Raw genomic sequence first — 57,671 nt, forward strand, 5'->3', positions numbered from 1 at the left:
TTTACAACTAATTTTGAGGCCTGAATGACCTCGGTTAAACTTATGAATTACAGCAGTTCAACTGCTGATTGGAATTATTAATGTGTTCGTATCAAATCCGACATCGACCTCGCTGATGTATGGAAGAGGTTGGGCTGTAGAACGATGGAATGGAAAGGAATGGGTTATGGCTAAGACAAAAGGTAACATCGCTTGGTTTGATGATGGTTTTAACAAACGGAAAGCACCTTTATTGTATTGCTTTAGTTTTCCTATTGACAGGTATTATCATCTTTTCAAAGGAAAATATCGCATAAGCAAATCGTTTTATGCGAAAAGGAAAGAGATAAAATTGAATGCAGAATTTGAAATCAAGTGATTTATGAAACAAGGTTATCAAGTATTTACGTAATTAGAACAGTTGCTAACTTGATGTATTATCTTTGCAATCCTTGTTGCATATTCTCAATTTCCAATCATACTTGTCCTCTGCCACATCGCCAACCTCTTTGAGTGTAAGGCGATGTTTTATTTCATCAAACGGCTACCGGCTCTCCGCATAGTCACAGATTCATGTGCCGACCATATCCTGCTGTTCGGTCGTTTCCCCGTACTCCTGCATCACGCTCTTGATGTCGGCGGCTTCGGACGGGGCGAAGAAAGACTTGTGCCGCTCCGTAGCAAAATGGACAATCGCGTCAATGGCTCGCCTGAACACTTCGTTTGCCTTGTAGAGAATATCGACGGGCGGTATTGGCTCATTATGATCCGGCCTGAATCACGTATCAGAATTCAAATTTTGAACATGGGAAATTTAAACAAAATTTACAAGTTTATATGGTATAATGAAAGGGGACAATTTGATGAGGAACGGAAACTCCAAAAAAGTCATCATTTTAAACGCACGTTAAAACGGCTTAAATTGCGGCCTAATACTTTTAAATCAAGTGGTTAAAATTGCGTTGAAAGTCTTTGAAACGTAATTTTTTTCTTGAAATTCTTGCACTAAAATTGCGATAAATTGCGGTTGCTGTTTTCTCTGACATCCATTTAAACCACTGAATACCTTTTGCTTATCCAAATTCTTGCCTTTTGGAGTTTTCGCCCTGCCCCTTGTACCGGTTTGTTTTCCGATAAATTTTTGCTATCTTTGTAAAGTAAAGGTTTGTTAGGTTCCTCGTGGAGGATGGATCCTTTCGATAGTGGGGAAAGGCTCTCTCCTGGGAATTTTGTTGATATTTCTTTGGTTAATCTGCTCGTTCTAACCCTGTTTGAATGATGAAGTTTTATGCTCGGATAATTTCGCCCCTTTTTTTGCTTGTGGTCTTGTCGTTATGCGGTTCGCAGCAGGCGTTCGGACTTTGTGGAAAACGCAGCCGCAAGGCGTCCGCCGAACAGTGTGACACCACGAAAAGTTCGGCATACGACAAATTCTTCAAGGAGGAACACCGCATAGCCCGGGGCCTTTTCACGCTGCATGAGATGAAAGGGCGGGTCTATTTCGAGATTCCGCTCCGGCTGATGGATCGGAGCATGTTGCTCGGAACGACCATCTCGGCTACCAGCGACAACGGTCACGGAATCGTGGGCTCCAAGCCGAAAGATCCGCTTCATTTCGCATTCACGCGCGCAGGAGACCGGATCGCCATGCGGCTGATTTCGGCGCGGGCCGTTACCCCCCCCCTCCCGAATCATGCTGAAATAGAGCGAGCGCTTGCAACGAGCAATATCGGCGCTATTTACCGGTTGTTCGAGATCGAGACCTTTACGCCCGACAGTTCTGCGGTAGTCGTGGACGCCACGGATCTGTTTGTCAGCGATGACGAGCGGCTGTCGCCTTTTGACAAATACAGCCAGCACACGCTTTCGGGACGCCTCAAACGCAAGGAGTCGTTCGAAAAGGAGAAGTCCTACGTGACCGGAATCAAGTCCTTTTCGGATAACGTTTCGGTCAGCAGCAGCCTGAATTACCGGGTGACGATCTCGGAGCGCGGGCTGCGGGATATGCCGGTTACGATCACTGCCACACGTTCCATCCTGCTGCTCGACAGCCTTCCCGTCAGCCCCCGGATCACCGACAGTCGCATCGCCGTTTTTCCGACGGGCAAGATGCTCTATTCTCCCACGACCCAGGGGGCCCGTCCGATATGGTATGCCAACCGCTGGCGGCTGGAGCCCTCGGACATCGAAGCCTACCGGCGCGGGGAGTTGGTGGACCCGGTCAAGCCGATCGTCTTTTACATCGACCGCAATTTCCCCCGCACGTGGCTTCCATACGTCATCGAAGGGGTGAATCAGTGGAGCGAACTTTTCGAGCAGATCGGTTTTCGCAATGCCGTCCAGGCGCGGCTTTTTCCCGAGGACGACCCCGAATTCGACCCCGACAACCTCAAATATTCGTGTGTGCGGTATGCCCCGGTGACGATTCAGAACGCCATGGGCCCCTCGTGGACCGATCCGCGCAGCGGCGAGATCGTCAGCGCCTCGGTCTATCTTTATCACGATGTGATCGAGCTGATCAACAACTGGCTTTTCATCCAGACCTCGCCGGCCGATCCGCGCGTGCGGCAGAAGCAGATTCCTCAGGAGATCATCGGCGACGCCCTGCGGTATGTGCTTTCGCATGAGATTGGGCATTGCCTGGGCTTCATGCACAACATGGGCGCGTCGTCCGTGATCCCCGTGGATTCGCTGCGGAGCCCCTCTTTCACCCGCGAGACGGGAACGACCACGTCGATCATGGATTACGCCCGTTTCAACTATGTCGCCCAGCCGGGCGATTTCGAGCGCGGCGTGCGGATGACGCCTCCGCGGTTCGGGGCTTACGACCGGTTTCTGGTGAAATGGAACTATACGCCGCTTTTCGCCGGGAGCCCCGAGGCGGAGTATGCGATCACCTCGCAATGGCTGCGCGAGGCGTCGGCCGATCCGGTCCTGCGCTACGGCAAGCAACAGTTCTCCGAGCCGCTCGACCCCCGATCCCTCTCCGAGGATCTGGGCGACGATCACGTCAGGGCTTCCGAATACGGCATCTCCAATCTGAAATACGTGCTTTCGCACCTCAATGCCTGGACCGAATCCGACGACCGGGATTACAGCTACCGCAAGGCCATCTACAACGGAATTGTCAACCAGTATTTCACCTATTTGAACCATGTCTATGCGGACGTGGGCGGAGTGTATCTGTACGAGAAACACGTCGGGGACTCGGTCGAACATTACCGGAGCGTTCCCCGCGAGCGCCAGGTCCGGGCGTTGGAATTCCTGTTGGAACAGCTCGACGACATGGAGTGGCTGGACGACCGGAGTGTTACGGGCAATCTGGGGCTGGTGGCTTCGGCCGCGGACGCCGTGTGCGAGGCTGTGATGAAAGCCGTCGTGGCGTCGCCTTCGAAAGTGGGGCTTTCGGCGGCGCTGGCCGAAAACGACGCCTTCACGCCCGAAGCGTGCATGTCGTTGATTTACGACCGAATCTGGGCTCCGACCCTTCGCCGGCAGGCGTTGAATCTCTCGCAGATCAAGCGGCAGCGTCTTTTCCTGGAGACGCTCGGCGAGGTGGCCGCATTGCGTGAAGAGGGAGATTCCAAGAGCCTTGCGTCCATGCGGCGGATGGAGGTTCCGGAGGCGTTCCGCACGGACCGGTCCCTGCTGTCGGACGCTTCGGCAGGCTGTCCGGGACCTGTGGCGGGGTATGACGATCCCATGCCGCTGTTTTACGAAGAGCGGCCGATGGAGGGGCTCGCCTATGACTGTGTGCTGAAGATCCGGCGCTTGCTGGAGGGGCAGCGGAACCATCCCGATCTGCAGACCCGGCTGCACTACCGTTCGCTGTTGCATACGATCGAATCCTATCTGAAATGACGGCAGTTATGAGAGAAAGATACGATATGCGATGGATCGTGACGCTGTTGATGCTGTTGCCGGTGCTGTGCGACGCGACGCCCGCGGCGGCCCGCAAGCGGCGCGCGACGGCTCCCGAACCGCGTAAGACGGCTTACGAACAGCTTTTCGCCGGTAAGAATCCCCGAACGGTGCAGGGATTGTTCACCCTGCATCTGCTCGACGGGGATGTCTATTTCGAGGTCCCCGATTCGATGCTCGGGCGTGATCTGCTGCTGGGGGTTACGGTGCTGTCGGTCAGCGACGGCGAGGAGTCGTCGGTCGGGATGCAGCCTTCGCGTCCGCGTCTTGTCGTTTTCCAGCGGACTGATTCGCTTTTGCAGATTGCCGCACTCGACAGCCGTTCGCGCAGCGACGATCCGGCGATCGGGCAGGCGCTGGCCGCGAGCCGGCAGCCCTCCGTGATCGCGTCGTTTCCCATCGAGGCGGTTACGCCCGACAGCAGCGGCGTCGTGGTGCGTGCGACATCGTTCTTCCGGAACGGCGAGAGTTACCTTTCGCCCAAGGACCCGGAGAGTTACAGCAGCCGCGACGGATTCGTCCTGCGGAGTTACGAATACCGTTCCGAAGCCTCCTGGATACGCGATATAGCGGCTTTTAACGACAATGTCTCGGTGGTGAGCGAGCTCTCCTACGAAGTCTCGGCCTACGCTTTCGGCGTGATTTCGCGGGGCGATCCTGAACTCTTCACGGCTGCCGTGCGGACATCGTTCCTGCTGCTGCCCGAACCGATGACGACGGTCCGTGAAGCGGATCTGCGCGTGGGTACCTCCACGTCGCGTTATGTCGAATACAGCGCTGACCGGCAGGGCGCCGAAGTCCGTTATTACGCCTCCCGGTGGCGGGTGGATGCCGGGCGTCCCATCGTCTTCTATCTCGACGAGCGTTTCCCGGCGGCGTGGAAACCCTATATCGAACGGGGCATACTGCTCTGGAACGATGCTTTCGAGCGGATCGGTCTTCCGCGGGCCATCGAGGTGCGGCGTGTCTCGGCGGAGGGGCTGCCCGACGTGAACGACATTCGCTATTCGGCCGTACGCTACGTTCCTTCGCCGGCCCGCGATCTGCGGTTCAACGCCTGGACCGATCCGCGGACGGGAGAGATTCTGAGCGCCAACATCTACATCAGCCACAATATCGGACCGCAGATTCAAACCGAACGGCTTCTTCAGACGGGAGCCGCCGATCCCGGGGCGCGGCGACTGGAACTCGACGAGGCGCTTTTCGGCGAGAGCCTGTCGGCGAAGGTGGCCCGTTATACGGGTTTTTGCCTGGGGCTGCTGCCCAACATGGGGGCTTCGCAGACGGTGCCGCTCGATTCGCTGCGCAGCGCGCATTATACGGCCGCGAACGGACTTTCGGCCTCGATTCTCGACGAGCTGCCGTTAAACTATGTGGCGCGTCCCGAAGATTTCCGGAACGGCGTGAAACTCTGTCAGACCTCGCTGGGGCCGTACGATTACCGCGCCGTCGAGTGGCTTTACGGCGACGGGGCGGTGAGCGACGATCCGTCGTGCCGTTTTCTGCGAGAACAGCCGGAAAAATTCGCGCTCGATCCCCGGGCACGGGCCTCGGATCTGGGCGACGATCCGCTGCGGGCGGCCGATGCCGGGCTGGCGAATCTTGCCGTTGTTCTGCACCATGTCTCGGAGTGGATCGACGACGAGGATGTCGATTATGCCTACCGTTCGGCCTTCCCCGAATCGATTTCGTTCTATTGCAATGCGTTGTTCGGCTCCGTGATCGCCCGCTTGGGCGGAGTGCGGATCAACGAACGCTATGCCGGAGATGCAGGCCGGAGTTTCGAGCCGCTTCCCGCCGGGACGCAGCGTGAGGCGATGCGGTGGCTGTTGTCGCGGCTCGACGATCTGGAATGGCTCGACAGCCGTTCGCTGATCGTGGGGGAAGGGCTCAATCCCGGAATCGCGGATTTCATCCGTACGGAGACCTTCGACCGGATTCTGGGAAGCCTGGACCGCATTGCGCTCTGCGCTTCGTTGACCGACGGGGAGGCTTACACGCGCGCGGAGGCGCTGGACGACCTCTCGGCCTATCTTTGGGACAATGCGGACCCGGCGGACGAACTGGTCAAACAGCCGCTGCAACTGCGATTCCTGGATCGGTTGCTGGCTCTTGCCGAACAGGCCGCGGGCCGGAAATCGAAGCTGCGTTCGGACTATTTCGCCGAGGCTGTGACGGTGGAGGATTCCGCAGGCTTCGCTCCGCTTGCCGGGGTTTCCTACCTTACGCGGCCCGAGGACGGCCATCTGCTCTACGGCGTGCTGCTCGACTGCCGGGATCGGATTGCGGCCGCCCGGAATCGGAGCGCCTCGCCGCAGATGCGGGGACACTACGCATTGTTGCTGCGCCGGGTGACGCACTTTCTTGAAAACAAGTGATGATAAGTTTGTACACCTATAACGATTGAGGCCTATGAAGATGATTTTACGTCAAGCCTTGATTCTGCTGTCGGTTCTGTTGCAGTGCGGTGCTGCGTTCGCACAGCCGCGGTCCGTCACGGGGCGGGTTGCGGATGTGAACGGGATGCCCGTGGTCGGGGCGACGGTGGTCGTGAAGGAGGCGCGCAACAGCGGGGCGATCACGGATTCCGACGGACGCTACCAAATCCGGATTCCCGAAGGCGGCAAGACCCTTCTGTTTTCATTTGTCGGTTATCAGACGCAGGAGCAGGTCGTGGCTCCCGGGCGTACACGTTTGGACGTGGTTCTGCAACCCACCTCCACGGAGATCGAACAGATCGTCGTGACGGGCTATTCGCAGACCACGGTCAAGAAGGTGACCGGTTCGGTGGGTATCCTGACGGCCGATGAACTGCAACTCAAGCCGCAGACCTCGGTCGACGCCATGATGCAGGGCGAGTTGGCCGGTGTCACGGTTACGCCGACTACGGGGCGCCCCGGAGCCAGTCAGCGGATCCGGATCCGCGGTATTGCCAATCTTTCGGGAAATACAACTCCGCTGTGGGTGGTCGACGGCGTTCCGTTGCAGAATGAGGGCCCGAGTACGAATCTGAGTTCGAATGAGCTCAAGGCCGGCGGTTTCGACGACATTTTCATCTACGGGATCGGCGGGGTGAACCCGAGCGATATCGAGTCGATCGTCGTGCTGAAGGACGCCGCGGCAGCGGCAATCTACGGATCGCGGGCTGCGAACGGCGTCATCGTGGTGACCACCAAACGGGGCAAGGCCGGGAAGATGAAGGTCAATTTCTCGTCGAATGTCACCGTTTCGTTCCGCCCCCAGCGGCAGCCGTCGTTGATGAATACGGCCGAGAAACTGGCCTGGGAGCAGGAACTCTGGGACGAATTCGCGGCTGAGAAATATGCGCAGTCGCTTCTGGACCCGTCGGTGATCTATCCCACGGTGGGTATCGTGGGACAGGTTCGCTCCGGACAGTTGGCCTTTGCCCATCTGAAGGGCGATACGGCGGCACAGGATGCCTATCTGAGTTCGCTGGCTGCGACCGATACCGACTGGTATGACGTGATTCTGCGCAATGCCGTCTCGGTGAATGGCCATGTCTCGGTGAGCGGCGGTTCGGAGACCTACAACTACTACCTTTCGTTGGGTTATACCAACGACCAGGGCATGCTCATCGAAGACAGTGCCGACCGCTATACCTTCAAGGCCAATCTGGGCTTCAAACCCACCCGCCGTTTCTCCTTCGATGTGGGCGCCGATATCTCCTGCCGGAAGGCCAATACGCCGAATCCGAGCGTCGATCCCTTCACCTATGCCTATTTCGCCAACCCCTACGAGAAGCCCTACAACGAGGATGGCAGCTATGCCAACGACCAGACGTGGCTCTCGCTGCCCAACTACAACCGCGATACCTATGAGGACCTGCCGGAAAAGGGCTTCAACATCCTGCGGGAGATCGAGGGCAACAAGACGAAGACCGATTACGTTTCGACGGAGGTCCGTCTGGGGATGGAGTACAAACTGCTGGAGAATCTGAAGTTTGAAGGACTGGCCTCCTATAACTTCAACAACAATGATACGCAGACTACCCGGGAGGAGGATACGTACGGGGCCTATCAGGATCGCTTGAGCATCCATCGTACGCACAACGGCAATCTCTACGGCTCCATTCTGGAAAACAAGAGCCGTCGCACGGGGTATCTGCTGCGCGGGCATCTCACCTATGTCGGGGAGTACGGCGACGGCCATACGTTGAATGTGGTCGGAGGCGCCGAATTGCGGGGCAATGATTCGCACACGCTCTTCAACAAACGGTTCAATTACGACCCGCGGACCGGCAATACGGCTCTGCCACCGATCGAAAAACCCTCGGAAAGCACGCTGCGGGAGATCGAGCGTCTGACGGGCGAGTATTTCACCAAGTCCCGCTATGCGTCGTTCTACCTTTCGGCCGACTATTCGTTCCGGGACCGTTATATTCTGAGCGTCACAGGGCGTGCCGACGGCAGCTCCTATTTCGGCACGCATGCGCAGTTCAATCCCAACTGGAGTGTGGGCGGAGCCTGGATTCTGACCGAGGAGCCCTTCATGGCATCGGCCCGCAAGGTGCTCCAATACGCCAAACTGAAAGCCTCTTACGGCTTTACGGGAAATATCGTGACGAGCGCCTCGCCGCAACTGATGATGAACTATTCGCTGCAGACCTATCGGGAGTATCAGTCGCAGAACCACCTGGTTGGAACGATCTCTTCGGCGCCCAATCCGAATCTGGGGTGGGAGAAGGTCAACGACGTGAAGGTGGGTCTGGACCTGGCATTCCTGGACGGCCGGCTTTCGCTCGAAACGGAGTATTACAGACGTCTGACCAAAGGCGCCGTGGACGACAAGCCGCTTTACGTGACCACGGGATTCACCCATCAGGCGGCCAATTTCGCCCGTCTGCGTAACCGGGGTATCGAGTTCACGCTCCGGGGCGGGATCGTTCAGACCCGGGACTGGACGCTGGATGCTTCGGTCAATTTCGCTTTCAACTCGAACAAGGTGCTCGAATATGCGAGTTCGGTATCGTTCCAGCACATGAAGCTCAACTACTACGAGGGCTATCCGGCCCGGGCGCTCATTGGCGGCAAGGTGGTCGGGATCGACCCCCTGACGGGTCTTTACGAATTCAAACTTCGCCCCGATGCGGTCATTTCGAGCGATGCAGACTACACCGACGAAGCCAACTACCTCTACTATCTGGGGAATCGGGAGGCGCCGTTCAACGGCGGTTTCAGCATTTCGGCCGGATACCGGAATTTGCGTCTGTCGGTCAACGGCGTCTTTTCGTTCGGGTCTTATGCCTATGACCGCAACGAGTCGCCGGCGACTTACAGCCAGATCGCTGCGGGAAGCGTCTCCACGATGGACCGGGCGCAGACTGAGTACAGCGACCTGTATTCGAACCACCTGAATGTCTGGAAAGACCGCACCGACCGTTGGACGGAAACGAACACTACGGGGACGAAATACCCGCGGATCTACGACTCGTTCGACGCGAAGTACCATTTCGACCAGTCGAATCCGACCGCCAATGCCGTGGTCGATGGAATCTATATCTACAAGATTTCGTACGTGCGGATCAAGAACATCACGCTCTCCTACTCGTTGCCGCGCAAGGTGGTCAACCGGGGCGGATTCGATGCCGTGAGCTTCAACGTAAGTCTGGCCAACTTCTTTACATTCACCGATTACAAGGGCATGGACCCGGAGGTTCCGGGCGCGATCTATCCCACGACGCGCTCCGTGACGTTCGGCGTGACGCTCGGATTCTAAAAACAGCGGATTATGAAACGGAAAATATGGATGATAGTTCTGGCAACGCTGCTTTTCGGCGGATGCAAACGTTATCTCGACCTAACGCCGCAGGGAAAGATCATTCCTGAAACGGAGGAGGATTTCGAAGCCTTGCTGAACAACATGCTGTATGCCATCGAGGAGGGTACGGACGAAGATATTCTGGGCTGCTACGACCGGGTGATTCTCTACGAGTCGATTTCCGACAATCTCGATGCGAACATCTCGGCCGGGCGTCTGACGCTCTATGCGGGCGATGTGGCGAACAACTTTCAGAAGGGGTATTACGAGGGTCTTTATTCGGCAATCAAGGATTGTAACCTGATTCTGGAGTACATGCTCGAAAAGGACTCTGCGAAGGCCCGGGCGTTGTGTGCCGCAGCCTATGCCATCAAGGGCGTATGCTATTACAATTTGATCCGGATCTACTGCGAGCCGTACGATGCGGCGACGGCCTCCTCTCTGCCGGGCATTCCCATTGTCGAGCACTTCGACGTGGAGAGCGATGCGGTGCCCGATCGCAATACCCTTGCACGGAGCTATGAGTATGCGGTATCGCTCCTCCGCAAGGCGGTCGACTACCACATGACCGACGAATCGTATCTCTTCACCGAGGCGGTGGCCAAGACCTACCTGGCCAAGCTCTATTTCTGGGCGGAAGAGTGGTCCGAGGTGATTCCGCTGTGCGAGGAGCTGCTGGCCGTACCGTCCTACGCCCTTGCAGACAGAAGCGTCTATACGGAGTCGATCCAGTCTTACGGCGAGCAGTTGCAGGAGGTGATCATCCGCGACCGTACGACGGGTGATGACGATGTGAAGACGCTCTACGACGAGACATTCCGCAGCTATCTGAGTACGAGACCGGTCAATGCCACGCTGTTGAAACTTTTCGGTGCGGAGCCGCAGAAGGATATTCGCTGGGGCATCATGTGTGATGCCAAACGGGTCAATCAGAAGACCGTGACGGCACGGATCCGGGGATCGGAGCTGCATCTGATGCTTGCCGAGAGTTATGCCCACCCGGGGGCGCAGCAGGACGAGGCGAAGGCCTTGTCGCTGCTCAACGAACTGCGCCGCAAGCGTATCGAAGATGTTGAGGATTACACGCTTCAGTCGCTTCCTGAGCCGGACCCCGAGGCGCTGATCACGGTGGATGCCGCGGGCAAGCCCCTCACGCGGTTGATTTCCGCCATTCTGGACGAGCGGCGCAAGGAGCTCTACATGGAGGGTGACCGCTGGTTCGAACTCAAGCGCAACGGCTGTCCCGAATGGTGGGTGATCCAGCAGTCGGGGAGCACGCTGCCGGTCAAATATGTCACGCGGAAGTATCTCTATACGATGCCCGTGAGTGTCCGGGACATCCGGAACAGTCAGGGACAGATTGCGCAGAACCCGGGTTATGAATTTTGATTTTGAAACTGAAGGCCATGAAACGGAAAAACTGGTTGTTGCTCGGAGCGCTGGGCGTAGCGGCGTTACTGGGATTTTTTGCCGCAGGATGCGACAAGTATGACGATGTGCCGCCGCGGAGCTCGGGCGGATCGTACGATCTGCTGCCGATCGTCGGCGAATCGGCATCGGCCGAGGAGCTTGAAAGGTGGCGGGAGATTCGTTCGGAGTACGAAACGGCGGTTGGAAATTGATACTCTGATTGTTTCACTAAATAAAGATGGATTATGAAAAAGTATTTGTATTTGTCCGTGGCGCTTCTGACGACATTGTCGCTGGGCGCGTGCGGCGATGACGACGGACCCGGATCGGGCTCGGATGCCAATGTGCAATTTTCAACATCGTCCTATACGCTGGACGACGAACCGATCGACGTCAAGGTGGTAGCGTCGCAGGCTGCGGCGTCGGATCTGAATATCGGATTCACGGTCGGCGGTACTGCCACGGCGGCCGATTACGAGCTTTCCGCGCAGAGCTTCCTGCTCGAAGCCGGCAAGACCGAGGCGACCGTCACCGTAACGCCCAAGCAGGCATTCGAGGCGGCCAAGACCCTGACCCTGACGTTGACCCCCGGAACGGGTTATACGATCGGTCGGGTTGCTTCCACGACGGTCAATCTGGCCAAGTCGAGCGTTTATGTCTACAGTTTCACAACGGCGGCGGCAGAATTGCAGGAGTCGCTGGATATTACGCTGACCGTGGGCAACGATAACTTCAAGGCGCCTAAGGATCTCGAATTGCCGTTCGAGGTCCTTTCGGGCTCGACGGCCGAGTTGGGTAAGCACTTCCTGGTGAAGGACGACGCCACCTCTTTCATCGTTCCGAAAGACGGCAACACGGCGACGCTGACGCTGCTCCCGGGGCCCGATGTGGATCCGTCCAATCCCGTGACGCTGAATCTCGGCGTGGATGAGCAGGGCGGACGCTTCGTCGCCGGAGAGATCGAGAGCGTAATCATCACGGTCAAGGGGTTGCTTACCTATGCGGCGCTGGCCGGCACGTGGCAGCACAAGGAGTTGATCGGTCTGGAGATGCTCGAACTCTTCGCTATGGATGAGGATTTGGATACCTCGAAGATTCCGAGTAATAACGATGACTTCACGATTACGATCACGGATGAAGGGGACCATGCGAAGTTCACGCCGTCGAGCACGGGCGATCTGGCCGATCTCTTCCGGACGTGCGACATGACCTATACCGCACCTTTCAACGTGCAGGAGGCGGGCAAAGTGAGCGGGTCCTGTACGACGGTCGGCGAGCAATATTTCTGGGTCGATGAAGGTTCGTTCGATCTGACTTATTTCCAGTTGAGCAGCGGAAACCGCTCTTTCGAGAATTCGAACGAAAAACTTGGTAAGTTGACTATCGCGCTCATGCTGGACAAGGACGGGTCGATGATCCTCTTCCTGCGCGATTACGACGAGCCGCCATTCCTGCCCAAATGGTGGTATACGGATCATTTTGAAACCGACTTCTTCGGTTTTGGGTATCGTTTCGAGAAGGTCGTGCAATAGTCGTCTCTGCAATTCGGGAAAGCACCTCTCCTCTTACGTGAGGTGCTTTCCCTTTTGTTTTCGATCCGGAGTCGCCCGAATCGTTTCGTTCGCATAAAAAGAGTTTGCCATGAAGAGTTGTTTACGGTTGTTGTGGGGCATCGTGCTGCTCGGGTGCTGCGCCTGCACGGATTCGCAGGATCGGACGACGCTGTTGGAGGTTTCGCCCCCGAGTGTCGTGCTGCCGCGCGAGGGCGGGGACGAATGGATCGAATTGCAGGCCGACGGGGCCTGGACCTCGGAGGTGTCGCCTCCGATAGCGCGGGAGTGGCTGACGGCCGAACCCGCCTCGGGCGGAGCCGGGAAATATCGGGTCCGGCTGCACGTCGCACCGAACGCGGATTTCGCACAGCGCGATGCCTCGGTCTATTTCGATGCGGCGGAGCTTTCGCAGGTGGTTGCGGTTACGCAGGCTCCGACCCTCGTGACGCCCGGACGACTCGAATTGCCAGCTCTCAATACTACCGAGTATCTGACGGTCGGATCGGCACCCGAACCGCTCGAAGTCACGCTCTCCCCGCAGGCGGAGTGGTGTACGGCCGTGGTCGAGGGGACGCGGGTGCGCATCCGCGTCTTGACGAATCTCGGCGCGGAAAGGTCCGTGACGTTGCATGTGACGGCTGGCCGGTTCACGCAGGATGTCGTTCTCGTGCAACAGGCCTTCGATCCGGTGAAAAACTACGGTGACGGCGAGGTCATTGCGTTGCAACGGGCCACATCCGGAAACGGCGTGTGTCTGGTCGTCGTGGGGGACGGCTACACGCTTGCCGAAATGGCCCGGGGAACGGGGAAATATGAAACCGACATGCGGCGAGCGGTCGAAGCCTTCTTCTCGGTCTATCCTTACAGCGCCTACCGCTCCTATTTCGATGTCTACATGCTGACTGCGATTTCCGAGGAGGCGGGCATGAGTTGTGTCTCTCCGGCGGAGACCGTGGATACGAAATTCTCGACGCTGTGGCAGGGGGTATCGACCTCGATTTCGTGCGATGACGGAGCCGTCCGCGACTGGCTGACGCGGGTGACGGCACTGACGGGGCGCCGCATGCAGGATCTGACGGTCGTCATGCCGATCAACCGGGCGGTGTATGCCGGGACCAGTCTGATGTGGACCGACGGTTTTTCGATCTCTATGATTCCTGTCGGAAGCAGTTTCGACAAACTTGTGGTGCACGAGGCCGGCGGACACGGTTTCGCCAAGCTGCTCGACGAATACGTCTATTACGAGACCGAGATTCCGGCGAAAACTCGGAACGAAATCGAGAGTTTAAAAAACTTTGGATTCTATATCAATGCGGACTTTTCGTCCGACATCTCCCAGACGACGTGGCGGGATTTCGCCGCGCTGCCCGATTATCCGATGGTCGGAACCTATCCCGGGGCGGGCACCTACCGTTCGGGGATCTGGCGTCCGGAAGAGAACAGCTGCATGAACGACAATGTCGCCTATTTCAATGCCCCGAGCCGATGGGCTCAGATCCGGCGTATCCGGAGGCTTGCCGGCGAGCCGGATTATACGTTCGACGCGTTTCTGCTCGAGGATCAGCGCCCGGCTTATCCGGTCGAAACGCGCTCGGGAATCGGGGATTTGTCCCGCTTCGTGCCGTCGGGGCCTCCCGTGGTCATCACGGAGCCGTCGGACCGTTGAGCGGCGAAGTCCTTTGTTCGGAGCGAACGGATGTCGGGAAAATCGTACCTTTAACCTTTATGACTGATTTTGCAACATCTAAATATGAACAAGTTACGAGCATTTATTTTTCTAATTGGGAAGATGAAATGCCGGATGTAATGTTTTTTTCATCTACTTATGAAGCTCCTGAAGTAGCAAAACAAGTTCTTGACAAAGTTAGATTTAACTGGATTCCCCTTGTCAACGATACCCAATTTAAGAAATTTATAGGCAACAACGGCTATTCGCTTACTATTGTGGTGGACAAATCTGGCAAAATTGCCGCTTTTGAGTATGGCACTTCTCCTGAGCAAAGAGAATCTCTGAAAAATAAAATCTCGGGACTTCGATAAACGTCTTCATAGTATAATTGCTCCATAACCTTGGCGTAATGCCACAAATTATGGAGCAATTATTTTACATCTGATTGATATTTTACTTGATCAGATCATTGTACTGCGTCTCGCTCAGCGGAATGACCCAAACCCAGTCATTAGTTCCATTATCGTTGGGCCCTACCGTCACGGCAAAGTTCCGACCAAACGTTCCAGGACACTCGGCACCCGAAGTGTTGTCGGCATAGGTCTTGCGCGAGATGGAGGCTCCCAACCGCTTCAGATCAAACCAGGAAAAACCTTCGCCCCACAACTCCATACGCCGTGTAAGCAGAATCTCGTCGATCAGCTCCTGCCCCGAGGCTGCAGTTTGCGTATAGGCATCATCGCGGGCGGAGTTGACCGTGTAGAGCAGATTTCGAGCCGTTGACTCATCCGGAGTCTGCTGCTTGCAGAGCGCCTCGGTCTCGATGAGATACATCTCGGCGGCACGCATGAAACACATCTGCGAAACACCCGGGAGATCGAAGCAGGCGAATTTCAGCTGATTGTAGATAGAGGGCCGAATGGGATAAGATCCCGTCGTATTGATCGCCGCGGCGACTCCCGGCACAGACTGCATATACTTGATCATTTTCGCACTCAAGTCAGAAGATGCCCAAGCGTATGAGTTTACAGTCTGCCCATAGACAAAGCGGTCTTCCGGGAAGAGATGCAACCTTTAATCGGGATGCCGGACGTTCCGGTGTTTCCGTAAGAGGGGAGCCTGTAAGCGGCATCCGGGAGAGCGGATTTCCGTTTTCCGGAACAGCCCGGAAGAAAAATGCCGGCCGATGGTGAATCGGCCGGCATTTTTCTTGCGATTGGCATCCTCCCGCTTGAAACGGATCGGGTTATATTTCGGAGAAGAGGTTGAACTGGTGCAGCAGCGTGAAGGCGAAGAATCCGCCGATGATTGCGCAGAGAAGTCCCAGCAATCCGTTGAGGACGCGCGGGGAGGGTTTTGCGGGCTGGTTTTCGAGGCTTTGGATGTATTCGCGGAAGAAGAGATAGAGCGCCGGGACGACGCTGCAGGCCATCAGATAGTCCTCCGGGATGCCGAAGAAGTAGACCTTCGAGAGGCCGATCAGTGCCCAGTGGCAGAGGAACATGGCCAGGACAATGTTGATGCGCTCGGAGAAGGCCAGCATCACGCCGATGGTGAAGACCGCCACCGAGCAGGGCATCACCGGCGAGGTGATCTCCGGGAAGGTGCGTCCCAGGGCCAGCGAGCAGAGCGGATAGAGGAACGGCATGACGAAGAGCACCCGGGCAAAGCGGGCATGGTGGCCGGTTCGAGCCAGCGAGGCGTGTTTGACGATGAGGTCGTAGAGCCAGATGCACCCCATGATGGCCCAGAACAGCGCCTGGGGGCTGTGATACTGGCGCGGCTCGCAGTAGACGAGGAAGTAGACCCCGGCGATCCAGAAGTTGAGCAGCGCCATGTAGAGCTTCATGGCGATCCGCACGCCGCGCGACGGACGACGGACGAGCAGCGTCGTGAGCAGCACTCCGATGCCGGTCAGCACCAGTTGTGCGGGCCATGTCGCAGCGTTATAGGCGGCTATCGTACTCCAGAAGGTCTCCATCGGTTCGTGCTATTGCGGATTGTTTATCGGGGCGTCGGATTCCCCGGTTGTCTCGTTGCTGACGCTCCCCGTCGTTTTTGCCCGCTCTTCCTTGTTGGCTGCGGAATCCTTCCGGGGCGCAGGAGCGTCGCCGTCCGGTTCCGCGGCGCTCCGTCCGGCCCGGCGCCGGCGCGTGAGCGAGAAGGCCTCCCGCTTGAAGACGAAGATCGGCAGCGTGGCCCCGGCGGCCAGCAGCGCGATGACGCTCAGCGAGACCGTGGCGTTCAGAAAGAAGAGCTGCATGTATTGCATGCCCTGCCCCGGGTCGTTGAGCGACTGCAGGAACATGATCAGCGAAAAGACGGTTTTGTAGGCGTAGATACCCGGGACCATGGGCAGCAACGCCGGGATGTACAACACCGTCATCGGGCAGCGGACACCGCATCCGAGCCAGAGGCTTCCGAATCCGATGACCATCGCGGCACAGAGCGAGGCCGAGGCGATGTCGATATCGGCATAGTTCATCAGACAGTAGCGCAGGGCGTGGCCCACGGCGGCCAGCAGGGCAATGCGCGGGAAGGCGCGCATCGGCGGATCGGAGATGGCGCCGAATCCGATGGCGGCCACGGCTGCGAAGAGCCCGTCGAGCAGGATGTCCACGGCGATCATAGCAGCGAGTCTTTAACCATGAGCAGGGTGGCAGCCAGGCCGATGGCGATGCAGATGATGAGCAGCAGGGCGTTGATCAGGCGGCTGCATCCGATCAGGATGTGCCCTTCGACGATGTCGATCACGCCGTTGATCAGGGGGACGCCGGGAACGAGGAACAGCACGCTTGTGGCGAGGGCCGTTTCGGCCGTGCAGTCGAATCGCAGGGCTGACGAAGCGCAGAGCGAGGCCATGAATGCCGCGACGATGAAGATCAGGAAGTGGTTGACGCCGTGGGCCTGCATGCGCTGTTTGGCGGCATAGCCGACCAGCGTCGAGGTGAAGACGATGGCCATGGCCGTCCAGTCGCCGCCGAACAGGCGGCAGAACGAGGCGTTGGCCAGCCCCACGGTCAGCAGCACGAAGATCGGGTCGATCAACGGTTTGGCGGTCAGTTCGTCGTAGCGGCGGCGGATTTCGGCCAGCGGCAGCCGTTCGTCGAGGGCGTCCCAGCTCAGGGCGCTCAGGTCGGAGTTGCGTTCGAAGCTGATCGGCAGCGAGGGAATGCGCACCACGCGGGTGATGGCCTCGCCCGACTCGTCGTCGCGCACCGTGAGGATCGTGCTGCGCTGGAAGCTCGACAACTGGACGTCGACCCCCAACGAACGGCCGATGCGCTGAGAGTTGCGGATGGCGCGGGAGGTGTGGACTCCCGACCCGAGCAGATAGGTCGCATATTCGGCGATAAAGTCGAGGATTTCGGTCAGTTCGTGCCTGGTTTTCATGATAATCGCAAAAATAATCTTTTTCGGATAATTCTGTTCGTTTGATACGAAAAAAATGCCGCCTCATCCCGTTGCGGGGGAGAGGCGGCAGTCGGGGCGTTCTTCGGGAGCCGGAAGGGGTCGTATGGCAGACGACACGCGGGGTTACTCATCTAATCTCTAATCTCGTAAGGTTTCTCCGGCTCCCGGGAACGTCAGGCGGTATGTCGTCGGAATCGTGCGGTGATGTCGGTCATCCCTCCGCAGCGATCGACGCGGTAGAGTCGCTGGTTGGTGGTCGGGGCGTTGAGCGGGCCGCAGCGTTCGATCCAGGGGCCGAGCTTCACGTAGTCGAATACCTCGGGGGCCACCCCTTCGGGCAGCCGTTCGCGCCCCGAGTACCAGCCCACGCGCAGCGCGGGCCACGTGCGGCGCACCCATGCGGCCAGCCGGGCCACCTCGAGCGGTGCGGCATCGCCGCCCATGAAGCAGAGGCAGGTGACCGAGTGTCCGTAGCGGTCGAGCAGCGCCGCGAGCTCCCGCTCGTCGAGCCGTTGCCCCGCATCGCGTTGCAGGTGGGGGCTGTGGCATCCCGGGCAGCGGTTCGGGCAGCCGGTGAGGTTGACGGCCAGCGTCGTCTCGTCGGGGATCTCCGCGAAGACGATGTCGAAGTTATGATAGCGGAGCATCGGTCTGCGGTTTATGGGCGTAGAAGCGGCGCGAGGCCTCCTGCTGGCGGGCCGCCGAGAAGTTCGAGACGCGTTTCATGTAGCCGATCACGCGCGTGAGGTAGTCCAGATCGGTCGAGTGGCACTCGGGGCACGTGTGCAGGTAGCGCTTGTCGATGTGCCCGCAGTGGTTGCAGACCGTGTTCGGGATGTTGAACGTGAAGTAGTTGCACCCCTCGCGGGCCGCCACGCGCAGCAGCTGCCGGTACTGCTCCTGCGAGAGATGATCCTCCAGATTGAGGTGCAGGGCCGAACCGCCGGTCAGGTGGTCGATGTAGCGGTGACCGTGGAGGCGGAACTTGTCGACGATGTTCAGCGACGGATCCTCCACGACGTAGAAGTACGAGTTGTAGCAGTCGCGCGGCACGGCGTATCCGTCCTCGCGGTCCCACTTGGCGTGCTTCACGCCGACGTTTTCGGCCGGGATCATCTCGCAGTTGAACATCAGCTCCTTCGTGCGGTACTTGCGGTTGCAGCGCTCGATGAGCCCCAGCACCTCCTCGACGAACGAGGCGTAGCGGTCGTTGTCCGAGATCTCCAGCCCGAGGAACTCGGCCGCCTCGACCAGTCCGTTGACGCCGACGGTCAGATACTGCCGCGAGAGGTTGATGTAGCCGGCATCGAACAGCGGCAGCATCCCCTTTGCCTGCAGCGTCTTGAGGTTTTCGTTGTAGGCCGTCTGGACCTTGTGCACCAGGTCGACCACCTCTTCGAGGAACTTCAGGTAGTGCATGCCGTTGCGCGCGGCGTACTGGATGCAGCGGTTGAGGTTGACGGTCAGCACGCTCTTCGAGCCGGTCGAGACGCCCCCGGCGCCGAGCGTGTAGCTGAAGCCGTTGTCCTGGATTTCGTTGCGCAGGCGGCAGCACGACGAGAGCGAATCGGCGTTGTCGCTCAGGTAGGTGAAGAACGAGTGGCCCTCGGCATACATCTGCGCCGTGAAGTCGCCCCACTCGGGATCCATCACGTCGCCCTCCTTCGAGAGCAGGGCCATCGTCTCGACCGGGAAGGTCAGTACGGTCTTCGTGCGCTCGCGGTTGAACCACCGCATGAAGCGCTTCTGCAGCCACGAGAGCGACTCCCAGTGGGGTGCCGATCCGTCCGGGAAGCGGAATTCGCCGAACAGCGACTCGAAGTAGCAGCGGTCGTAGTAGGCGATGTTCCAGAAGACGGCCTGGAAGTTGCGCGCCCCGGTGGGCTGGTTGATCGAGTAGACGATCTGCTCGAAGCAGTCGGTGATGACCTTGTCCAGTGTGCGGTGCTTGCGCGAGAGGTCGACCACCTCGTCGGCCCGCGTGTAGTAGTCCTCGCCGTACTCCTGCTCGATGAAGTAGTTCATGTACATGAGGAACTCGGGGGTGGCGCAGGCCCCCGACAGCATCGACGAGACGATGAAGACCATGTTGACGAATCCGCCGCAGAACGACTTGAGGTTGGTCGGGCGCGTCGAGTTGCCGCCGATGGAGATCGTGCCGCCGAGCAACCACGGATACATCGTGATCGAGGCGCAGTAGTTGGCCATCGACGTCTCGTCGTTCTTGTAGATGAAGTGGTTGTTCAGCAGGTGGAGGTACTTGTCGGCCAGCTCCCGGCCGTACATTTCACGGATGCGGTCGGTGAGCAGGCGGCGGTTCAGGCGGATGAAGTTCTGCTTGGGCAGCTCGCCGATCAGCGTGGCGATGTTCTTGTTCTCGACGTTGGCGTTGGCGTCGAATTTCGACCCCGTGGCGGGGTTCGAGGCGGCGCAGTAGTCGGTCAGGAAGCGGAGCTTTTCGCGCTCCTCGCGGTCTTCGGTGTGGCGCTGGCGGTAGAGCATGTAGCTCTTGGCCACGGCGAAGTAGCGCTCGGCCATCAGGGCCACCTCGACCTGGTTCTGAATCTCCTCGACGGACATACCGTCGGCGACGTGCACGCGGCTCAATACCGACGTGAGGTCGTCGTCCGTAGCATACCCGCCCACCGAGAGGAAGGCCTTGCTGACGGCCCGTTTGATCTTCTCGACGGAGAACGCCTCGCGTTTCCCGTCGCGCTTGACAATGCAGAGTTCCGAAATGCCCATACTGGTTCCGTAGTTAAAAGGTTGTGCCATCGCTTCCGGCCGACGGTCGACGCCCCGGGCACGTTGCGGACCAAACGGCCCGAAGACGATGCGCGGCAGCCGCCTTGTCGGCGTCCGGAGTCGTATGTATTATAAAAAGTGTAAAAAAATGTTGCGGCGTCGTCCCACGTCCCGAGGACTACGGCCTGTCCGGCAAGGCAGGTCTTCTGACTCGCTCCCGCCGCACGCCTTCCCGTTCCTGCCGGAACAGTGGCAAAGAGTGTGCAGCCTTTTGCGGAGCTTACAGCTACGGGCATAGTCCCTGATTTGCACAGGAGTTCCCTTTTGATCCCGGGCCGGCAGCCGCCGGCTGGGAACCTTGCTCGGGAACAAAGATAGGAATTGTTGCGGGGTTTGCAAACGCCGGAGGCTTTTTTTAATGAACAATGTATCAACATCGACGCAATCCCGAGAAAAATTCCTACCTTTGCCGCGGTATGAAAGCATCGCTCAAAACGGGATATGCCGCGTGGGGACCCGACACGCTGGTCCTCTTCTGGCTCGGCGTCTGGTGGGTGTGCAACCTCCTGCAGGCGGGGTTCTCCCAGCTGGCCAACGACGAGGCCTACTACCACATGTTCGCCGAACACCTGGCATGGGGCTATTTCGACCATCCGCCCATGACGGCACTGCTGGTCTGGCTGGGCGAACACCTCGCCGGCGGTGAACTGGGCGTGCGCCTCTTCTTCACGCTGCTGCAGCCGCTCTATCTTTGGGTGCTGTGGCGGCTGATCCGCCCGGCGGATGCCTCGCGCCGTGACGCCGCATTGTACTGCATGGTTGCCGCCTCGACGCTCATGCTGCAGCTCTACGGCTTTATCGCCGTGCCCGACGGTCCGCTGCTCTTCACGACGGCGCTCTTCCTCGGGGCCTTCCGCCGCTTCACCGAGGAGCGGCGCGGCGCCTGGCTGTGGCTGGGGGTGACGATGGCGCTGATGGCCTACAGCAAGTACCACGGGGCGCTGGTCGTTCTCTTCGCCCTGGCGGTGACGCCCCGCCGGCTCTTCCTCCGTCCGGGACTCTATCTGGCCGGTGCCGTGGCCCTGCTGCTGCTCGTGCCGCATCTGCTGTGGCAATATCACCACGACTGGGCTTCGTTCGCCTACCACCTCTCGGGCCGCAATGCCGTCTTCCGCGTGAGCTACGTGACGGATTTCCTCGTCAACATGCTCGTGGTCTTCAACCCCTTCTTCGTGCCGCTCTGGGTCCAGGCCTGGCGCAAGACCCGCTGTCGGACGCCCTTCGAACGTCTGCTGCGGCTGCTGCCCGTGGGTTTCATCGGCTTCTTCCTGCTCTCGTCGCTGCGCGGATACGTCCAGCCGCAGTGGGTCATCGTCTCGACGTTCGGGCTCCTGTGGCTGCTGTTCGACTATGCGCGTCGCCACCCGCGCACGCGTCGCTACGTCATGCGGGCCGGCGGCGTCACGCTGGTGCTGGTCGTCGTCGTGCGGCTGGTGATGATCTTCAACCCGACCGATCTGCGCTTCGAGGTCTTCCACAACCCCGAAAGCTACGGCACCATTGCCCGCGAGGCGCACGGCCGTCCCGTGATCTTCTGCGACGGCTACGCCATTGCGGCCAAGTATGGCTTCTACACCGGCGGCGAGGCCTATTGTCAGCCCAATATCCGCTACCGGACCCATCAGTGGCAGTTTCGTGACGACGATACGCGCTTTGCGGGACGCGAAGTGTTGGTCGAGTGTCCACGGCAGGCCGACACGCTCCCCGGTGTGCAGACCATTCAGTTGGCCAACGGCCGCACCTTCTCGTGGTTCGTCGACCGCTCGTTCCATCCCGTGCGGCGGGTCGACATCGCTTTCAGCGGACTCCCCGAACGGGTTGCTCCGGGCGAGGTGCTCGACCTCGAACTGCGCATCATGAACCCCTATCGTTATGAGATTCGCGTCGGCGAGGGTCCGATCGGACTCCATATTCTCTGGAAGCACGGCCGCTTCCGGGTCGAGGAGTTCCCGACCGGGGCGCGCTTCACGCTCGGCGCCGGAGCGACGCTGACGCTCCCCGTGCGCTTCACGGTCCCGGAACAGCTGGCCGGTGAACAGTTCGACGTGGGCTTCGCCCTCTGCCGGACGGGCTATACGAATTGGTTTAACGGCAAACCCGTTTCGACGCGCGTCGACGGGTTGAACAAACGACTATGATCGAACAGTTTCTGAAATTCTGTGTAGTCGGCGGCTCCGGCGTATTCGTCGATTTCGGAATCACCTACGTCTGCAAGGAGTGGCTGCGGCTGAACAAGTATGTGGCCAATTCGGCGGGTTTCCTCTGCGCCGCCACCACGAACTACATTCTCAACCGGGTCTGGACCTTCCACAACGAGAATCCCGACATTGCGGGGCAGTATCTGCGTTTTCTGGGTATTTCGCTCGTCGGTCTGGCGATCAACAACGCCACGATCTATCTGTTGCACGGGCGTTTCAAGCTGAACTTCTATCTGGCCAAGCTCTTCGCCATCGGTGTGGTGACCTTCTGGAACTTCTTCATGAACTACTTCTTCACCTTCTGACGGCTGGGCCATCTGGCCGTCGGTCTGGCACCCGGTCCGATTCCGACCGCCCCCCCCCTGTACCAAAAAAAGCCCCGGAACATCTCCGAGGCTTTTTCAGGTTTATCGTACGTCGGGGAATTCGGAACCTCTATCGGAGGCCGACCAGACGGCACTCCTCCGAGAGCGACTCGGGGGTGCGGATGAAGGCCGTCCAGCAGATCCGGAGCCAAAGGTAGAGCAGCAGCCAGAGATTCAGCTGCCAGCCGTAGAAGAACTCCATGACCGGTAGCGGGCAGATCACGTCGACGGGCATGACCACCACGACGACGAACGTGGCCCAGTAGACGATACGGTCGAGCAGGTTCAGGGCGCCGCCGCGCTTCATGCTCCAGTACCAGAACTGATAGGCGATCAGCGTGATGACGTAGGTGTGGCCCTCGCTCGAGTTGCTGAAGAGGATGACGTAACCCATCAGTACGGCCAGCGCCGCCAGCCGGAAGAAGGGCTGCCTCCACTTGCGGCAGTTGGCCACCAGCCCGACGGCCAGGGCGGCCAGCACGCCGATCTGCACGGCCATCTGGTAGCGCAGCAGTCCGAAGGGGCGCAGGTAGAAGAGATTCATCCACGTGCGGGTGCTCTTGTGTTCGGTCAGGGCGGCGACCCACTTGCCGTAGTAGGCGGGGAGCTCTTCGAAGGGCATGTTGACGGCCGGGGCGGCCAGCAGCACGACTCCGATGCCGACGGCGTAGCCGACGTTGCGCCAGAAGTGGGGGTAGCAGAGCAGCAGTCCGAGCTGGAAGATGCCGTAGACCTTCGTGAAGCCGGAGATCATCATCAGCAGGACGGCCCAGAACCCCTTGTCGCGTTCGAGCAGCGAGTAGGCGAAGAGGAACATGTATCCCACGGCGACGTTGTACTGGAACGAGAGCTGCGTGCAGGCCAGAATCAGGAAGGTATAGAGGAACGACTTGCACTTTTCGTCGCGCGTGAAGCGGCCCGGGAGGGTGAAGATCGCCACGAACCACATCGTGAAGTTGAAGAGGTTCCAGACGAAGGGGCCCAACCAGGCGGGCAGGTAGGCGAACGGTGCGAAGAGGATGTTGAACAGCGGGCCGTAGAGGTAGTAGTCCAGCTGGGGCATGGCCTGCGACCAGCTTTCGCCGTAGGGGGCGATGTGCTGCCAGAAGAGCTTCGTCGATTCGGCGAAGATCATGAAGTTCCTGTGGCGTCCGCGGGCCACCTCCGAGAAGGTGAGCGCCAGGACGATCAGCATACCGAGGATGTAGAGGTTTCTCGGGTTGAGGAAGAACCTTTGGATGCGCTGCCAGAGGGAGCGTTCGACTCCCGGTTCGACGTTGAGCGTAGTTTGGGCCATGCGCTGCGGGGATTACTGTCGTTTGCGGATGCGGCGGAACGGGAGTCCCAGCACCCCGAAGAAGGCTTCGCGGAAGATGCCGCCCGACATCTTCGAGACCCCTTCGCAACGCTCGACGAAGATGATCGACACCTCGTGGAGCTTCAGACCGAGCCGCCAGGCCGTGTATTTCATCTCGATCTGGAAGCCGTATCCCTTCATGCGGATGGCGTCCAGGTCGATGGTCTCCAGCGCGCGGCGCGAGTAGCAGACGAATCCGGCCGTGGCGTCACGCAGCGGCAGACGGGTGACCGTACGCACGTAGACCGAGGCAAAGTAGGACATCAGCAGCCGCGACATGGGCCAGTTGACGACGTTGACCCCCTTGACGTAACGCGAGCCGACGACCACGTCGTAGTCGCCCTCGACGGCGGCGCGGTAGAGGCGGACCAGGTCGTCGGGGTTGTGCGAGAAGTCGCAGTCCATTTCGCAGATGTAGTCGAAGCCGTTCTCGAGACCCCAGCGGAATCCGGTGAGGTAGGCGGTTCCGAGGCCCTGTTTGCCCGAGCGCTGGAGCAGATGGAGCGTTCCGGGAAACTCCTGCTGGCGCTGGCGGACGATGTCGGCCGTACCGTCGGGCGAACCGTCGTCGATGACGAGCATTTCGAAGGGTTCGGGCAGCGAGAAGACCTTGGAGATCATCTTCGAGATATTCTCCTTTTCGTTGTAGGTCGGGATGATGACGAGTTTTCGCATGAGTGTCTGCGTGAATGGTTTGGAAGAACAAATATACGATTATTTTCCGAATTCCGTTTTTTGTCGCCGTTATTTTGCGCTTCGTCGCAGCGAGCGCACGAAGCGTCGGTCGTCGTCCGAGACGCGCAGCGACTCGACGATCTTCTGCAGCGACTTGTTGAAGGTCCACGCATCGAGCGGACAGGCTTCCGCCAGCCAGCGGCGCATGCGTTCGGGGAAGCGGACATAGCAGACCGAAACGGCCCACGCCACCCCCATGCGGGCGTAGTAGCCCTCGTGGTGGAACGTCTCGAAGCGGCGCAACAGCGCCTCGAGGTGCTCCGCGTCGATGAAGTTGGCCGTGGCCATCACCACGGCGAAGCGCTCATCGTACTCGCGCGGAGAGTCGAAGTAGGGCTGGATGAAGCGCCACATGGGCTCCCGCTCCGCGGGGCGCAGCTTCCAGCAGAAGCAGTCGCACAGCGCCCAGTTGTCGATCTTCGGGACGAAGCGGGCGACCAGTTCGAGCTTTTCGTCGACCGGGCAGCGGACCTCGCCGATGACCAACCCCTGCAGCATGCGCTCCTCGTGGTAGGGGCAGTTGTCGTCGCGGAGCACGTCGCGCCACGCATCGCTGCGGGCGATTTCGCGGGCCAGGGCCCGCAGGCGGGGGATGCGGATGCCGATCGAGGGCCCGATGCCGGGGATCAGCGAGGCGTTGAAGTCGCGGTAGGCCGGGTCGGCCATCGCAAGGAGCTGTTCGCGGATTTTCATGGATTGCGGAATTTTGGGGTCAGACCGATGAAGAACGAGGCGTTCAGACGCGGCATCGGGCGCCCCAACACCGACTGGTACTCTTCGTTGAAGAGGTTGTAGATGCACCCCTTGAGCGAGAGCGTCAGACGGCGGAACTCAAGGCTCTTCTCCAGCGCCAGGTCGTTCATTACGTAGGCCGGCACGCGTCCCAGCGCGCCGAGGTCGTTGTTCGACATGGTGAAGCGCTCGCTGTACCACTGCCACTTGTAGCTCAGCACCCAGCGGCGCCACGCCACCCGGGCCGTGAGGGCCCCCGACCAGACCGGAATGTAGACCAGCTGGCGGCCCACCGACTCGTCGGCCTCGGAGAACTTGTCGCCGCGGTTGATCGAGCGGGTCCAGGCCAGGTTGCCGTCCGCCGAGAAGCGCCACCCCGAGGCGGTCGAGGTCGAGGCCGTGATCTTGCCCTCGGCGCCGTAGCTGTGGACGCGGCGGATGTTGATCGGCGTATAGACCCCCTGCTTGGCCGTGGCGATCCAGAGGATCCAGTCGTCGATGCGCGAGTCGAAGAGCGTGGCCGAGAGGCGGAGCGAGCTGCGCCGGCTGCGGAGCGTCGACTCCACGCCGGCATCCCACGTCCAGCCGCGTTCGGGGTCGAGATCCGGATTGCCGCCCGGCTGGAAGTAGAGGTCGTTGAGCGTTGGGTAGCGGTAGTTGCGGGCCGCCGAGGCCTTCAGCACGACATGGCCGCGTTGGGAGGCCTGCCAGTCGACGAACAGCGCCGGGATGAGCGGCGTCGAGCGGTCGCCGTAGAGCTCCCACCGCAGGTCGACGGCCACCCCCAGTCGCGGTACCGGACGCCACTTGGCCGAGGCGAAGGCCGACAACTCGAACCGCTCCTGACGGTAGAGCGTATCGGCCTGTCGGCCCGTCGTGGCGTCGATCACCGAGAGGTCGCCGCTGTGGACGCGGTGCTGGTGGCCCGAGAGGTTGGCCGCGAAGAGCCACTGCTCGTTCGGCGCGTATTCGGCCTCGGCCCGGACGAAGAGGGTGTGGATCCGGCTCCGGGCGTCGGTCACCGGGATGAAGTTGCCCGCCCCGTCGGGGTCCGACTCCATGCGGTAGCGCAGATCGTCGTAGGTGTAGCCGGCGCGGGCCCCGACCTTCACCCCGCCGAAGAGGCGGTCCCACGAGACGACGGCCCGCAGCGTGCGTTCGGCCTGCGAGTTGCGCTTTTCGCGCGAGGTGTTGCGGTCCGACGACAAGAGGGCCAGCCCGCGGTCGGTGTCGAGATACCATGCCGCCAGCGAGAAGCGGTCGCCGCGATCCGACGTGTAGTAGAGCTCCTGGAGCAGGTGCAGGTCGCGGAAGGCGCCGTTGCGGTTGCGCACGAGCGGGTAGTAACTTCCGACGATCTGCCCGTCGGCATCGGTCGTGAACTGTTTCGAGTCGTAGTTGCGGTAGCGGAAGTCGTTCTCCGAGGTGCTGGCCAGCAGTCGCGTCGAGGAGCTCCAGCGCCGGCCGCGGTAGCTCAGCTGCAGAAATTCGTCGAACGTGGTGAACGACCCGATGCCTTGGATGTAGCGCAGCGAGAGCCCCTCCCGGTCGGGTTGGCGGGTGGCCAGCGTGATGGCGCCGCCCAGACCGCCGCCGGTGATCCCCACCGAGCTGGCCCCGTGGTAGATCGCCGCGCGGTCGACAAAGTAGGAGGGGATGAGCGAGAAGTCCACCTGTCCGAGCATCGGCGAGTTGACCTTCATGCCGTTCCAGGTGACCTGCGTGTGGGAGGGGGCCGTGCCGCGGAACGAGGCCGTGGAGAGCGTCGCGCGGCCGTAGGATTTGATGAAGAGGGTCGAGCCGGCGCTCAGGGCGTCGGCCAGCGACGAGGAGATGTTCTCGCGCAGGATGGCGCTGTCGAGGACGGTGCGCTGCACGCCGATCTCCTTCATCGGGCGGCGCCCGGCGATCTCGACCTGCTCGATGGCCACGGTGCGGGCCGTGGAGTCGCGCTGCGCCAGGACGTTCCCCGTGCAGAGCAGTGCGGCGAGTATGACGGCAACGCTCCTCACCGCCTCGCTATTCGGTTCGGGTGACGGTGCGGTAGCAGCCCACGCCGCACACCTCGGTCGAGATTTCGCCCACGCCGTTGCCGGCCGTGCAGTTCACGCCGGTCTGGATGCGGATGAAGTCGATCTGCCGCAGGTCGACCGGATTTCCCTCCCCGTCGACGGCATTGGCGATGCGGAAGCGGTTCTTCGACCCGGCACCGTCGATCGTCGACGAATTGTCGGCGTATCCCCAGGCGAAGGACTGAATGTCGTAGATGCCGGTCTGCTCGTCGGGGACGACGTTGTCCGGAAGGCGGGTTCCCGTGTAGGTCAGCTCGCCGACCCAGGCCGGAATGTAGCTCTGCGTATGGATCGTGCGTTCGATCGTTCCGCTGCCGCCGCGGTTGTCCGTCCAGGCGACCGAACCGTCCTCCTGTGCGGTGTAGGTGACCTCGTAGCCGCGCGTGACCCGGGCCTCCTCGCTTCCCTTGAGTTCGTACCAGGTCTCGCCCGCGGGCGAACCGTCGCCGTTCGTGTCCTGCGCCACCGAGACGATGCCCGGCTCCGACGAACCGTTGAAGGAGTTGCCCGTGACGTAGAGGTCGTACTCCGCACCGCCCGAATTGGGCACCGGCTCGTCGAATCCCAGGATGATGTATCCGCCCCAGCCTCCGAGCGAGACAAATCCGTAGGTGACGGTTTCGGTGCCGGAGTCGGGCTCACCGCCCCGAGTCAGACGGGCCGAGGCGTAGGCGGCGGCCGCTTCGGGGGTGGTGATCGGCTCCTGCGGGAAGCCGGCCAGCGTGCTGTTGATGAACTGTCCCGGAGCCGGGGTGTATTCGAGAACCTTCGAGGTGGGGAACTCCTCGCGGACCGTGGTGATCGTCTCGCTCGAGTTGCAGGCCGTGGTCGCGATCAGGAGCCACGCGCCGTGTTTCAGGGATATCTTTTTCATGATCGGATGTTTGTCTGGTGGTTCAGAGTCGTTTGAAACAGAAGTTGCCGGGGATGACCCCCACGCGGAGCGTATCGACGGGCTGCCCTTCCGCCGTGAAGCGGTAGACGACGCCGTTCTGCACGTAGTCGATGGCGTCGGCGACGTAGACCTCGCCCGTGTCGGGATCGATCCCCAGCCCGTAGTAAAGCGTCCCGGCGTAGGGGAGGAAGGGCTCCGCCGGAAGACTTTCATCCTGCGTGGACATGCGCCATACGTCGCGGGCGATGAAGTAGAGGCGGTCGTTGGCCGCGTCGAGCGTCAGCCGCGACGGCGGACGGTCGGCCGGCAGTTCGAAGCGGCGCTCGACCTCGAGCGTCGCGGCGTCGATCCGCCACAGGGCCGGGGCCTCGCCTGACCGTCCGTCGGTGGCGGTCCAGAGCTTGCCGTGACGGTCCAGCACGAGCGAATTGGGCTGCCAGCCCACGGTCAGCGAGTCGACGAGCCGTTCGGTGCGGGTGTCGATGGCCAGGATCTTGTTGTCGTACGACCAGCAGTTGACCAGTACGCGGTCGCCCGAGAGGACCATCTGTTCGGTCGAGCGGTGGCCGTTCATGTCGATGCGCGAGCGGATGCGGTTGGTGCGCGGGTCGACGACCGTGATCCGCGGATCATAGAGGTCCGAGATGTAGGCCGTCTGCTCGTCGACGAAGAGGATCTGTCGCGGCGAGACCACCTCCTCGATGAGTCCTGTGATGCGGAACGTGTCGGGGTCGATGACGTAGATCACCCCCGAATTGTTGACCACGACATAGCCCTTTCCGTCGTGAAGGGTCATCGACTGAGCCACGTCGCCGAGTTTCATGCCGTTGGCGCGCAGGAAGACGGTGTTTTCGAGTCGTCGCGACTCGGGGTCGTAGTACGACAGCGAGGCGTTGTCCCACATGAAGTTGCCCTCGCAGGTGATGAAGAGGCCGCGGCCGCGGAGGTCGAACGCCTCTTCGGCCTGGGGCCCGTACTCCATGCAGGCGCCCGTGGAGAGGGCTCCCGTCAGGAGCAGAAGGCTCCGCAACAGCATATGTCGCAGTGCGTGTTTCATCCGTCCGGTTTGGTTTTTGAAGGCCCGAGCCCGAGCCCGGGCGGAGGGCGGCGTTCGGCGGAAGGGGTGAAGATTCGCGTCGAACCCCATTCACCGCGGGGTTTTCGGACCGGAATGCCGCGGCAGGTCTTCTGACTCGTTACCGGTCGGGCGCCTTCCCGCCCCGTGGGGCAGTGGCCGAGAGTGCCGGACCGTACACGTAACTTACAGCAGCGGGAACTGTTGCCGATTTGCACGGCATTCCCATTTAATCCCGGACGGTCGACTCCCGTCCCGGAACCGCAGCGCGACAAAAGTACGCTTTTTTCCGCGGAACACCATGCTGTTTTCGACAAAAAGGTTATCTTTGTGAAAAATAACCGGATGAAGTTGCTTGTTGTCGATCGTGTGAAGGGGTTTTCCGCCGAGTTGGAGGAGGCGTTTTGCCGGTTGCTCCCGCAACTCTCCCCGCGGCTTGCGGCGCCCCTCGAAGAGCGGGTACGGCAGATGCTGGCCCATCCCACAACGGCACTCTTTGTGGCTCGGGAGGCCGAGGCGCCAGAGGCCGCGATGGCGGCCGGGTCGACGACGCCGACCTGTGCGGATGATTCCGTTGCGCGCGGCCGGATCGTGGGCGTGCTGACGCTGGTGTGGTATGACGCACCGTCGGGGCGCAAGGCCTGGATCGAGGATGTGGTGGTCGACGCCGCGGCCCGCGGCTGCGGAGCCGGACACGCGCTGGTCGAGGCGGCGCAAGGCCTGGCCCGCGAGATCGGGGCGGAGCGGTTGATGCTTACCTCCAATCCCCGCCGTACGGCGGCACGGGCCCTCTACCGGAAATGTGGATTCAACGAGGCGGAGACTACGGTTTTCGTCTCCAACATGGATAAGGGATGAAAAAGTTTGCAAAGATTCTGACCACGATTGTGGTGGTCATTCTGGCGATCGCACTCATCGTGCCGTTCGCTCTGCGGGGCAAGATTGCCGACATTGTGAAGAAGGAAGCCAACGGGATGCTCACGGCCACGCTCGATTTCGAGGAACTCGACATCAGCCTGCTGCGCCACTTCCCCAACGCTTCGGTCGAGCTGAAGGGGCTGACGCTCGTCGGCGCCGAGGAGCCGTTCGTCGGCGACACGATCGTGGCCGCCCGGCGCATCTCGGTGGTGGTGAATCTCCTGTCGCTCTTCGGCGATGGCGGGTATGAGGTGACGAAGGTCATCCTGGCCGATCCGGCGCTGCACGCCCACAAGATGGCCGACGGCGCCGTCAACTGGGATGTGATGAAACCCTCCGAAGAGGAGCCGGCTGCCGAAGAGAAACCCTCCGAAGAGGGCGGCTCGTCGTTCCGCCTTTCGGTGCGCGACTTCCGCATCTCGGGAGCCGTGATCCGCTACGAGGATGATTCGACGCGGATGAGCTTCTCGACCGATCCGCTGTCGTTGCGCCTGCGCGGCGACATGTCGGCCGAACGCACGCAGCTCGATCTGCGTCTGAAGACCGAACGGACGAATTTCGTTTCGGGCGGTATTCCGCTGCTGAGCAATGCCGAGGCGGAGCTGGTGGCCGACATCGACGCCGATCTGAAGAACATGCACTTCACCTTCTCGAAGAATACCTTTCGGCTGAACGCCATCCAGGTGGGGCTTGACGGCTGGGTCGAGATGAAGGACGACGCCGTGGCCATGGCCCTCAAGGCCGGTTGTGACGGCGTGCAGTTCAAGGATGTGCTGTCGCTCATCCCGGCCTTCTATACGCGGGAGTTCAAGAATCTGACGGCCGGCGGCGAGTTGGATCTTTCGCTTTGGGCCCGTGGTGAGATGCGCGGCTCGCAGTTGCCGGCCTTCGAGTTGAAGACCTCGGTGCGCAACGGCAGCTTCCAGTATGCGTCGCTGCCGAAGGCCGTTACGGACATCAACCTCGAGGCGCGCATCGCCAATCCGGGCGGCGTGATGGACCGCACGGAGATCGACCTCTCGAAATTCGGCCTGCAGATGGCCGGCAACTCACTCGCGGCCACCTTCTATGCCACCAATCTGGCCAGCGACCCGACGTTCCGGGCCACGGCCGACGGCAAGATTGATCTGGGAGCCGTCAAGGAGGTCTATCCGCTGGAGAAGGGGATTGAACTCGAGGGTGTCATTACGGCCGACGTACAGCTCTCGGGCCGCATGTCCGACATCGAGAAGAACCGTTACGAGTCGCTGGGCGCCAAGGGAACGTTCGTGCTCGAGCAATTGGGACTGACGCTCGAAAACCTGCCGCCGATTCAGATCCGTCGGGCCGCGGCAACGATCACCCCGGCGGCGATGACCCTCGGCGAATTCGGCCTGACGGTCGGACGCAGCGATCTGTCGGCCAACGGCCAGCTGAGCGGTTATCTGGGTTATCTGCTGCGCGGCGAGGAGCTTTCGGGACGTCTCTACGTGAAGTCCGAATTGTTGGATCTGAACGAGATCATGGCGGCGCTTCCGGGCAGCGAGTCGGACGATGCCGCCGCCGAGGAGGAGGTTGCGGAGGAGGTGGCCGAGGCTGCCGATACGACGGCTTCCGCCCTGGAGATTCCGCGCAACCTGCGTCTGTCGCTCAATACCGATCTGAAGAAGGTCCTCTTCCAGAAGATGACCATCGAAAACATCACGGGCGAGATGAGCATGGCCGACGGTACGTTGTCGCTCGACGGCCTGCGGCTGGGCATCTTCGGAGGCAAGGCCTCGGCCTCGGGAAGCTACTCGACGGCCTCCGATCCGAAGCGTCCGGCCCTGAAGCTCAAGGCCGACTTTGCGAATGCCTCGTTTCAGCGTACGTTCGAGGAGCTGGAGATGGTCAAGCAGTTAGTGCCGATCTTCGAGAAGACGGGCGGCAACTATTCGCTGTCGCTCGATCTGGCCACGGCTCTTGATGCGGCTATGTCGCCCGACCTCGCTACGCTCAACGCCTCGGGCGAGATCCGCTCGGAGAATATCAATATCCAGAACATCAAGGCTTTCGAGGCGATGGCCGATGCGCTGGGCAACGATAAACTGCGCAAGATCGAGGCCAAGGATGTGAAGATCCGCTTCGAGATCCGCGACGGCCGGGTGAACACTTCGCCCTTCGATCTGAAGATCGGCGACGTAAACGTCAACCTTTCGGGTTCGACGGGGCTCGACCAGACGATCGACTACCAGGCCAAGGTGGCCATTCCGGGCGGCGGTGTGCTGCAGAACGTGGCCGTGAATATCGGGGGAACGTTCACCTCGCCGAAGATCACGCTCGGGGTGAAGGAGGCGGTTCAGGAGGCCGTAACCAACGTGGTCAACGAGCAGATCCAGAAGCTGACGGGCAGCGAATCGCTCTCGGAGGAGATTGCCAAGCAGGCTGAGAATCTGCGTCAGGAGGCCCGCAACGCGGGACAAAAGCTGATCGAGGTGGCCCAGCAGCAGAGCGACAAACTGGTCGAGGAGGCCTCGAAGAAGGGGGCGCTGGCCAAACTGGCGGCCAAGAAGGCCGGCGACAAGCTGGTCGAGGAGGCTGAGAAGCAGGCCGAGAAACTCACGGCCGAGGCCGAGAAGCAGATCGAGAAACTCACGGCCGGCAAACAATAGAGCGCCCGGTCGAAAGTCCGATACGACAAGGGGTGCTGACACAATGGTCAGCACCCCTTTTTTGTCGGATGGTCGGGCCGGCCTTATCGCCGGATGTAGGTCTGCAGCACCTCGACATACTCCGCGAAGGCGTCGCGTCCGGCGTCGGTGATGCGGCATACGGTACAGGGCATCTTGCCCCGGAAGGTCTTCTCCACGTCGATGTACCCTGCCCGGGCCAGTTTGTCGAGCTGCACGGAGAGATTGCCGGCCGTGGCGCCGGTCTGTTGTCGGAGAAAGGTGAAGTCGGCGCTTTCGACCCCGATGAGGACCGACATGACGGCCAGCCTCAGTTCCGAATGCAGTAGCGGATTCAACTCTCGGAACATGGTGTTATTTTTCGTGACGGGTCCGGTAGTTGATGATGTGGCCCGGGACGACCATCATCCCGACGAAAAGCAGGGCGAAGAGCAGGATCTCGTTGCTCATCATCGTCGTATCGATCTCTGTGGTGCGGGCCAGTTGTCCGAGCCGGAAGTCGTACAGTGCGAAGAGCACCGAGCCGGCCATGCCGAAGAATCCGGCTGCGGTGTAGACCTTCGAGCGGACGATCAGCCCGGTCGAGGCGGTGCCGACCGACATCGTGAGGGTGATCAGGGCGAAGAGGCTTGGGCGGTAGCTCCAGCCGTGGAGGAAACTGAAGAGGAAGATCGGAATGAGGGTCAGCGAGCAGACCCTCCACAGCGAGTGGATGATGCGGTCGATCTCGGTGCGGGGCTCTGAACTCTTTTTTTCGGGGAAGAGACGCATCAGCAGGCAGCCGATGACCGGAATGAGGAACCACGTCAGGCTCCATGCCGGGTCGGCACCGGCGATGTTGAGGGCGTAGTTGAGCAGCGATACGGCTACGGTCGTGTAGCCCCAGATGAGGAACGGGCGTCCCGAGTGGCGTTCGAGTCGTTGGCGGGTGCTGCGGATCATGCGCGTGATGAGTTCGAGACTCTGCTGCGCGTCGAGTTGTTTTTCGTCCATGTCGGTTGTTTTTTGAGGGTTTTCGGGGGTGAATGAACCGCGGAAGTCGACCGTGTATCGGTGCGGCAATCCGTGGCGGGAGTTTTCGTGCGGCGGCGTTTTGTGAGCGGCTACTCCTTTTCGTCGCCGAAGAGGTAGAAGAGCAGCGCGAGCAGCAGTTGCAGTCCCCATCCGGCGATGACCCACAATACCCACCAGTAGTGGGGTGAGGTCAGCCGGTTGACGACGGCCAGAAAGGCGCAGGTTACGGCTCAGACAATGACCTGTCGGGCAAATCCCCGGGCAAAATGGCGGCGTGCGGTCGCTCTCCCGGCGGTGGCCTCTTCCCTGGTGTGGATCTCCCTTTGCTGAGTCTCCGTGTGGTTGCAGGTTTTCATGGTCTTGTGTTTTTGGGGTGTTTCTGACGCCCCGACTTCTCGGGACGGAATCTTTTTCCTCTCTCCTTTGTTTGCAAATATAAAGTAGTTTATTTTATAAACCAAATTTTCGTACTGAAATTTTCGAACAGTTCGATCGAGAGTCCGTGTAAACAACAAGAAGACGATGCAGGAGTGGCGGAGAGCCGATTGAGCCGGGTGCGGCCGAACGGATGGCTGGACCGATTGGGGAGTCCGGCCCGGTTGTGACGGACGAGGCCTGCCGCTACACCTCGAACCGATACCCATCGGCCAGCAGCGGCTGCCACTCGGGGTGGCGACGGATATAGTGGACGATGTACGAACACTCGGGGATGATCCGATCGCCCCGCCGGCGGAACTCCTCCAGCGTCGCCTCGACCAGCTGACGGGCGATGCCTTGTCCTTCGAAGGCCGCCGGCACCTCGGTGTGGGTCAGGCGGTAGCCTCGCGGCGTCGCCTCGTAGTCGATCAGGGCCCGGGCGCCGTTGCCCAGGTCGAATTCATAGCGGCTCGCGGCCCTGTTGTGGATCAGTGGATAGCGTTTTTCCATCTTTTTTCGGTTTTGGATGCTCCGGAACAGATCAAATTCGGTTCCGAAATCGTATTTTTGTCTTCCGTATGGAACGGATTTCCGATTTGCTGCTCGACTGGTACGCCCGCGAAGGGCGCGATCTGCCGTGGCGCCGCACGCACGATCCCTACCGCATCTGGCTCTCGGAGGTGATCCTCCAGCAGACCCGCGTGGCGCAGGGCATGGCCTACTACGAACGCTTCACGGCGCGTTTTCCGGATGTCGCCTCGCTGGCCGCCGCCTCCGAGGACGAGGTGCTGCGTCTCTGGCAGGGGCTCGGCTATTACAGCCGTGCACGTAACCTGCTGGCGGCGGCCCGTGAGGTGGTCGAGCGCTTCGGCGGCGCGTTTCCCCGCCGCCTCGACGAGGTGCGTTCGCTGCGCGGCGTGGGCGACTACACGGCGGCGGCCATCTGCTCGGCAGCCTACGACGAACCCTGCGCCGTCGTGGACGGCAACGTTTACCGGGTTCTCTCGCGGCTGTTCGACATTGACCTGGCAATCGACTCCACGGCCGGACGCCGCGCCTTTGCCCGTCTGGCGCAGGAGCAGCTCGATCCGTCGGCCCCCGGGCGTTACAACCAGGCCATCATGGACTTCGGAGCGCTGCAGTGCACCCCTTCGGCGCCGCGTTGCGATTGCTGTCCGCTCTCCGGCTGCTGTCTGGCTCTTGCCGCCGGCACGGTTGCCGAACGCCCCGTCAAGCAGGGGCGGACCCGCATCCGCGACCGGTGGTTCCACTACCTGCACATCACTTCGGGCGACCGCGTATTGCTCCGCCGCCGCGAGGGGCGCGACATCTGGCAGGGGCTCTACGAGTTTCCGATGATCGAGACGCCGGCGCCGGCCGATCTGACCGATCTGTCGGACGATCCCCTTTTTGTCGCACTGCTGGGGCCGGTGCCGTGGCGGCTGCTTCGCACCGTGGCCCTGCCCGTGCACCAGCTTTCGCATCAACGCATCCACGCCCGCCTCTACCGCATTGAGACCTCCGAACTGACGCCTGAGGCCGCGACCCTGGCCGTACCGACATCGGAACTCGGCGATCACGCCCTGCCGCGGCTGCTGGACCGCTACCTCTCCTCGCCGGAGGCTATCTGACCAGATAGGCGATGTAGGCGGCGTAGATCACCAGAAACAGAACCCCCTCCCAACGGTCGACGGCCCTGCGCCGGAAGGTGAAGGCTGCCAGAAAGAGCAGCACGGCGCTCAACAGCACGACCAGCAGGTCGACGAGCGTGATGCCGCCCATCGTCAGCGGATTGATCGTGGCGCTCAGACCCAGAATCAGCAGGATGTTGGCGATGTTCGAACCGATGACGTTTCCGAGGGCCATGTCGCTCTTGCCCTTGATGAGCGAGACCACCGACGAGGCCAGTTCGGGGAGCGACGTGCCGCCGGCCACCAGCGTGATGGCGATCACCGACTCGCTGATGCCCATACGTCGGGCCAGCGCCGTGGCGCTGTCGAGGAACAGCTCGCCGCCGAAGATCAGTCCGGCCAGTCCGCCGATGATCATTACGGCCATGAGCCATCCGGCCATCGGCCGCTTCTGCGGCTGGCTTCCGTCGGCCGGGGAGTCGGCCGGAGCGGTGCGGCCCGTGGCGCGGATGGTGTAGGTCATCAGCAGCAGGTAGATGACGAGCATCAGGATGCCGTCCAGCCGTCCGATGCGGTCGACGGCCCCGGCCTTGAACCAGCTGTCCATGGCCAGAACCAGAAGCAGCAGCGAGGTGGCGACGCCGAACGGAATGTCGCGGCGGATGTTGCCGGCCGTCAGGGGCAGCGGGCGGATCAGGGCGCAGAGACCCAGAATCAGAAAGACGTTGAAGATGTTCGACCCGACGACGTTGCCGATGGCCACGTCGCTCTTGCCGGCGATGGCCGAGAGGACCGAGACCACAAGTTCGGGCGTCGAGGTCCCGACGGCGACGATCGTCAGTCCGATGATGAATTCCGGAACGCGGAAGCGTTGGGCCAGGGCCGCGGAACCGTCCGTGAGGAAGTTGGCGCCGGCCAGAATCAGCGCCAGTCCGATGATCAATAGCAGTATATCCATTTTCGAGCGTGTGATTTTGCGGATTTCTTCGGTTCGCGTCCCCTTAGGCGAGCAGCAGCAGGCTGACGGCCATTACGGCCATGCCCGTCACCACGCCGTAGATCGACGTGTGGGCCTCGCCATATTCGCGGGCCGCCGGGAGGAGTTCGTCGATCGAGATGAAGACCATGATGCCGGCCACCCCGGCCAGGATGCACCCCATGAGCGTCGGCGAAAGGAAGGGTATCAGCACCAGATAGGCCAGCAGCGCCCCGACCGGTTCGGCCAGTCCCGAGAGCAACGACAGCCGGAAGGCCTTCGCGCGGTCGCCCGTGGCGTAGTAGATCGGAATCGAGACGGCGATTCCCTCGGGGATGTTGTGGATGGCGATGGCCGCGGCGATGGCCACGCCGAGCGTGAGGTTGTCCACGGCCGAGGTGAAGGTGGCAATTCCCTCGGGGAAGTTGTGGATGCCGATGGCCAGGGCTGTCATGACGCCCATGCGCATCAGACGCGGGTTGCGCGGGCGGTGGTCCATCTCCTCGATGAGGTGCGCCTCGTGGGGGTTCTCGAACGAGGGGACCAGGCGGTCGATCAGACCGATCAGCAGGATGCCGGCGAAGAAACTCGCCACGGTGATCACACCGCCGAGGCGCGTGCCCCATTCGGCCGAGAGGGCGATCTCCGCCTCGTGGAAGAGCTCGACCAGCGAGACGTAGATCATCACTCCGCCCGAGAGTCCGAGCGAGAAGGAGAGCAGGCGTTTGTTCGTACGCCGGGCCAGAAAGGCGATGGCGCTTCCGATTCCGGTGGCCAGACCGGCGCCGAGCGTCAGCAGCAGCGGGAGGAGTATCTGGTGACTTTGCATCGTTGCAGCGGTGTTGGGTTTGACAGGTGCCCAGCCGGACGGCCGCTCGATGGAGACGGGCGCCGGGTTGCGGGCGTTTGTTCATGTCCGCAAAGATAGTGCTTCCCCTGAAAAAAAACGATCCCGAGTGATCGGTATTTTTTATAGAGGTATCATTCTGGCTGATTGCCGGATTTCGGCGGGCGGGCGGAATCCCGGGTGAGCTTCGGGCGGGCTGCGGGTGAATTTCGGGGGAACTCCGGCCCGACACCGCTCGAAAACGGGTGGCCGCGGGTACCGACGCAGATTGCCTGTCCGTGGAAGGGTGATTCGTCGGGTCGCGGTCTGTTGCACGGGCGGTCCGCGAGCGAATGTTGAAAAAAAATCGGGAAAAGGTTTGCACGCCCGCCGAAAAACCCCTACCTTTGTAGACAATTATAGCGAAATCCGAATCCTATGAATGGCAATCCCCATATCCCGATGGCGCAAATGTGCTGGCAGCAGGATTATTGGTCGGGGTTCCACTCTCCGAAGGATGCGGATTTTCTGGTTTTTTAGGGTAACTGTTTCGGTTGCCCTATTTTTTTATGCGATCGGGTCGATGAAAACATTTTACGAGAATGCCATGATCTACCGCGGGGGACGCTTCGAGAAGGGGCGTCTGGTCGTGGAACAGGGTCGTGTGGCGGCGGATTGCGAACCGCAGCCGGGCGATAGCCGGGTGGATCTCGGCGGCCGGTACCTCGTGCCGGGGCTGGTCGACGTGCATGTCCACCTGCGCGAACCGGGTTTCCCGCAGAAGGAGACCATCGCCACGGGTACGGCCGCAGCGGCCCACGGAGGCTATACGACGGTCTGCTCGATGCCCAACCTGAATCCGGCCCCCGATACGCCGGAGCACCTCGAGGAGCAGCTGGCGCTGATCCGCCGCGATGCCGCGGTGCGCGTCAAACCCTATGCCTCGATCACCATGGGGCAGCGTGGATGCGGCGAACTGGTCGACTTTGCGGCGCTGGCGCCCCACGTGGCGGGATTCTCGGACGACGGGCGCGGTGTGCAGTCGGAGGAGCTGATGGAGGAGGCGATGCGCCGGGCGGCGGCGGTCCGCAAGCCGATCGTGGCCCACTGCGAGGTCGACGAACTCCTGCGCGGCGGCTATATCCACGACGGCGTCTACTGCCGCGAACACGGCCACCGCGGCATTTCGTCGGAGAGCGAGTGGCGGCAGGTCGAGCGTGACATCGCGCTGGCCGAACGGACCGGGTGCCAGTACCACGTCTGCCACGTTTCGACGAAGGAGAGCGTCGAGCTGGTACGGCGCGCCAGGGCCCGGGGCCTCAGGGTGAGCTGCGAGACGGGTCCCCACTACCTGCTGCTTTGCGACGAGGATCTGCAGGAGGAGGGACGCTTCAAGATGAACCCGCCGCTGCGCAGCCGCGAGGACCGCGAGGCGCTGCTGGCCGGCATTGTCGACGGCACAATCGAGGTCATCGCCACGGACCACGCCCCGCATACCGCCGAGGAGAAGTCGCGCGGTCTGGAGCGGAGCGCCATGGGCATCGTCGGGCTGGAGACGGCCTTCCCGCTGCTCTATACCTATCTGGTAAAGCGGGGCGTCATGACGCTGGAGCGCCTCGTGGAGCTGATGTCGGTCAATCCGCGGCGGCTCTTTGCGCTCGAGGGGGGAATTGCCGAGGGGGATCCGGCCGACTTCACGGTGCTGGACCTCGACATGCACTATGCAATTGATCCCGCTACGTTCCTCTCGAAGGGCCATGCCACGCCGTTTGCCGGCTGGCAGGTCGATGGCGGCGCGGTGCTGACGGTGGTTGGCGGCCGCACGGTTTACGATACGCTGACAACGAAATCAAACAGATAAGGACAGACAAGGATGAAAGCATTTACGAAAAAGATCGTCCTGGAGGACGGCCGCGAGTTTTACGGATACGGTTTCGGATCCGACCGCGAGGCCATCAACGAGATCGTCTTCAATACCTCGATGGTGGGGTATCAGGAGATCATGTCCGATCCGTCGTACACGGATCAGATGGTCGTGATGACCTACCCGCTGATCGGCAACTACGGTATGGCCGATGAGGATTACGAGACCAAGACGCCGACCGTCGGCGGCATGATCGTCCGGGAGTACAACGACCTTCCGTCGAACTTCCGCTACACGAAGACGCTCAACGAGGTCTTCGAGGAGTACGACATCCCGGCCATCTCGGGAGTTGACACCCGGACGCTGACGCGCATCATCCGCGACGAGGGCAGCCAGAAGGTGATCATCACCTCGGCCCAGACCCCCCGCGAAGAGGCGCTGGCACGGCTGCACGCCTATGAGATGCCCCACGACATGGTCGCACGCGTAAGTTGCAAGAAACGCTGGCTGTCGCGCGTGGCCAACCACAAGTACGACGTGGTGGCCATCGACTGCGGCATCAAGTACAACATCGTGCGGCAGTTGAACCACGTGGGCTGCAACGTCACGGTGATGCCCTACAATTCGACGCTGGAGGAGATCCTTGCCTTCCATCCCGACGGTATCCTCTTCTCGAACGGACCCGGCAACCCGGAGGACGTACAGCCGGTCATCGAACTGATCCGCCGGCTGCGGGGACGTCTGCCGCTCTTCGGCATCTGCATGGGCCATCAGCTGATCTCGCTGGCCTACGGTGCGCGGACCTTCAAGATGAAGTTCGGCCACCGCGGCGCCAATCATCCGGTCAAGAACCTGCAGACGGGCAAGATCGAGATCACGAGCCAGAACCACAGCTATGCCGTGGACATCGACTCGCTGAAGGGTACGGGGCTGACGCTGACGCACGTCAATCTGCTCGACGGCACGGCCGAAGGGGTGGAGTGTGCCGAGGAGCGGGTCTTCTCGACGCAGTATCACCCGGAGAGTGCCGCCGGTCCGCAGGACAGCACCTATCTGTTCAATAAGTTCACCAAAATCATGGAGGAGTACAAACATGCCTAAGAGAAAAGATATCAAGAAGGTGATGGTGATCGGGTCGGGCCCGATCGTGATCGGTCAGGCCGCGGAGTTCGACTACGCGGGTACGCAGGCCTGTCTGGCCCTCAGGGAGGAGGGCTACGAGGTGATCCTCGCCAACTCGAACCCTGCCACGATCATGACCGATACGCATATTGCGGACAAGGTCTACATGGAGCCGCTGACGCTCGAATATGTGGCCAAGATCATCCGCTACGAGCGTCCCGATGCCATCGTTCCGGGACTGGGCGGACAGACGGGTCTGAATCTGGCCGTGCAGCTGGCCAAGAAGGGTATCCTGAAGGAGTGTCAGGTGGAGATCCTGGGCACGTCGTTCGACTCGATCGAACGCGCCGAGGACCGCGAACTCTTCAAGGAACTGTGCCAGTCGCTGGGCGAACCGGTGCTTCCGTCGGAGGTGGCCTCGACGATCGACGAAGGGGTGGAGATTGCCGCGCGGATCGGCTATCCGGTGGTGCTGCGTCCGGCCTTCACGCTGGGCGGTACGGGCGGCGGCTTCGCCGATGACGAGGCGCAGCTGCGCGAGATGATGCGCAACGCCTTGGCTCTCTCGCCCGTGCATCAGGTGCTGGTCGAGAAGAGCATCAAGGGCTACAAGGAGATCGAGTTCGAGGTGATGCGCGACCACAACGACACGGCCATCAGCATCTGCTGCATGGAGAATATCGACCCGGTGGGCATCCATACGGGCGACTCGATTGTCGTGGCCCCGAGCCAGACGCTGACCAACAAGGAGTTCCAGATGCTGCGCGACTCGGCGCTGAAGATCATCCGCGCGCTGAAGATCGAGGGCGGCTGCAACGTGCAGTTCGCGCTGGATCCGCTGTCGTTCAAATACTTCCTCATCGAGGTGAACCCGCGCGTGTCGCGTTCGTCGGCCCTGGCCTCGAAGGCCTCGGGATACCCGATCGCCCGCGTGAGTGCGAAGATCGCCGTGGGTCTGACGCTCGACGAGATCCGCATTGCCAATACGCCGGCCTCGTTCGAGCCGACGCTCGACTACGTGGTGACGAAGATCGCCCGCTTCCCGTTCGACAAGTTCTCCGACGCCTCGAACAAGCTCGGCACGCAGATGAAGGCCACGGGCGAGGTGATGTCGGTCGGCCGCACGATGGAGGAGTCGCTGCTGAAGGCCGTCCGCTCGCTTGAGACGGGCGTCTGCCACATCTACCACAAGAAATTCGATTCATGGTCGAACGACGACCTGCTGGACTATATCAAGATCGGTACGGACGACCGCCTCTATGCCATCGCCCAGCTGATCCGCGGCGGGGTCGACCTGGCGCTGATCTACGACAAGACGAAGATCGACATGTTCTTTCTCGAGAAGTTCAAGAACATCGTCGAGTTCGAGAAGGTGCTCCGCGCCCATCCGATGGACATCGAGACGCTGCGCGACGCCAAGCGCATGGGCTTCAGCGACAAGTATATCGGCCAGCTGTGGGGGCTTTCGCAGCATGAGATGTACCGCCTGCGGGAGAAGAACGACATCTTCCCCGTCTACAAGATGATCGACACGTGCGCCAGCGAGTTCGACTCCTACGTGCCCTACTTCTACTCGACCTACGAGCACGAAAACGAGTCGAAGGTGAGCGACCGCAAGAAGATCGTCGTGCTGGGTTCGGGCCCGATTCGCATCGGACAGGGCGTCGAATTCGACTACTCGACGGTTCACGCCATCTGGTCGATCCGCGAGGCGGGCTACGAGGCCATCATCATCAACAACAACCCGGAGACCGTCTCGACGGACTACACGACCAGCGACAAGCTCTACTTCGAGCCGCTGACGGTCGAGGACGTGATGAACGTCATCCATCTCGAAAAGCCCGAGGCGATCGTGGTGTCGCTGGGCGGACAGACGGCCATCAACCTGGCCGAACCGCTGGCCGAACTGGGTGTGCCGATCATCGGCACGGACTGCGAGGCGATCCGCAACGCCGAGGACCGCGGTTGCTTCGAGCGCATCATGGAGGAGCTGGGCATCCCGCAGCCGGAGGCCGAGGCCGTGACGGACATCGAGGCCGGCGTGAAGGCGGCGGCACGGATCGGCTATCCGGTGCTGGTTCGTCCGAGCTACGTGCTGGGCGGCCGCGCCATGCAGATCGTCTCGAACGAGGAGCGGCTGCGTCACTACCTGCAGACGGCCGTGGAGGTGAATGTGGACCAGCCGGTGCTGGTCGACCGCTACATCCTGGGCAAGGAGCTGGAGGTCGACGCCATCTGCGACGGACGCGATGTCTTCATTCCGGGCATCATGGAGCATGTCGAGCATACGGGTATCCACTCGGGTGACTCGATCAGCGTCTACCCGACCTTCAGCGTCAGCCAGCGTGCCAAGGAGAAGATCATCGACTACACGGTGCGGCTGGGTCTGCGGATCGGCATCGTGGGTCTCTACAACATCCAGTTCATCGTGGCGGGCGACGACGACGTCTACGTCATCGAGGTCAACCCGCGTTCGTCGCGTACGGTACCGTTCCTTTCGAAGTCGACCGGGGTTCCGATGGCGCACATCGCCACGCAGGTCATCCTGGGCAAGTCGCTCCGCGAACTGGGTTACAGCGAGGTCTATGGCCGCGAGAAGGAGCGCTGGTACGTGAAGGCTCCGGCCTTCTCGTTCGCCAAGATCCGCGGCATGGATTCCTACCTCTCGCCGGAGATGAAGTCGACGGGTGAGGCGATCGGCTACGACGACAAGCTGACGCGGGCGCTCTACAAGGCGCTGCAGGCCACGGGCATGCACGTCTCGAACTACGGAACGATCTTCGTGACGATCGCCGATCAGGACAAGCCGCAGGCGCTGCCGCTCGTGAAGCGTTTCTACGACCTGGGCTTCAACATCGAGGCGACGACCGGCACGGCGGAGTTCCTGCGCGAGCACGGCATCCGCACGCGCACGCGCCGCAAGCTGAACGAGGGAAGCACGGAGATTATCGACGCCCTGCGTCAGGGACATATCAGCTACGTGATCAACACGATCGACATCAACCAGCACAATACGCGGCTGGACGGCTATGAGATCCGCCGCACGGCCGTCGAGAACAACGTGACGGTCTTCACGGCCCTCGAGACGGTGAAGGTGCTGCTGGACGTGCTGGAGGAGATCACGCTGCGGGTTTCTACGATCGACGCCAAATAGGAGAGCGCCATGATGACGGACAAATCGGCAAGCGGGACGATGTACAAGCGGGGACTCTACCGCATCGAAGAGAACGAACGGCTGACGGAGTCGGTGTGGCGCATGACGCTCGAGGGTGACACGCAGTGGATTACGGCTCCCGGACAATTCGTCAACATCGCCCTCGAGGGGCGCTATCTACGGCGGCCGATCTCGGTGTGCGACTGGGACGACGAGCGGATCGTGCTGATCTATAAGGTCGTGGGTGAGGGTACGGCGCAGATGAGCCGCATGGAGGCGGGCGAGGAGCTCGACCTGCTGACGGGGCTCGGAAACGGCTTCTCGACACGGATCGACGCCCGGCGTCCGCTGCTGGTCGGCGGCGGAGTGGGGGTTCCCCCGCTCTACGGACTGGCCCGCAAGCTGCTCGATGCGGGCAAACCGGTCGGCGTGGTGCTGGGCTTCAACACCGAGTCGGAGATCTTCTACGAGGAGGAGTTCCGCCGTCTGGGGTGCAGCGTCACGGTGGCCACGGCCGACGGTTCGCGCGGCGTGAAGGGCTTCGTGACGACGGCCATCGCCGAGGAGAGGCTCGATTTCGACTACTTCTACGCCTGCGGGCCGCTGCCGATGCTCCACGCTCTGTACAACGCCGTGGAGCAGGACGGACAGCTTTCGTTCGAGGAGCGCATGGGGTGCGGATTCGGCGCCTGCATGGGCTGCTCGTGCAAAACCCGGTACGGCAACAAGCGCATCTGCAAGGAGGGACCCGTACTGGAGAAAGGAGAGATCATATGGTAGGGAAACAGACGATACAACCCGGCATCGCCGCCGGGGTCGACACGACGGTGGAGCTGTGCGGCGTGCGGCTGGACAACCCGGTCGTACCGGCCAGCGGCACGTTCGGCTACGGCAACGAATTCAAGGACTTCTACGACATCAACATCCTCGGGTCGTTCTCGTTCAAGGGAACGACGCGCGAGGCGCGCTTCGGCAACCCCACGCCCCGCATCGCCGAGTGCACCGAGGGGATGATCAACGCCGTGGGGCTGCAGAACCCGGGCATCGACGCCGTGATCCGGCACGAACTGCCGCGGCTGCGGAGCTTCTTCCGCAAACCGGTCATTGCCAACATCTCGGGCTTCTCGGTCGAGGAGTATGCCTACTGCTGCGAGCGGATCGACAAGCAGGAGCAGGTCGGGATCATCGAGGTGAACGTCTCGTGCCCGAACGTGCGCCACGGCGGCATGTCGTTCGGCACGAGCCCCGAGGCGGCGGCCGAGGTGACGCGCGCGGTGAAGGCCGTGACTACCAAGCCGGTCTTCATCAAACTCTCGCCCAACGTCACGGACATCGTTGCGATCGCCCGGGCGTGTGAGGAGGCGGGGGCCGACGGCATCTCGCTGATCAATACGGTGCTGGGCATGCGCATCGACGTGGCCCGCAGACGGCCTGTAATCGCCAATACGATGGGCGGGTTCTCGGGCCCGGCGATCTTCCCGCTGGCCGTGCGGATGGTCTACCAGGTGGCCCATGCGTGCCGGATTCCGGTCATGGGGTGCGGCGGCGTGCGGTCGGCCCGCGACGTGATCGAGATGATGATGGCCGGCGCGACGGCCGTGCAGGTCGGCGCCGCCAATCTGGTCAACCCCTACGCCTCGAAAGAGATCGTCGAGGCACTGCCCGGCGAGATGCAGCGCCTGGGCATCGAACGTTTGTCGGATATAATCGGAATAGCTTGAAAAACAATATGGAACGAGACGTAATCATCGCCTGCGACTTCAAGTCCGCAGAGGATACCTTCCGCTTCCTCGACCTCTTCCGGGACGAGGCGCGCAAACCCTTTCTGAAGATCGGCATGGAGCTCTACTATGCCGAAGGCCCGTCGATCGTGCGCGAGATCAAGCGCCGGGGACACAAGATCTTCCTCGACCTGAAGCTACACGACATTCCCAATACGGTGAAGAAGGCAATGGCGGTGCTGTCGCGTCTGGATGTGGACATGTGCAACGTCCACGCCGCCGGTACGATCGAGATGATGCGGGCGGCCCTCGAGGGGCTGACGCGCGAGGACGGGACGCGTCCGCTGCTGATCGCCGTGACGCAGCTCACCTCGACGAGCGAGGAGCGCATGCAGCGCGAACTGTTGATCGGCGCCTCGATCAACGACACGATCGTCAAGTATGCGCAGAACACGCGCGAGGCGGGGTTGGACGGTGTGGTCTGTTCGCCGCTCGAAGCCGGTATGGTTCATGAGGCGTGCGGCCGTGACTTCCTGACCGTCACGCCGGGCGTGCGCTTCGCCGACGGCGACGTGGCCGACCAGGTGCGTGTGACGACTCCGGCCCGGGCCCGCGAGATCGGTTCGGATTTCATCGTCGTCGGACGTCCGATCACGGCGGCTGCGGATCCCGTAGCGGCCTATCGCCGTTGCGTGGCCGAGTTCGTCGGCGAGTAGCCAGAAGGCCGGAGCTGGGGGGGGGAAAAAAAACAAGCCATCCTCTTCGCCCGTATGGCAGGGCCGGAACGTTCCGGCGGCCGGAGAATTGAAAACGGAAAACACGGAAAAACCATGAAACCCGTAAAATTGTTCTATCTGAAGACGTGCCCTTTCTGCAAGAAGGCGCTGCGTTATATCGAGGAGGCCAAGGCGGCCCATCCGGAACTGGCTCCCGTTGAGATCGAGATGATCGAGGAGTCGGAGGAGCCCGAGGTGGCCGACCGGTATGATTACTACTACGTGCCGACCTTCTACGTCGACGGCGTGAAGGTCCACGAAGGGGGCATCTATCCCGACGAGGTGGAAAAGGTCCTGCGTCAGGCCCTCGAATAGGGGCGGATCGGGCGGCACTCCGGGAGCGGGCGTGCGGCCGGGTCTGCATGGGAAAAACAGAAAAACGAGCAGCATAAAAAAGTTATGGAAAAAGCTATTGCAAAGGATTTGCTGTCGATCGGCGCGGTCTTCCTGCGCCCCGAACAGCCGTTTACGTGGGCCAGCGGTATCAAGAGCCCGATCTATTGCGACAACCGTCTGACGCTGACGGCTCCCGAGGTGCGCAAGCACGTGGAGGCGGGCCTTGCGGAGATCGTCCGCACGAAGTATCCCCAGGCCGAGGTGCTGATGGGAACGTCGACGGCCGGCATCGCCCATGCCGCCATCACGGCGACGATTCTCGACCTGCCGATGGGTTACGTCCGCTCGGGGTCGAAGGACCACGGCCGCGGCAACCAGATTGAAGGCCGGCTGGAGAAGGGCCAGAAGGTGGTCGTCATCGAGGATCTGATCTCGACGGCCGGATCGTGCATCGAGGTGGTCAACGCCCTGCGTGAAGCCGGCGCCGAGGTGCTGGGCGTGGCGTCGATCTTCACCTACGGGATGAAGAAGGGGCTGGACCGTCTGCGCGAGGCCAATGTCGTCAACTACAGCCTCTCGAATCTCGACGCGCTGGTCGAGGTGGCCGCTGAGGAGGGATACATCAAGCCCGAGGACAAGGAGCGTCTGCTGAAGTTCCGCGACAATCCGTCGGACGAATCGTGGATGAAACACTAAAAATAGCACACATGCGTCATCTGATTGATCCTACCGATCTGACGGTCCAGGAGACCGAACAGATCGTGGCTCTGGCCGAGGACATCATCGCCAACCGGGCCAAATACAGCGAAGCCTGCAAGGGCAAGAAGCTGGCCACGCTCTTCTACGAACCCTCGACGCGTACGCGTCTGAGCTTCACCTCGGCGATGCTTGAACTGGGCGGCCAGGTGATCGGTTTCTCGGACGCCAATTCGTCATCGGTGTCGAAGGGCGAAACGGTGGCCGATACGGTGCGGGTGATCCGCTGCTTTGCGGACATCATCGCCATGCGCCACTTCAAGGAGGGTGCGCCGCTCGTGGCATCGCAGTATGCCGGAATCCCGGTGATCAACGCCGGTGACGGCAGCCACTCGCACCCGACGCAGACCCTGACGGACCTGTTGACGATCAAGCGCGAAAAGGGCCGTTTCGACCACATGACGATCGGCTTCTGCGGTGACCTGAAGTTCGGGCGTACGGTCCACTCGCTCATCAAGGCGCTGTCGCGCTACGAGGGGATCAACGTGATCCTGATCTCGCCCGAGGAGCTGCGTCTTCCGGACTACATGCTGCAGGAGATGCAGGCCAACTCGCGCATCACGTTCCGCGAGGTGCGCACGATGGAGGAGGTGATGCCCGAACTGGATATCCTCTACATGACGCGCGTGCAGAAGGAGCGTTTCCTGGACGAGGAGGAGTTCGACCGCGTGAAGAACAGCTTCGTGCTCAACCCCGAGAAGCTGCGTACGGCCAAGAAGGACATGACGATTCTTCACCCGCTGCCGCGTGTGAACGAGATCACGCGGGCGGTGGACAACGATCCGCGTGCGGCCTACTTCCGGCAGGTGGAGAACGGCAAGTTCGTGCGTATGGCACTGATCCTGACGCTGCTGCGCTGGGCCGACGAGAACCGGCCGTATGCCCGTACGCCGGTCTTCAACGAGGAGTATATCGTCAACGAGATGGTCTGCCCGAACCGCCGTTGCATTTCGGCCACGGAGGATGTCGACCAGCTGTTCCGGCGGATGCCCGACGGCACGTGCCGCTGCGCCTACTGCGAGGCCAAGGCCCGTTGACGGAGCTGAGGAGGCGAGGGCCATTCCGGCCGTTCCGCAAGGAAATTTCACCCCGGGAGCCGACGGCTTCCCGGGGTGTTTCGTACAATCGGAAAGAAGGAGGTTCGATTGTCGAAAAAATGTCGATAGAATCTCTCCGGGAATTTTGAAAGTCGGCCGAAAAGCGCTACTTTTGTAACGATGTTTTAACAGTTAGGTTAATCCCGATGATACAAGACTGCCTCTCAGACTGCTGCCGGCGAAACGTCGCTTCCGACGGGCGCGAGCGGAAGAAACAGCAGGTTCGGGCCGCTGCGTTCTATTCGGCGGTGTCCCGACAGCAGCAGTGTGCGCAGTCCCGGGGACGGCAAATGGTCTCCTGCGGACTTCTCGGATAGATACCGGACCGCCATGACATACGATGTCGTGGCGGTCTGCCTTTTGTTTTTGGATGATTTTGTAATTCGATATGACCATGAAAGTAGGCGTTATTATGGGCTCCGTGAGCGATTATGAGGTGATGGCCGATGCTGTCCGCACGCTCGAATCGTTCGGCGTGGAGTTTGAAAAACGGGTCGTCAGTGCCCATCGTACCCCCGATTTGCTGTGTGAATATGCCAAGACGGCCCGCTCGCGCGGCCTGGGTGTCATCATCGCCGGTGCAGGCGGCGCGGCTCATCTCCCGGGCATGGTGGCTGCCATGACCACGCTGCCCGTGGTGGGTGTTCCGGTCAAGTCACGGGCTCTGAACGGCCTGGACTCGCTGCTGTCGATCGTGCAGATGCCGGCGGGCGTTCCCGTCGCCACGACCGCCATCAACGGCGCCAAGAACGCTGCGCTGATCGCCGTGTCGATCCTTGCGCTGCAGGACGAGGCGCTGGCCGCCCGGCTCGAAGCCTTCCGCGCCAAACAGACCGCCGATGTCCTGAAAGCCGAACTCGACTGATGAAGACCATCGGAATTATCGGGGGCGGCCAGCTGGGACTGATGATCGCCGAACAGGCCCACGTGCTGGGCGTACGGGCCGTGGCGCTCGATCCGGCGCCGGATGCACCGGCCTTCCGCGTGTGTGACGACCACATTGTGGCGGCCTACAACGACGCCGAAGCGCTCGAACGGCTCTGCCGCATGAGCGACGCCGTGACCTACGAATTCGAAAACGTGCCGGGGGATATTCTCATCCCGCTGAGCGAAAAAAACAACATCCCGCAGGGCTACCGCCCGCTCTACGATTCGCAGGACCGCTTCCGCGAGAAGACGAACGCCCGCGATCACGGGCTCCGCACGCCGGGCTTTGCGGCCGTCGACGATGAGGCGTCGCTGCGTGCCGCCGTGCGGGAGCTGGGCCTTCCGGCCGTGCTGAAGACCCGCACGCTGGGCTACGACGGCCACGGACAGATGGTGCTCCGCCGCGAGGAGGATATCGAACGGGCGCTGCCGCTGCTGACGGTGCCCTGCATCCTGGAGGAGTTCATCGCCTTCGACTCGGAGGCCAGCATCGTCATGGTGGCCGACCGCGAGCATGTCGTGAGCTTCCCCGTGGGGCGCAACATCCACCGCGACGGCATCCTCGATCTGTCGATCGTTCCGGCGGCGGCCGATGCGGAGGTGCTCGGACGGATGAAGGTGCAGAGCGAACGCTTCATGCGCGACTGCGGCTACGAAGGGATTCTGGCCATCGAGTATTTCATCCGCGGGCGGGAGATCTTCTTCAACGAGATGGCGCCGCGCCCCCACAACTCGGGTCACTACACGATCGAGGGGTGCACGACCAACCAGTTCCGCGAACTGGTGCGCTATCTGGTGGGCGAGCCGCTGCAGGAGCCGCGTCTGGTGGCCCCGACGGTGATGAAGAACATCCTGGGACAGGATCTTGAGGCGGCCCGCCAGGTGGAGCGGGAGCATCGTCCGAACGTTTACGTCCACCTCTACGGCAAGACCGAGAGCCGCCCCAAACGCAAGATGGGGCACATCACCTTTGTCGGCATGACGGGTGAGTCGTACGAAAAGGAGTGGGCCGACCGTTTTGTGAAATGAGAACAGAGCAAAGACAAACAACACAATACATGAACACGACCAACTATCGTATTTTTGTCGAGAAACTGCCGCGCTTCCGGGTGGAGGCGGAGAGTCTTCGACGCGAGTTGAACACGAATCTCAACCTTTCGCTGCGCGAACTGCGGCTGCTGAACATCTACGATCTGTTCGGCTTCACGCCCGAGCTACTCGAAAAGAGCCGCTATCGCGTCTTCGGCGAGGTGGTGACCGATGAGGTGAGCGACGCATGCGACCTCTCGGGCCACAAGTACATCGCCGTGGAGTGCCTGCCGGGACAGTTCGACCAGCGGGCCGCATCGGCCGTCGACTGCGTGCGGCTGATCGACCCCGAGGCGCAGGTCAATATCCGTTCGGCCAAGTTGCTGCTCTTCGATCCGAGCGTCTCGGAGGAGGAGCTGGCCCGTATCCGCCACTACTACATCAATGCCGTGGAGTCGCGCGAGAAGGATCTCTCGGTGCTGAGCGACATGGAGCAGGCCGAGGTGAAACCCGTTCAGGTGCTGGAGGGTTTTCGGGAGATGAAGGATGACGAACTCGAACCCTATTGTCAGCGGATGGGTCTGGCGATGAATGCCGACGACCTCTACGAGGTGGTGAAGTACTTCCGCGCGGAGGGTCGCGACCCCTTCGAGACGGAGCTGCGCATCCTGGATACCTACTGGAGCGACCACTGCCGCCATACGACCTTCACGACCGAACTGGAGGGCATCACCGTCGAGGAGTCCTTCGTGAAGGACGAAATCGAGGATTCGCTGGCCCTCTACCTGCGCATCCGCCGTGAGTTGGGACGTGAGCACAAGAGTCTCTGCCTGATGGATATCGCCACGATCGGCGCCCGCTACCTGAAGAAGAAGGGGCTGTTGGACGATCTGGAGGTTTCGGAGGAGAACAATGCCTGCTCGATCTACGTCGATGTCGACGTCGACGGCAAGACCGAAAAATGGCTGCTGCAGTTCAAGAACGAGACGCACAACCATCCGACGGAGATCGAACCCTTCGGCGGAGCGTCGACCTGTCTGGGCGGAGCGATCCGCGACCCGCTGTCGGGCCGCAGCTACGTCTACCAGGCGATGCGCGTGACGGGTGCCGGGAACATCTACCAGCCCGTATCGGAGACGCTGCCGGGCAAACTGCCGCAGAGCGTCATCTCGAAGAAGGCCGCCGCCGGCTACTCGAGCTACGGCAACCAGATCGGTCTGGCCACGACCCACGTGCGCGAGATCTACCACGACGACTACGTGGCCAAGCGCCTGGAGGTGGGTGCCGTGGTGGGTGCCGTGAAGGCCGAGAACGTACGCCGCGAACGCCCCGCGCCGGGCGACCGGATCATCATGTTCGGCGGACGCACGGGCCGCGACGGCATCGGCGGTGCGACGGGTTCGTCGAAGGAGCACAACGCCAAGTCGCTCGAGACGTGCGGCAGCGAGGTGCAGAAGGGTAACGCCCCCGAGGAGCGCAAGCTGGAGCGGCTGTTCCGCCGTCCGGAGGTGACGCGCCTGATCAAGAAATCGAACGACTTCGGTGCGGGCGGTGTCAGCGTGGCCATCGGCGAGCTGGCCGACGGTCTGGACATCTACCTCGACCGGGTGAAGACGAAATACAGCGGTCTGAACTCCACGGAACTGGCCATCAGCGAGTCGCAGGAGCGCATGTCGGTGGTCGTCGAGGCCAAGGACATGGAGGAGTTCATGCGCTACTGCCGCGAGGAGAACATCGAGGCGGTGCATGTGGCCGACGTGACCGACACGGCGCGGATGCGGATGTTCAAGGGCGACCGCATGGTGGTCGACCTGAGCCGGGCGTTCATCGACAGCGCCGGTGCGAAGCACTATGCCGAGGCGAAGGTCGGTGCCGTCGAGAACCGCAACCCCTTCGAACGGCGGGTTGAGGGCGCCGCGGCGGCCGAACGCTTCGAGAACAATCTGAAGGACAACAACGTCGTTTCGCAGCGGGGGCTGATCGAGATGTTCGACTCGACAATCGGCCGCTCGACGGTGCTGATGCCCTTCGGCGGACGCACGCAGCGCAGCGAGACGCAGGTTTCGGTGCAGAAACTCCCGACCGACGGTTATACCGATACGGCCAGTGTGATGGCCTTCGGCTACAACCCCTTCGTGGCCAAGTGGAGCCCCTACCACGGGGCGGCCTACGCCGTGGTGGAGGCTGCGGCGAAGGTAGTGGCTGCAGGCGGCCGCTACGAGCGGATGCGCTACTCTTATCAGGAGTATTTCGAGCGCATGACCAAGGATGCCGAGTCGTGGGGCAAACCCCTCAGTGCCCTGCTCGGTGCGCTGCGGATGCAGGTCGAACTGGGGCTTCCGTCGATCGGCGGCAAGGACTCGATGTCGGGAACGTTCCAGCACATCAACGTGCCGCCGATGCTGATGGCCTTCGGCATCACGACGGTCGATGCACGGACCATCATCTCGACCGACCTGAAGGGGGCCGGACACCGTCTCTACCTCGTGCGCCACACGCCGCGTGAGAACTGGATGCCCGATACGGAGCAGCTGAAGCGCAACTTCTCGTTCGTGAGCGATGAGATTGCCTCGGGCAAGATCCTCGCGGCCTGGTCGGTGGGCTTCGGCGGCGTGGCCGAGGGCCTGGCGAAGATGGCCTTCGGAAACGGAATCGGCGTCGAGGTCGAGATGGCGGAGTCGAAGCTCTACGACTACGCCTACGGCTCGATTCTGGTCGAGTGCGAGGGTACGCTGGAGTATCCGGCCGCCGAGCTGGTGGGCTTCACCGTGGCCGATGCGGCCGTGACGGTCGGCGACGTGCGCATGCCCCTCGAGGAGCTCTACCGCGCCAATACCGAGAAGTTCGCAACGATCTATCCCGACAAGGGACACAATACGGCCGAGGTGATGACCTCGGAGCCCGCCCCGCGGAACTTCACCTATCCGGGCGAGGCGGTCGAACATCCGCTGGTCTACATTCCGGTCTTCCCCGGCACGAACTGCGATTACGATACGGCCAAGGCTTTCCGCAAGGCCGGAGCCCGGGTGGAGATGAGCGTGCTGTGCAACATCGCCGGCGACGACATCCTGCGCTCGATTGCCGAGATGAAGGAGCATATCCGCCGGGCGCAGATCTTCGTGCTGAGCGGCGGCTTCTCGTCGGGTGACGAACCCGACGGCAGCGCCAAGTTCATCGTCAACGTGTTGAACAACAAGGACATCATGGAGGAGATCCACGCGCTGCTGGATCGCGGCGGTCTGATTCTGGGTATCTGCAACGGTTTCCAGGCGCTGGTGAAGTCGGGCCTGCTTCCCTACGGACGGCTGGGTATGGTGACCAAGGATTCGCCGACGCTGTTCCGCAACGACATCAACCGCCACATCTCGCAGATCGTCACCACGCGCGTGGCCTCGACCAATTCGCCGTGGCTCTCGTCGTTCCGCGTCGGCGAGCTGCACTCGATCGCCGTCAGCCACGGTGAGGGCAAGTTCGTCGTCAGCGAGCAGCTGGCCCGCGAACTGTTCGACGCCGGGCAGGTGGCCTTCCAGTATGCCGACGCCGAGGGTCGTCCGACAGCCGAGGCGCCGTTCAACCCCAACGGTTCGTCGTATGCCATCGAGGGCCTCGTCTCGAAGGACGGGCAGATCCTCGGCAAGATGGGCCACACGGAGCGTTACGAGGAGAACCTCTACAAGAACATTGCAGGCAACAAGCGGCAGTCGCTCTTCGAAAATGCCGTAGCCTATTTCCGTAAAAAACAAGTATCAAGATAGATGAAACAACTTGAAATGCTCTACGAGGGCAAGGCGAAGCAGATCTTCCGCACGGACGATCCCGAGCGGATCATCATCCGCTACAAGGATACCGCGACGGCCTTCAACAACATCAAGAAGGCGACGATCGAGAACAAGGGGGTGGTCAACAACGCCATCTCGTCGATCATCTTCCGCGAGCTGGAGCGGGCCGGCGTGAAGACCCACTTCCTCGAGAAACTCAATGACCGCGATCAGTTGTGCCGTCGGGTGACGATCATTCCGCTGGAGGTGGTCGTACGCAACGTCATTGCCGGCTCGATGGCCCAGCGGCTGGGTATCGAAGAGGGCATGCAGCCTTCGAACACGATCTACGACCTCTGCTACAAGCGCGAGGAGCTGGGCGACCCGCTGATCAACGACCACCACGCCGTGGCGCTGGGACTTGTGACCTATGAGGAGCTGAAGACCATTTATGCGATGACGGCGCGCATCAACGAGGTGCTCAAGGCGCTGTTCGCCCGGATCAACGTCAAACTGGTGGATTTCAAGATCGAGTTCGGGCGTACGTCGGACGGCGAGATCGTGCTGGCCGACGAGTTTTCGCCCGACACGTGCCGTCTGTGGGACATGACGACCCACGAACGGCTCGACAAGGACCGTTTCCGCCGCGATCTGGGTCGTGTGCGCGAGTCGTATGAGGAGATATTGTCACGCCTGAAGAAAATTACCGAATAAGATGAGGATGAATGAGATTTGCGACCGCGAGTTGCACGAGGAGTGCGGTGTGTTCGGCATCTACGGGGTGCCCGAAGCCGCATCACTGACCTATTACGGGCTGCACGCCCTGCAACACCGCGGGCAGGAGGGGGCCGGTATCGTTTCGGTCGACAACAAGGGACAGTTCCGCCGCATCAAGGGGTGCGGACTGGTGACCGAGGTCTTCAACGAGGAGAAACTCGCCTCGCTTCACGGTTCGATGGCTATCGGTCACGTACGCTATACGACGGCCGGAGGCGGTGGTCTGGAGAATGTCCAGCCCTTTCTTTTCCGCCACAATACGGGCGACTTCGCCCTGGCGCACAACGGCAACATCGTCAACTCGGATCTGCTGCACACCTACCTCGAGAACCGGGGCAGCCTCTTCCAGTCGACCTCCGACAGCGAGATCCTGGCCCACCTGATCAAGAAGGAGACGCGCTATCACGACCGTCCGAGAATCTACTCGATCATCGACGCGCTGAACATGTTGGAGGGGGCTTTTGCCTTCCTGATCATGACGGCCAACCGCATCTACGCCTGCCGCGACAAGTACGGACTGCGTCCGCTGTCGATCGGGCGTCTGGGCGAGGGCTGGGTCGTGGCCAGCGAGACGTGCGCGCTGGATGTGCTGGGTGCGGAGTTCGTGCGCGACGTGGAGCCGGGCGAGATCGTCACGATCGACCACCAGGGGCTGCGCAGCAGCGACTACTCGAAGTTCAAGCGTCACGAGATGTGCGCGATGGAGTACATCTACTTCGCCCGTCCGGACAGCGATATCGAGGGGTGCAACGTCCACGCCTACCGCAAGGAGTCGGGACGGCTGCTCTTCCGGGAGGCGCCGGCCGAGGCGGACATCGTGGTCGGCGTGCCGGATTCGAGCCTGAGCGCCGCGATGGGTTATTCGGAGGCGAGCGGCCTTCCCTACGAGATGGGTCTGATCAAGAACAAGTACATCGGCCGTACGTTCATTCAGCCGAGGCAGGAGCTGCGCGAGAAGGGCGTTCGGATGAAGCTGTCGGCCGTGCGGTCGATCGTGCGGGGCAAGCGCGTGGTGCTGGTCGATGACTCGATCGTGCGCGGCACCACCTCGCGGCGCATCGTGGCGATGCTCAAGGAGGCCGGGGCGCTCGAGGTGCACGTGCGCATCGCCAGCCCTCCGATGATCGGGCCGTGCTTCTACGGCGTCGATACGTCGACCTACGACGAGCTGATCTCGGCACGCAAGAATGTCGAGGAGGTCCGTCGCACGATCGGGGCCGATTCGCTGGCCTTCCTGTCGCCCGAATCGCTCTATAAGGCCGGCAACCGCCGGGAGCTGTGCATGGCCTGCTTCACGGGACACTATCCCACGGCCCTCTACCAGTCGATGGAGGATGCCAACAAGGGGAACAAATAAATAATTGCAGGACGAAAATTTTAAAACCACAATAGCTATGGCTCAAAGTTATGAAAAGGCCGGAGTGAACCTCGAAGCCGGTTACGAAGTGGTGCGGCGCATCAAGAAACATGTGGCCTCGACGGCCCGTATGGGTGTGATGGGCAACATCGGCGCCTTCGGCGGGATGTTCGACCTCTCGGCCCTGCAGGTCAAGGAACCGGTGCTGGTAAGCGGCACCGACGGCGTGGGCACGAAGCTCAAGCTGGCCTTCCAGATGGACAAACACGACACGATCGGCATCGATGCCGTGGCCATGTGCGTCAACGACGTGCTGGCCCAGGGCGCCGAGCCGCTGCTGTTCCTCGACTACGTGGCCGTGGGACACAACATCCCCCAGAAGATCGAGGCCATCGTGGCCGGTGTGGCCGAGGGGTGCCGTCAGGCGGGCTGCGCGCTCGTCGGGGGCGAGACGGCCGAGATGCCGGGCATGTATGCCGACGGCGAGTACGACATCGCCGGATTTACGGTGGGCGTGGTCGAGAAGTCGAAGCTCATCGACGGCTCGAAGGTCCGTACGGGCGACGTGCTGGTCGGTGTAGCCTCGAGCGGTGTCCACTCGAACGGCTT

Annotated in this window: 46 protein-coding genes, 2 pseudogenes and 2 riboswitches (1 of these 50 running past the window's edge); of the genes and pseudogenes, 29 read left to right on the plus strand and 19 right to left on the minus strand. The window is 61.3% G+C overall.

Annotated features, from left to right (window positions below; translation table 11 throughout):
• Window positions 1-82: 82 nt before the first annotated feature.
• Window positions 83-358 carry an immunoglobulin-like domain-containing protein gene (locus tag PUQ42_RS10340; protein WP_420534948.1) on the plus strand — a complete coding sequence of 92 codons (276 nt, stop codon included), beginning with the start codon at window positions 83-85 and terminating at the stop codon, window positions 356-358.
• 45 nt (window positions 359-403) lie between these two features.
• Here PUQ42_RS10340 and PUQ42_RS05190 read toward each other — a convergent pair.
• Window positions 404-721 (minus strand): annotated as a pseudogene (locus tag PUQ42_RS05190) (hypothetical protein); the annotation flags it as partial.
• 578 nt (window positions 722-1,299) lie between these two features.
• Between PUQ42_RS05190 and PUQ42_RS05195 the strand changes: the two are divergent.
• The 8 genes from PUQ42_RS05195 (at window position 1,300) to PUQ42_RS05230 (ending at window position 14,681) form a co-directional block, all read left to right on the plus strand.
• Window positions 1,300-3,840 (plus strand): zinc-dependent metalloprotease, encoded by a 2,541-nt coding sequence (locus tag PUQ42_RS05195; protein ID WP_273371717.1) that lies wholly within the window; start codon window positions 1,300-1,302, stop codon window positions 3,838-3,840.
• An 8-nt stretch (window positions 3,841-3,848) separates the two neighbouring features.
• Window positions 3,849-6,278: a zinc-dependent metalloprotease gene (locus PUQ42_RS05200; protein ID WP_273371626.1), complete on the plus strand. Its 2,430-nt coding sequence runs from the start codon at window positions 3,849-3,851 to the stop codon at window positions 6,276-6,278.
• Between the two features lie 34 nt (window positions 6,279-6,312).
• Window positions 6,313-9,636: a SusC/RagA family TonB-linked outer membrane protein gene (locus tag PUQ42_RS05205; RefSeq protein ID WP_273371629.1), complete on the plus strand. Its 3,324-nt coding sequence runs from the start codon at window positions 6,313-6,315 to the stop codon at window positions 9,634-9,636.
• A gap of 12 nt (window positions 9,637-9,648) precedes the next feature.
• Complete coding sequence (locus PUQ42_RS05210; protein ID WP_273371632.1) at window positions 9,649-11,067, plus strand: RagB/SusD family nutrient uptake outer membrane protein; 1,419 nt, start codon at window positions 9,649-9,651, stop codon at window positions 11,065-11,067.
• A 17-nt stretch (window positions 11,068-11,084) separates the two neighbouring features.
• Window positions 11,085-11,300 (plus strand): hypothetical protein, encoded by a 216-nt coding sequence (locus PUQ42_RS05215; protein WP_162992780.1) that lies wholly within the window; start codon window positions 11,085-11,087, stop codon window positions 11,298-11,300.
• 33 nt (window positions 11,301-11,333) lie between these two features.
• Entirely contained in the window at window positions 11,334-12,620 is a 1,287-nt protein-coding gene (locus PUQ42_RS05220) for a hypothetical protein (protein ID WP_273371635.1), read from the plus strand.
• A 109-nt stretch (window positions 12,621-12,729) separates the two neighbouring features.
• Window positions 12,730-14,307, plus strand: coding sequence for a M64 family metallopeptidase (locus PUQ42_RS05225; RefSeq protein WP_273371637.1), 1,578 nt, complete (start codon window positions 12,730-12,732; stop codon window positions 14,305-14,307).
• 59 nt (window positions 14,308-14,366) lie between these two features.
• A complete protein-coding gene (locus PUQ42_RS05230) occupies window positions 14,367-14,681 on the plus strand; it encodes a TlpA family protein disulfide reductase (RefSeq protein WP_273371640.1) in 315 nt (104 codons plus the stop codon).
• Between the two features lie 82 nt (window positions 14,682-14,763).
• Here PUQ42_RS05230 and PUQ42_RS05235 read toward each other — a convergent pair whose 3' ends face one another.
• The 6 genes and pseudogenes from PUQ42_RS05235 to nrdD form a co-directional block, all read right to left on the minus strand.
• Entirely contained in the window at window positions 14,764-15,285 is a 522-nt protein-coding gene (locus tag PUQ42_RS05235) for a RagB/SusD family nutrient uptake outer membrane protein (protein WP_273371642.1), read from the minus strand.
• A 271-nt stretch (window positions 15,286-15,556) separates the two neighbouring features.
• Window positions 15,557-16,291: a DUF6064 family protein gene (locus PUQ42_RS05240; RefSeq protein WP_273371645.1), complete on the minus strand. Its 735-nt coding sequence runs from the start codon at window positions 16,289-16,291 to the stop codon at window positions 15,557-15,559.
• A 168-nt stretch (window positions 16,292-16,459) separates the two neighbouring features.
• Window positions 16,460-16,939 (minus strand): annotated as a pseudogene (locus PUQ42_RS05245) (threonine/serine exporter family protein); the annotation flags it as partial.
• Window positions 16,936-17,703, minus strand: coding sequence for a threonine/serine exporter family protein (locus tag PUQ42_RS05250; RefSeq protein WP_273371648.1), 768 nt, complete (start codon window positions 17,701-17,703; stop codon window positions 16,936-16,938). The gene PUQ42_RS05250 and the pseudogene PUQ42_RS05245, both read right to left, overlap by 4 nt.
• A gap of 194 nt (window positions 17,704-17,897) precedes the next feature.
• The gene (gene nrdG / locus PUQ42_RS05255; RefSeq protein WP_273371650.1) at window positions 17,898-18,371 is read right to left on the minus strand and encodes an anaerobic ribonucleoside-triphosphate reductase activating protein; all 474 of its coding nucleotides are present in this window, start codon (window positions 18,369-18,371) and stop codon (window positions 17,898-17,900) included.
• Window positions 18,355-20,469 (minus strand): anaerobic ribonucleoside-triphosphate reductase, encoded by a 2,115-nt coding sequence (nrdD, locus tag PUQ42_RS05260; RefSeq protein ID WP_273371719.1) that lies wholly within the window; start codon window positions 20,467-20,469, stop codon window positions 18,355-18,357. The genes nrdG and nrdD overlap by 17 nt, the downstream gene beginning before the upstream one ends.
• Before the next feature lie 179 nt (window positions 20,470-20,648).
• Window positions 20,649-20,845, minus strand: a riboswitch (cobalamin riboswitch).
• Between the two features lie 100 nt (window positions 20,846-20,945).
• Between nrdD and PUQ42_RS05265 the strand changes: the two genes are divergently transcribed.
• Window positions 20,946-22,667 (plus strand): ArnT family glycosyltransferase, encoded by a 1,722-nt coding sequence (locus tag PUQ42_RS05265; protein WP_273371653.1) that lies wholly within the window; start codon window positions 20,946-20,948, stop codon window positions 22,665-22,667.
• Window positions 22,664-23,032 (plus strand): GtrA family protein, encoded by a 369-nt coding sequence (locus tag PUQ42_RS05270; protein ID WP_087309418.1) that lies wholly within the window; start codon window positions 22,664-22,666, stop codon window positions 23,030-23,032. The genes PUQ42_RS05265 and PUQ42_RS05270 overlap by 4 nt, the downstream gene beginning before the upstream one ends.
• 130 nt (window positions 23,033-23,162) lie before the next feature.
• Here the strand turns inward: PUQ42_RS05270 and PUQ42_RS05275 are convergent, their stop codons facing one another.
• From PUQ42_RS05275 to PUQ42_RS05300, 6 genes are all read right to left on the minus strand, one after another.
• Window positions 23,163-24,389: a glycosyltransferase family 87 protein gene (locus tag PUQ42_RS05275; protein ID WP_273371657.1), complete on the minus strand. Its 1,227-nt coding sequence runs from the start codon at window positions 24,387-24,389 to the stop codon at window positions 23,163-23,165.
• Between the two features lie 12 nt (window positions 24,390-24,401).
• Window positions 24,402-25,124, minus strand: coding sequence for a polyprenol monophosphomannose synthase (locus PUQ42_RS05280; protein ID WP_087309420.1), 723 nt, complete (start codon window positions 25,122-25,124; stop codon window positions 24,402-24,404).
• A 69-nt stretch (window positions 25,125-25,193) separates the two neighbouring features.
• The gene (locus PUQ42_RS05285) at window positions 25,194-25,877 is read right to left on the minus strand and encodes a DNA alkylation repair protein (protein WP_273371660.1); all 684 of its coding nucleotides are present in this window, start codon (window positions 25,875-25,877) and stop codon (window positions 25,194-25,196) included.
• Entirely contained in the window at window positions 25,874-27,928 is a 2,055-nt protein-coding gene (locus PUQ42_RS05290; protein ID WP_273371662.1) for a TonB-dependent receptor plug domain-containing protein, read from the minus strand. Before PUQ42_RS05290 ends, PUQ42_RS05285 begins: the two co-directional genes overlap by 4 nt.
• A gap of 7 nt (window positions 27,929-27,935) precedes the next feature.
• Window positions 27,936-28,862 carry a hypothetical protein gene (locus PUQ42_RS05295; protein ID WP_273371665.1) on the minus strand — a complete coding sequence of 309 codons (927 nt, stop codon included), beginning with the start codon at window positions 28,860-28,862 and terminating at the stop codon, window positions 27,936-27,938.
• Between the two features lie 22 nt (window positions 28,863-28,884).
• The gene (locus PUQ42_RS05300) at window positions 28,885-29,940 is read right to left on the minus strand and encodes a YncE family protein (protein ID WP_273371668.1); all 1,056 of its coding nucleotides are present in this window, start codon (window positions 29,938-29,940) and stop codon (window positions 28,885-28,887) included.
• Window positions 29,941-30,044: 104 nt separating this feature from the next.
• A riboswitch (cobalamin riboswitch) is annotated at window positions 30,045-30,239 on the minus strand.
• A gap of 64 nt (window positions 30,240-30,303) precedes the next feature.
• Here PUQ42_RS05300 and PUQ42_RS05305 point away from each other — a divergent pair.
• Together PUQ42_RS05305 and PUQ42_RS05310 are read left to right on the plus strand one after the other, a co-directional pair.
• Window positions 30,304-30,816: a GNAT family N-acetyltransferase gene (locus tag PUQ42_RS05305; RefSeq protein ID WP_273371670.1), complete on the plus strand. Its 513-nt coding sequence runs from the start codon at window positions 30,304-30,306 to the stop codon at window positions 30,814-30,816.
• Window positions 30,813-33,506, plus strand: coding sequence for an AsmA family protein (locus PUQ42_RS05310; protein ID WP_273371673.1), 2,694 nt, complete (start codon window positions 30,813-30,815; stop codon window positions 33,504-33,506). The genes PUQ42_RS05305 and PUQ42_RS05310 overlap by 4 nt, the downstream gene beginning before the upstream one ends.
• Window positions 33,507-33,589: 83 nt before the next feature.
• On the opposite strand, the gene PUQ42_RS05315 is transcribed toward PUQ42_RS05310, so the two are convergent.
• From PUQ42_RS05315 to PUQ42_RS05330, 4 genes are all read right to left on the minus strand, one after another.
• Window positions 33,590-33,874, minus strand: a complete 285-nt coding sequence (locus PUQ42_RS05315; RefSeq protein WP_087309424.1) for a winged helix-turn-helix domain-containing protein — start codon at window positions 33,872-33,874, stop codon at window positions 33,590-33,592.
• Window positions 33,875-33,878: 4 nt separating this feature from the next.
• Window positions 33,879-34,517 (minus strand): hypothetical protein, encoded by a 639-nt coding sequence (locus PUQ42_RS05320; protein ID WP_273371677.1) that lies wholly within the window; start codon window positions 34,515-34,517, stop codon window positions 33,879-33,881.
• A gap of 110 nt (window positions 34,518-34,627) precedes the next feature.
• Window positions 34,628-34,750, minus strand: a complete 123-nt coding sequence (locus PUQ42_RS10345; RefSeq protein WP_420534949.1) for a hypothetical protein — start codon at window positions 34,748-34,750, stop codon at window positions 34,628-34,630.
• Window positions 34,751-35,159: 409 nt separating this feature from the next.
• Window positions 35,160-35,465 (minus strand): GNAT family N-acetyltransferase, encoded by a 306-nt coding sequence (locus PUQ42_RS05330; RefSeq protein WP_087403742.1) that lies wholly within the window; start codon window positions 35,463-35,465, stop codon window positions 35,160-35,162.
• Between the two features lie 68 nt (window positions 35,466-35,533).
• Between PUQ42_RS05330 and mutY the strand changes: the two genes are divergently transcribed.
• Window positions 35,534-36,586, plus strand: coding sequence for an A/G-specific adenine glycosylase (gene mutY, locus PUQ42_RS05335; protein WP_122119601.1), 1,053 nt, complete (start codon window positions 35,534-35,536; stop codon window positions 36,584-36,586).
• On the opposite strand, the gene PUQ42_RS05340 is transcribed toward mutY, so the two are convergent.
• Both PUQ42_RS05340 and zupT read right to left on the minus strand, forming a co-directional pair.
• Window positions 36,579-37,544 (minus strand): calcium/sodium antiporter, encoded by a 966-nt coding sequence (locus tag PUQ42_RS05340; RefSeq protein WP_273371681.1) that lies wholly within the window; start codon window positions 37,542-37,544, stop codon window positions 36,579-36,581. The two genes, mutY and PUQ42_RS05340, sit on opposite strands and share 8 nt — an antisense overlap.
• A 43-nt stretch (window positions 37,545-37,587) precedes the next feature.
• Window positions 37,588-38,391, minus strand: coding sequence for a zinc transporter ZupT (gene zupT, locus PUQ42_RS05345; protein WP_273371683.1), 804 nt, complete (start codon window positions 38,389-38,391; stop codon window positions 37,588-37,590).
• 580 nt (window positions 38,392-38,971) lie between these two features.
• On the opposite strand from zupT, the gene PUQ42_RS05350 reads away from it, so the two are divergent.
• The 15 genes from PUQ42_RS05350 to purM all read left to right on the plus strand — a co-directional run.
• Window positions 38,972-40,249 carry a dihydroorotase gene (locus PUQ42_RS05350; protein WP_122119598.1) on the plus strand — a complete coding sequence of 426 codons (1,278 nt, stop codon included), beginning with the start codon at window positions 38,972-38,974 and terminating at the stop codon, window positions 40,247-40,249.
• A gap of 12 nt (window positions 40,250-40,261) precedes the next feature.
• Window positions 40,262-41,353: a glutamine-hydrolyzing carbamoyl-phosphate synthase small subunit gene (carA, locus tag PUQ42_RS05355; RefSeq protein ID WP_087309431.1), complete on the plus strand. Its 1,092-nt coding sequence runs from the start codon at window positions 40,262-40,264 to the stop codon at window positions 41,351-41,353.
• Window positions 41,346-44,528, plus strand: a complete 3,183-nt coding sequence (gene carB / locus PUQ42_RS05360; protein ID WP_122119597.1) for a carbamoyl-phosphate synthase large subunit — start codon at window positions 41,346-41,348, stop codon at window positions 44,526-44,528. The genes carA and carB overlap by 8 nt, the downstream gene beginning before the upstream one ends.
• Before the next feature lie 39 nt (window positions 44,529-44,567).
• Entirely contained in the window at window positions 44,568-45,308 is a 741-nt protein-coding gene (locus PUQ42_RS05365; RefSeq protein ID WP_122121463.1) for a dihydroorotate dehydrogenase electron transfer subunit, read from the plus strand.
• On the plus strand, window positions 45,302-46,249 hold the full coding sequence (locus tag PUQ42_RS05370; protein WP_087403725.1) for a dihydroorotate dehydrogenase: 948 nt from the start codon (window positions 45,302-45,304) through the stop codon (window positions 46,247-46,249). The genes PUQ42_RS05365 and PUQ42_RS05370 overlap by 7 nt, the downstream gene beginning before the upstream one ends.
• An 8-nt stretch (window positions 46,250-46,257) precedes the next feature.
• Complete coding sequence (gene pyrF, locus PUQ42_RS05375) at window positions 46,258-46,965, plus strand: orotidine-5'-phosphate decarboxylase (protein ID WP_087309516.1); 708 nt, start codon at window positions 46,258-46,260, stop codon at window positions 46,963-46,965.
• Window positions 46,966-47,079: 114 nt separating this feature from the next.
• The gene (locus PUQ42_RS05380; protein ID WP_087309517.1) at window positions 47,080-47,340 is read left to right on the plus strand and encodes a thioredoxin family protein; all 261 of its coding nucleotides are present in this window, start codon (window positions 47,080-47,082) and stop codon (window positions 47,338-47,340) included.
• Between the two features lie 84 nt (window positions 47,341-47,424).
• The gene (gene pyrE / locus PUQ42_RS05385; protein ID WP_087309434.1) at window positions 47,425-48,057 is read left to right on the plus strand and encodes an orotate phosphoribosyltransferase; all 633 of its coding nucleotides are present in this window, start codon (window positions 47,425-47,427) and stop codon (window positions 48,055-48,057) included.
• Window positions 48,058-48,068: 11 nt separating this feature from the next.
• Window positions 48,069-49,154: an aspartate carbamoyltransferase gene (gene pyrB, locus PUQ42_RS05390; RefSeq protein ID WP_122119596.1), complete on the plus strand. Its 1,086-nt coding sequence runs from the start codon at window positions 48,069-48,071 to the stop codon at window positions 49,152-49,154.
• Window positions 49,155-49,608: 454 nt separating this feature from the next.
• Window positions 49,609-50,079, plus strand: a complete 471-nt coding sequence (gene purE / locus PUQ42_RS05395; protein ID WP_087309436.1) for a 5-(carboxyamino)imidazole ribonucleotide mutase — start codon at window positions 49,609-49,611, stop codon at window positions 50,077-50,079.
• A complete protein-coding gene (purK, locus tag PUQ42_RS05400; protein ID WP_273371692.1) occupies window positions 50,079-51,170 on the plus strand; it encodes a 5-(carboxyamino)imidazole ribonucleotide synthase in 1,092 nt (363 codons plus the stop codon). Before purE ends, purK begins: the two co-directional genes overlap by 1 nt.
• A gap of 29 nt (window positions 51,171-51,199) precedes the next feature.
• Entirely contained in the window at window positions 51,200-54,925 is a 3,726-nt protein-coding gene (locus PUQ42_RS05405) for a phosphoribosylformylglycinamidine synthase (protein ID WP_273371694.1), read from the plus strand.
• A complete protein-coding gene (purC, locus tag PUQ42_RS05410) occupies window positions 54,926-55,642 on the plus strand; it encodes a phosphoribosylaminoimidazolesuccinocarboxamide synthase (RefSeq protein WP_273371697.1) in 717 nt (238 codons plus the stop codon). It abuts the gene before it with no gap.
• 1 nt (window position 55,643) lies between these two features.
• Window positions 55,644-57,062 (plus strand): amidophosphoribosyltransferase, encoded by a 1,419-nt coding sequence (gene purF, locus PUQ42_RS05415; RefSeq protein WP_273371698.1) that lies wholly within the window; start codon window positions 55,644-55,646, stop codon window positions 57,060-57,062.
• Window positions 57,063-57,099: 37 nt separating this feature from the next.
• A protein-coding gene (purM, locus tag PUQ42_RS05420) for a phosphoribosylformylglycinamidine cyclo-ligase (RefSeq protein WP_122119591.1) crosses the window boundary here: on the plus strand, window positions 57,100-57,671 show its 5' portion. Its footprint extends 454 nt past the window's final position; 572 of the gene's 1,026 nt are visible here — the first part of the coding sequence; its start codon is at window positions 57,100-57,102; its stop codon lies off the right edge, out of view.

Origin of the sequence: Alistipes megaguti (genome assembly GCF_944320325.1) — a bacterium.
In the GTDB taxonomy this organism is placed as follows: Bacteria; Bacteroidota; Bacteroidia; order Bacteroidales; family Rikenellaceae; genus Alistipes; species Alistipes megaguti.

Coding starts and splice junctions, on each gene's coding strand:
- purF (WP_273371698.1), top strand. CDS start 55,644: ATGAGGATGAATGAGATTTGCGACCGCGAGTTGCACGAGGAGTGCGGT.
- pyrB (WP_122119596.1), top strand. CDS start 48,069: ATGCGTCATCTGATTGATCCTACCGATCTGACGGTCCAGGAGACCGAA.
- PUQ42_RS05265 (WP_273371653.1), top strand. CDS start 20,946: ATGAAAGCATCGCTCAAAACGGGATATGCCGCGTGGGGACCCGACACG.
- PUQ42_RS05270 (WP_087309418.1), top strand. CDS start 22,664: ATGATCGAACAGTTTCTGAAATTCTGTGTAGTCGGCGGCTCCGGCGTA.
- pyrF (WP_087309516.1), top strand. CDS start 46,258: ATGGAACGAGACGTAATCATCGCCTGCGACTTCAAGTCCGCAGAGGAT.
- PUQ42_RS05285 (WP_273371660.1), bottom strand. CDS start 25,877: ATGAAAATCCGCGAACAGCTCCTTGCGATGGCCGACCCGGCCTACCGC.
- PUQ42_RS05215 (WP_162992780.1), top strand. CDS start 11,085: ATGAAACGGAAAAACTGGTTGTTGCTCGGAGCGCTGGGCGTAGCGGCG.
- PUQ42_RS05320 (WP_273371677.1), bottom strand. CDS start 34,517: ATGGACGAAAAACAACTCGACGCGCAGCAGAGTCTCGAACTCATCACG.
- PUQ42_RS05240 (WP_273371645.1), bottom strand. CDS start 16,291: ATGGAGACCTTCTGGAGTACGATAGCCGCCTATAACGCTGCGACATGG.
- PUQ42_RS05350 (WP_122119598.1), top strand. CDS start 38,972: ATGAAAACATTTTACGAGAATGCCATGATCTACCGCGGGGGACGCTTC.
- PUQ42_RS05200 (WP_273371626.1), top strand. CDS start 3,849: ATGAGAGAAAGATACGATATGCGATGGATCGTGACGCTGTTGATGCTG.
- nrdG (WP_273371650.1), bottom strand. CDS start 18,371: ATGCTCCGCTATCATAACTTCGACATCGTCTTCGCGGAGATCCCCGAC.
- PUQ42_RS05370 (WP_087403725.1), top strand. CDS start 45,302: ATGGTAGGGAAACAGACGATACAACCCGGCATCGCCGCCGGGGTCGAC.
- PUQ42_RS05295 (WP_273371665.1), bottom strand. CDS start 28,862: ATGAAAAAGATATCCCTGAAACACGGCGCGTGGCTCCTGATCGCGACC.
- PUQ42_RS05220 (WP_273371635.1), top strand. CDS start 11,334: ATGAAAAAGTATTTGTATTTGTCCGTGGCGCTTCTGACGACATTGTCG.
- pyrE (WP_087309434.1), top strand. CDS start 47,425: ATGGAAAAAGCTATTGCAAAGGATTTGCTGTCGATCGGCGCGGTCTTC.
- PUQ42_RS05205 (WP_273371629.1), top strand. CDS start 6,313: ATGAAGATGATTTTACGTCAAGCCTTGATTCTGCTGTCGGTTCTGTTG.
- carA (WP_087309431.1), top strand. CDS start 40,262: ATGAAAGCATTTACGAAAAAGATCGTCCTGGAGGACGGCCGCGAGTTT.
- purE (WP_087309436.1), top strand. CDS start 49,609: ATGAAAGTAGGCGTTATTATGGGCTCCGTGAGCGATTATGAGGTGATG.
- PUQ42_RS05250 (WP_273371648.1), bottom strand. CDS start 17,703: ATGAAAACCAGGCACGAACTGACCGAAATCCTCGACTTTATCGCCGAA.
- PUQ42_RS05330 (WP_087403742.1), bottom strand. CDS start 35,465: ATGGAAAAACGCTATCCACTGATCCACAACAGGGCCGCGAGCCGCTAT.
- PUQ42_RS05305 (WP_273371670.1), top strand. CDS start 30,304: ATGAAGTTGCTTGTTGTCGATCGTGTGAAGGGGTTTTCCGCCGAGTTG.
- carB (WP_122119597.1), top strand. CDS start 41,346: ATGCCTAAGAGAAAAGATATCAAGAAGGTGATGGTGATCGGGTCGGGC.
- PUQ42_RS05315 (WP_087309424.1), bottom strand. CDS start 33,874: ATGTTCCGAGAGTTGAATCCGCTACTGCATTCGGAACTGAGGCTGGCC.
- PUQ42_RS05365 (WP_122121463.1), top strand. CDS start 44,568: ATGTACAAGCGGGGACTCTACCGCATCGAAGAGAACGAACGGCTGACG.
- PUQ42_RS05380 (WP_087309517.1), top strand. CDS start 47,080: ATGAAACCCGTAAAATTGTTCTATCTGAAGACGTGCCCTTTCTGCAAG.
- PUQ42_RS05300 (WP_273371668.1), bottom strand. CDS start 29,940: ATGAAACACGCACTGCGACATATGCTGTTGCGGAGCCTTCTGCTCCTG.
- zupT (WP_273371683.1), bottom strand. CDS start 38,391: ATGCAAAGTCACCAGATACTCCTCCCGCTGCTGCTGACGCTCGGCGCC.
- mutY (WP_122119601.1), top strand. CDS start 35,534: ATGGAACGGATTTCCGATTTGCTGCTCGACTGGTACGCCCGCGAAGGG.
- PUQ42_RS05235 (WP_273371642.1), bottom strand. CDS start 15,285: ATGCAGTCTGTGCCGGGAGTCGCCGCGGCGATCAATACGACGGGATCT.
- PUQ42_RS05405 (WP_273371694.1), top strand. CDS start 51,200: ATGAACACGACCAACTATCGTATTTTTGTCGAGAAACTGCCGCGCTTC.
- PUQ42_RS05225 (WP_273371637.1), top strand. CDS start 12,730: ATGAAGAGTTGTTTACGGTTGTTGTGGGGCATCGTGCTGCTCGGGTGC.
- purC (WP_273371697.1), top strand. CDS start 54,926: ATGAAACAACTTGAAATGCTCTACGAGGGCAAGGCGAAGCAGATCTTC.
- nrdD (WP_273371719.1), bottom strand. CDS start 20,469: ATGGGCATTTCGGAACTCTGCATTGTCAAGCGCGACGGGAAACGCGAG.
- PUQ42_RS05275 (WP_273371657.1), bottom strand. CDS start 24,389: ATGGCCCAAACTACGCTCAACGTCGAACCGGGAGTCGAACGCTCCCTC.
- PUQ42_RS05280 (WP_087309420.1), bottom strand. CDS start 25,124: ATGCGAAAACTCGTCATCATCCCGACCTACAACGAAAAGGAGAATATC.
- PUQ42_RS05210 (WP_273371632.1), top strand. CDS start 9,649: ATGAAACGGAAAATATGGATGATAGTTCTGGCAACGCTGCTTTTCGGC.
- PUQ42_RS05230 (WP_273371640.1), top strand. CDS start 14,367: ATGACTGATTTTGCAACATCTAAATATGAACAAGTTACGAGCATTTAT.
- PUQ42_RS05340 (WP_273371681.1), bottom strand. CDS start 37,544: ATGGATATACTGCTATTGATCATCGGACTGGCGCTGATTCTGGCCGGC.
- PUQ42_RS05310 (WP_273371673.1), top strand. CDS start 30,813: ATGAAAAAGTTTGCAAAGATTCTGACCACGATTGTGGTGGTCATTCTG.
- purK (WP_273371692.1), top strand. CDS start 50,079: ATGAAGACCATCGGAATTATCGGGGGCGGCCAGCTGGGACTGATGATC.